Raw genomic sequence first — 57671 nt, 5'->3', positions numbered from 1 at the left:
CCACTTAATGCCCATACAATGATGGCAATAATAAGGATGAAAGAAATGCCTGCGCCACCAAGTCCACCGCCGTTTTTACCTGGCTTATTACCACCAAATAAACCGCCAAACTTGTTGCCGAACTTACGCATTACCTCGTCTAAATCAGGTGGGCCTTGATCTTTTCCGCCTTTATTATTCCACGGATCTTTATCATTGCCATTATTACCCGGTTCATTCCAGGCCATAGCTATACTCCATTGTTATCTAAATGAATTAGGTTAAATCTATCAAATCTACAGCATTTCTCATACTAAAAAAGACAAATGCTGGTGATTTTTAATCAGTCACTACGAAAGAGTCTAGGTCTTGTCCCATCTCTTTTTTCAAGCGATTCCATTCTGCCATTGGCAAGCGTACCGATAATAACCAGTTTCCTTGCTCATCAAAACACTCTTGATGAACTGCATTTAAGTTGAATAATGCTGCGCGAATACGGCCATGTTGTGGTGGTAATTTTAGCTCATCAGCAAACATCTTTTTGGCAAGTAACTCATTAATTGCCTCACTTAGCAGTTCACAACCAACGCCAGTACGCGCCGACAACCAGACTCGTACTGGCTGACCTTCGTCGTTTCTATCTATACGTGGCGCAACGTCATCTAGCGCATCAATTTTGTTATAAACCAATAATTGCGGCACTTCATCTGCTTCTATTTCTTTTAAAACAGACTGTACTTGCTCAATATTTTCTTTTCGACGAGGGTCTGCCACATCGATAACATGTAGCTGTAAATCAGCTTCACGGGTTTCTGTTAAGGTTGCTTTAAATGCTGCAACAAGGTCGTGTGGTAAGTGACGAATAAAACCTACCGTATCAGCTAAAATAATTGGACCTATATCGCCGATATCCAACTTACGTAAGGTTGGATCTAGGGTTGCGAATAACTGGTCAGCAGCATACACATCTGAGTCTGTAATACGGTTAAATAACGTTGATTTACCCGCATTGGTGTAACCTACCAGTGACACCGTTGGGATTTCATTTCGCGTACGCGCACGTCGTCCCTGCTCACGTTGAACAGCCACTTTATCTAAACGGGCACGAATGTTTTTAATTCTTGCGCGCAGTAATCGTCTATCGGTTTCGAGCTGGGTTTCACCCGGACCACGTAAACCTATCCCACCTTTTTGTCTTTCAAGGTGGGTCCAACCACGGATCAAGCGAGTAGAAATGTGGCGTAACTGAGCTAACTCAACCTGAAGCTTACCTTCGTGAGTACGCGCTCGCTGCGCAAAAATATCTAAGATCAAACTCGTACGATCAAGAACGCGGCACTGGCAAACGCTTTCTAAATTACGTTCCTGTGACGGGCTAAGTTGATGGTTGAAAATGATGACATCTGCATTGTGGATTTTGACAGTTTCAGCGATTTCTTCTGCTTTTCCGGTCCCGACGAAAAGTTTCGGATGTGGTGCTTGACGACTGCCTTGCACAATCGCCAAACTACTAACACCAGCAGAAGATACCAACAACTCTAATTCGTGAAGATCTTCGCGATCCCCCTCTTTAGGTAAGTCGATATGAACTAAAACTGCCTGTTCGCCGGCTTCATAACGGTCAAACAAGCATTACGCTCCTAAGTTTAAAAATTTCCAGATTCTTGCTCTTCTGAATCATCACTTCCTTGAACGCCTTGGAAGTTAACAGAACGCGCTGGAACAACAGTTGAAATAGCGTGTTTATACACCATTTGATTTACGGTGTTTTCAAGTAAAATAACAAATTGGTCAAATGACTGGATTTTACCCTGCAATTTAATGCCATTAACCAAAAAGATTGATACTGGAATGCGCTCACGACGTAACGCATTTAAAAATGGGTCTTGTAACGACTGGCCTTTTGCCATGTTATTTTCCTTCGTTCTAGGTGTTATTATAATTAAGTAGCTGAACTAATTTAACAAAGCTAAAAAACTTCCAGCTACTACTAGCTTAGCGAACTTACTACACGTTGCAAGTTTTCTTCATCACCCGTGGTCAACCAAGTTACTTCAGGCCAACCTCTTAACCAAGTGAGTTGTCGCTTGGCTAACTGCCGTGTGGCTGCAATACCACGAAAGACCATTTCATCATAGTCAATTTCGCCAGCAATGTAATCCCACATTTGTCTATAACCCACACAACGAATCGAAGGCAGGTCTGGGTGTAAATCCTTACGTTTATATAGGGATGAAACTTCATTTTCAAACCCCTGATCGAGCATTATTTTAAACCTTTTCTCAATTCGCTGATGTAATTCACTGCGATCATCAGGTGCAATGGCAAATTGATGGAAAGTATAAGGAAGCTCAGGCTGCTTTTGTTTTTGCAGCTCAGTCATTGTTTTACCTGTAATACGATACACTTCTAATGCACGATTAATTCTTTGCGAATCATTTTCGCTCATTTTTTTTGCTGCATCAGGATCGATTTTCACAAGTTCTTTGTGCAAATGTGGCCAGCCAAACTGCTTTGCTTCCTTTTCGAGTTCAGCACGTACTTCAGGTGATGCCTCTGGTAACGGTGATAAGCCATCAATAAGCGACTTAAAATACATCATTGTACCGCCAACCAATACAGGTACTTTACCTTGCTGATGAAATAGATCAATCTTTTCAATTGCATCACGGCGAAAATCTGCCACTGAATAACTATCTGCTGGGTCGATAATATCAATTAAGTGATGTGGCGCACGAGCAAGCTCTTCGGCATTTGGCTTTGCGGTGCCGATGTCCATATCTTTATAGACTAATGCTGAATCAACACTGATTATTTCTGTGTTTAAATGCTCACACAAAGAAATTGCTAAATCTGTTTTCCCTGCAGCGGTTGGTCCCATTAAAAAAATGACGGGTAAGTTATTCAAGCCTAAATACCTTGCTTAGTTTAAAAACTGAGATAGTTCTATTTTAACTGCTTTTTGACGTAAACGTTGCATAGTTTGTGGATTATTTTCTAACCGAGCCACTTGCTCCAAAAAGGCTTGGCTTGCGTAATAGCGTGCTGGGATTTGCTGAGCTAACCAAGCTAACCATTCATCGAGTGAACTTGGTGAGGCTTTACAGCCAGCAATAAGTCGCTCAATAGCATCACTTACATCAAGTAAATAGACACAAGGCGGAAGCTTTTTCACCATCACAAACTGTTTTTCAATGACTAAATCAAAACCAAGTAATGTAAACCACGACTGCTGAGCATTTAAAGCACGAATATCATCAGCACTTGCATTTACTCGCACAGGTAACAACAAGGCTTTGCCATCAAGGCTACCTGCTTGCTCTACGTGCGCTTGCCAGTCGAGTGCTAATGCATGCTTAAAGTGCGCAGCAAAGAGTTGGTTGTCTTCACTAAATACGCACTCGCCTTCTCGTACATGAATAAGCTTGGCAAGTTTTGCTTGCTCTACAACCGGTGCTGTACCACTTGGTTCAGGGCGTACTTGGTCAAAATGCGCAGCATGTTGCTCGCTGATCCCTTGATAAAATGCATTGACATCTTGGTGCGATGTTTTACTGCGACCTTGACTGTCGCTACTAAACCCACCGCCAGAGCGCCCTGCTCCTGTTGCCCCTGAATAACTCGCTGAACGTGTCGGCTGTAATTCAGATTTAGGGTAATCATACTGCTCTGTTGGCGCTGATTGAGTAAAACTTGGCTGTGTGCTGCTTGAGTGCGCCTCATCAAACGGAGCATGCTGAAAAGCAGTGTCATTATGCTCTGTAAAACCAGCTTCGTGCTGAAGCGGCACCACCACTTGTTTTATTGCCTGTAGAATAAAGTCATGCACTAAACGGCCTTGATGAAAACGCACTTCATGTTTTGCTGGGTGCACGTTTACATCGACCTGACGTGGGTCAATATCAATATAAATGACAAAACCTGGTAGCTCTTCAGAGCCTGCGACTTCTTCAAAGGCTTGGCGAATTGCATGCAGAATGAGTTTATCGCGCATCATGCGATTATTCACATAGGTATATTGCGTGCTATTAGTTGAGCCCACGGGTAATACCCAACCTCGCAGCATCAAACCGGCCTCACCTGATTGAATATGTAGCCCCTGTTCACTAAACGCTTTACCAGCAACTTGAGCGACACGCGCTATTGCTTGCTCAGGGTTTGGTTTAGCACGATATTGGCGCACTACTTTACCGTTATGGGTCAGGGTGATAGAAACATCAAAACGACTCAGCGCAATGCGTTTTATGAGCTCATCAATATGTGAAAACTCGGTTTTCTCGGTGCGAAGAAATTTACGGCGCGCAGGGGTATTAAAGAATAAGTCTTTCACCTCAATGGTAGTGCCATCAGGGTGTGCGGTTGGCTTAATCTGCACCGCCATATCGCGACCTTCAGCAAACGCTTGCCATGCAGCCTCTTGCTGCTTTGGCTTTGAGCTTAAGGTTAAGCGAGAAACAGAACTAATTGATGCTAACGCTTCACCACGAAAGCCAAGTGAACAGATGTTCTCTAGGTCATCGAGTGACTTAAGCTTACTCGTAGCATGGCGCGACAAGGCTAATGTTAGCTCATCTTTATTAATGCCAGAGCCATTATCGCGAATGCGAATAAGCTTATGACCGCCACGCTCAATATCTATTTGAATGCGCGTTGCGCCAGCATCTAAACTGTTTTCTACCAGCTCTTTAACAACGGATGCTGGGCGTTCAACCACTTCACCCGCAGCAATTTGGTTAGCCAATCGCGCGGGTAGTATTTCTATACTCATAGTGTTCCTAACACGAAAATTGACTAGCTTTGAGGAATATCAAGCTCTTGACCAATAAATAAGGTATTTGATTTTAAGTTGTTGGCCGTTTTTAGCTTACTCACCGAGGTGTTATATCTGCTTGCTAAAATACTTAACGACTCACCAGGGCGAACTTTGTGTTTAGTCGGAAACTGCGACTTTAACTTAGCGAAAAGCGAGTCATCTGGCGGGTTTTGCATATAGTAATTTTTAATCGAGGTGAAAATTGCTTTAGCTAAGCGCTCCTGATGCTGCGCCGTTTTTAGCATTCGCTCTTCGCGTGGATTCGAAATAAACCCTGTTTCAACCAAAATAGACGGAATATCTGGTGACTTTAATACTGCAAGGCTCGCCGCTTGCGGGCGTTTCTTATGCATTTTAGCCACTTTTCGTAATTCGCTGACCACTTCTTCCGCGACACTAAAGCCTGTTTTCATCGAGTGATCCATCGACATATCTAGCAGTGCTTGCGCTAAATATTTTTCGCTTGCGGTATCTTTTAATACCCCAGCTGCACCACCTAAAAGCTCTGAGTGTTTTTCTTTATCCTCAATCCATTTACCAATTTCTGAATTTGCACGGCGTAGTGATAGCACCCACACTGAGGCACCGTTTGGCTGCGGGCTGGTAAATGCATCCGCATGAATCGACACAAAGAAGTCAGCTTTTTTCTTACGGGCGATGCTAGTTCGAGTGTTTAGATTTACAAAGTAGTCACTGCGGCGCACCATACGCGAAATCATGCCTTTTTCAGCATCAATCATTCGCTCTAAGCGCTTCGCTATTTGAAGCGTAATGTCTTTTTCATAAGTGCCCGATGGACCAATTGAACCAGGATCTTCACCACCATGACCTGCGTCAATGGCAATAACAATATCGCGCTCTTGATGAAGCTCACGCTTTTTCACACTGGTGTTAGTCGAAACAACAGGCTCTGCCTTCGGTGTTTTATCAACAAGGTCAACCACTAAACGATGCTTGTATGGATCGGTAGGCAGTAAAGCAAATACCACTGGTTTGCTGGCACGGGCTAGCTCAAAAACAAAGCGCACACTTTTGCTGTCTTTAGGTTTTGAGTAACGCAGTTTTGAAACAATCTGATGCTTTTTAGGAATAGCAGGCAAGCTATCTAGTTTGTCGGTATTTTTTAAATCAATCACTAAACGAGCTGGATTTTTCAGCATGAAATAGCTGAAATCAGGTTTATCGTTTAAATCAAAGACCACACGAGTGCTGTCAGGTGAAGGCCACACACGTACGCTATTAATAGTATTTTGTGCAAGCGCAACCTGGCTCACAACCAATAACATCAAAGTAGTTAATAGTTTAAACGTACAACGACCCATTTTTACTAATACACCTTTATTTTTATATGTTTATTCTTGCGCGCTCTTAAGTTGCTGAACAATTGCCTGACCACGCTCGGTTAAGCTGTTAATTGCAATAGCACGCGCCTCGCCTTCATAGCGTAGGGTGATATCAAGATCCGGTGTTGGAATAAATTCGCCGCCTTTTTCAGGCCATTCCACAACACAAATAGCCTGTGGTGAAAAATAGTCACGAATTCCCATATATTCAAGTTCCTCAGGGTCACCTAAGCGATATAAATCAAAGTGATAGACATCAGCTTTAGCTAATTGGTAAGGCTCAACCAGTGTATAAGTTGGACTCTTAACCTTACCTTGATGACCGAAACCTTGCACGATACCACGGGTTAATGTCGTTTTACCGGCACCTAAATCACCATGTAAATAGATGACTGCTCCTTGCTCCATTAAGGTTGCAAGTTGCTTACCCATATTAACCGTTGCTGCTTCATCAGCGAGTGGAAAACCAACACTGTCGGTCATTATTACCTCATGAAAAACTAAAAACACATTACTTTGTTAATCATACCAGAATAATTTTGTAAGGCGAGAGCCGCTCTTATGCCTAATTTGACAAAAAAAAGCCGGCAAAGTTGCCGGCTTTTTAGCTTAAACAGAATTTTGTTTACAGACCTAGTTTCTTCTCAAGGTAGTGGATGTTTGTACCACCGTTTTGGAAGTTCTCATCTGCCAAGATTTTCTTGTGCAGTGGTGTGTTGGTCTTGATGCCATCAATTACTAATTCGTTTAACGCATTGCGTGAACGAGCAATAGCTACATCACGGTTTTCACCGTAACAGATCAGCTTACCAATCATTGAATCGTAATGAGGTGGTACTGTGTAATCTGCGTAGATGTGGCTGTCCCAACGAATACCTAAACCGCCAGCAGGGTGGAATCGCGTGATTTTACCTGGTGATGGAATAAAGGTGTCTGGGTCTTCCGCATTAATACGGCACTCAATCGCATGACCACGAATAACCACATCTTCTTGTGTGAATGATAATGGTTGACCCGCTGCAATTTTTAGCTGTTCTTTGATTAAGTCAACGCCAGTAACCATTTCTGTTACAGGGTGCTCAACCTGAATACGGGTATTCATTTCGATGAAATAGAACTCGCCGTTTTCGTATAAGAATTCGAACGTACCTGCACCGCGATAACCGATTTCGATACATGCACGAGTACAACGGTCACCGATGAACTTACGCATTTCAGCTGTGATACCTGGCGCTGGCGCTTCTTCAACAACTTTTTGGTGACGACGTTGCATTGAACAATCACGCTCACCTAAGTGAACTGCATTGCCTTGGCCATCAGCAAGTACTTGAACTTCGATGTGACGAGGGTTTTCAAGGAATTTTTCCATGTAAACCATGCCATTACCAAAGAACTGCTTTGCTTCTTGCTGAGTAAGAGCGATTGAATCAATCAGTTCTTTTTCGCTGCGAACAACACGCATACCACGACCACCGCCGCCGCCTGCTGCTTTAATGATTACAGGGTAACCAATACGCTTAGCGATTTGAATGTTGCGCTCACTGTCTGCCGTTAATGGGCCATCAGAACCTGGTACACAAGGTACACCGGCTTTACGCATCGCTTCGATTGCAGAAACTTTGTCACCCATTAAACGAATTGTGTCGCCTTTAGGACCGATAAATACAAAGCCGCTTTGCTCAACTTGATCAGCAAAGTCTGCATTTTCAGAAAGGAAACCATAACCTGGGTGGATAGCAACTGCGTCTGTTACTTCTGCCGCTGCAATAATGCGCGGAATATCTAAGTAACTTTCAGTGGCTGCTGGTTTACCAATACAAATTGTTTCGTCTGCCAGTAACACGTGCTTAAGATCACGGTCTGCCGTTGAATGCACAGCAACAGTTTTGATCCCAAGCTCTTTGCAGGCGCGCAGTACGCGAAGTGCAATTTCACCTCGGTTTGCAATGACTACTTTATCTAACATAGAGTTGGCCTTTTGTTGCGCTATTATTCAATGATGAATAAAGGTTGATCGAATTCTACTGGCTCGCCATTTTCAACTAAGATAGCTTTTACTGTGCCTGCTTTATCAGATTCGATTTGGTTCATCATCTTCATTGCTTCAACGATACATAACGTATCGCCAACATTTACTTTAGAACCTACTTCTACGTATGGTGCTGCTTCTGGAGAAGCCGCTGAGTAGAATGAGCCAACCATAGGAGATTTAACTTGATGGCCAGTCGGTGCAGCTGGAGCAGCCGCTTCTGCTGCTGGAGCCTCTGCTACTGGAGCTGGTGCCGCTGCTGGCGCAGGTGCTGCAAACTGTTGTGGTGCATACTGCATTGCAGGTGCTGCAGACATATTGTTACGATTGATGCGTACTGACTCTTCACCTTCAGTGATTTCTAATTCAGCAATACCAGATTCTTCTACTAATTCGATAAGTTTTTTGATCTTGCGAATATCCATTGAACGACCCGCCTGTTAGTTATTTAAAAATTAATGTGTGTTTTGCAACCGGCTAACAGCAGCTTCAAGTGCCACCTTATAACCCATTGCTCCTAATCCAATAATGACGCCTTGTGCCACATCCGAAAAATACGAATGATGACGGAATGCTTCTCGAGCATGCACATTAGTTAAATGCACCTCGTAAAAGGGAATGTTTACACTAAGTAATGCATCCCGTAAGGCTACGCTTGTATGCGTAAATGCAGCAGGGTTGATAATAATTGCATCAACCGTTTGCCATGCATCGTGAATGCGTTCTATTAATGCAGCTTCACTGTTACTTTGGAAATGCGTTAAATCAACATTGAGACCGGCAGCAACCTGACTAAGTTCAGCTATAATCTCATCAAGAGATTGAGTACCGTACTTTTCTGGTTCACGCTTGCCAAGCATGTTTAAATTTGGCCCATTTAGAACTAAAAGTTTGAATTTTGCAGCCATAATACGCGATATATCCTATAAGTAAGCAGTTTAACCATATTCATCATAAACCCACGCTTAACCTAAGCGTACTGATGTAAAATAGCAACTATTTCTCACGTTAACCACCTATTATAGATATTTCGACGTAAATAGCAGCAAAATACTGGTCTAATCACTCCCTATTCGTGGCAAAGTCAAGCATAGCAAGGCACACAACAGTGTCATTCTAAGCGTTTTCCTGCTGATTAATTGAGCTTCAATCAGTGAATTTGCCATTTTTCACTTAAAATAAGTATTTTTTACGATGCAGATACAAAAACGCCACTCAGATGAGTGGCGTTTTGCTATTTTCTTGCACGTTTGCGTTTATTTAGCGCTATTTCGAACTTTTGCTAAATGTTCTGCAAAGTCTTTGGCATTTAAAAAGCCTGTTACCCGTTGCTCTAAAAGCTCATTACCTTGGCTGTCAAAGAACAAAATGCTCGGTAAACCGAATACCGTGTATTCTTCCATTAGCTCTATGGTTTTTGCATCGCTTTCAGTTAAATCGATTTGAATTAACTCAAAGTGAGCAAATTGCTCTTGCACTTTAGCGTCAGGAAACGTGTAATGCTCAAACTCTTTACACGCAACACACCAATCGGCATATAAGTCGACCATTACTAAGCGCCCTTCGCTACTTGCCTGTGCAATTTCTTCTTTTAATTCACTTAGATTAGCAACTTGTCTAAAACCATGAGTTTGTACAGCAGCTTCAGCAACCACCGCTTTACTAGGCCAAAAATAATTTTTCGTTAAACTCGCCCCAGTCACAACCAATAAGGTTGCAGCAAACCACAATGCTGTTTTTAGCTTGCCTTGTGATTGACCACTTTGCCAATGGTGTAAATAAAGCGCTGTAGCAAGAGCTAATAAACCCGCCATTAACCAAATGATTTCAATATCAACAATACGCTCAAGCAGAATAAGTGGTACAACTAGCATAATGAAACCAAATAGGGTTTTCACTTGCTCCATCCAACCACCGGCTTTTGGTAGTAATTTACCGCCAGAAGTCCCCAGTAATAATAACGGTAAGCCCATGCCTAAACTGAGCACATAAAGTGTTAAACCACCGACAAGATAGTCACCACTTTGCGCCACATAAAGTAAAGCAGCTGACAATGGTGCTGTTGTACACGGTGAGGCAATCAAACCAGACAATACACCCATCATAAATACGCCAACATAGTTGCCGCCTTTTTGCTGGTTACTAACCTGAGTGAGCTTATTCATCATGCCGCTAGGTAATTTGATTTCGTACCAGCCAAACATCGACATTGCCAATAATACAAATAAGATACTAAAGCTAATTAGTACAGTAGGATGCTGTAAATACCCTTGTACTTGCCCACCTAATGATGCAACCACTAAGCCCAGTGCTGCGTAAGTAACGGCCATACCTTGTACATATACAAACGACAGCGAGAACGCTTTTTTAGTCGATAAATTCTGCTGACCCGCTATAAGGCTCGACAAAATCGGAAACATTGGGAATACGCATGGCGTAAAGGCAAGACCAACACCAACTAAAAAGAAGATTACTAGGTTAGTTAGTAAACCTTGCGATGCCAGCTTATCGGTATATGACTGCTCACCAGCTGGTTTTGAAAGTTCTTGAGAAGGGGCTGATGACGCTTCATTAGTATCGGCTGCTTGTGTTAATGCAGCCAATGCATTCCCCGCATCTGCAGCCTGTGATACTTGCTCACCTGCAATCAAAGATAAAGGAATGGTTCTAACTTCTGGCGGATAACATAACCCCGCCTCAGCACAGCCTTGAAAACGCACTTTAACAACCGCACCTTCTGTGACGTTACTAAGCTTAGAAACCACACTTAACGAATCAAAGAATACCTCGGTCTTACCAAAAAATTCATCCTCAATAATCACGCCCTTGCCAAGATCAGGAATTTCAATATCTGCGCCTTTGGCAATAATTTCGACTTTCTTCTTATAAAGGTAATAATCAGGCGCAATATCCCAGCCAATAAATAAGGTTTTGCCTTGCTGGTCAAAATCGAAAACAAAAGCCTGATCAACTGGGAGAAATGTTTGCTCCGCAGGTTGTAGTAGATTTCCAAGTAAATTGTTATTACTTGCGCTTGCTGGCATTAGCCACAATGCACAAAGTAATAAAAGGAACGATCGCATTAATTAAGTACCTCATCCATCCAATTAAAATAGGCTAAATTGCCTGTAGCCACATCAACGACCTGAATTTCAGGCACCTCATAACTATGCAATTTCTTGATAGTTTGGATCACCTCATTCATTTTTTCTGACTTAGTTTTGATCAGTAACTTACTCTCAATAGCTTGAGTCACCTCGCCTTCCCACATGTAAATAGATTCAATAGTAGGCAAAATGTTCACACAAGCAGCTAGCTTTTCTTTAACTAGATGTTGTGCCAACTGACGGGCTTCAGCCTCATTTGCACAAGTAGTAAAAATAAGTCGAAAATGCGTAGTCATAAGGAACCTTTATTTGATTACGTGAGTCGCACCATAGTATCCGATAGTAACTATAATGTGTAGCGAGCAAGGTGATCCTAGGTTCCGTCTTGAAAAATGACCTGCTCACCCCAATTTATATTTCACTGACTCGAAAGAGAATGACATTTTTTAGAGAGCGTTATGTTTAGATTTTTGTTTTTGTTATTTATTTTAGTGCCGATTGTGGAGATCGCGTTACTCATCCAAGTGAGTGAAGTGATCGGCGGCTTTGCCACCATAGCGCTTGTAATTGTGACCGCGATTGTCGGTGCGAAATTAGTGAAGCAGCAAGGTATGGGCGCGATTCAAAACGTGCAATTACAAATGGCACAAGGGCAAATGCCTGCAAAAGAATTATTTACTGGATTATGTGTCATTATCGCCGGTGTTTTATTAATGACACCAGGCATCATGACTGACTTTTTTGGCTTTTTACTACTTACGCCAGCAATCCGCAACAAATTGGCTGCAGGCCTTGCTAGTCAGGCAACTGTGCGTATGAGTTCGCAGGCAAATCAAGGCTCTGCACACTTCCAATATCATAGTAAAACAACCACTCATGAAGAGCCAAACCATCAACCTACAACTATTGATGGTGAATTTGAGCGAAAAGATTAAAATTTTTTAATTTTTGTACTTGGATTTTTTTAAGCCACCCCCATTAATGAATGCAATGAAACGCAACGGGTGGCTTAGCACTCCCCTGCAATAACACAAGATTTTTTCTGTACTGTTCAGAAACTGTTAGGAGAACTAAATAAATGAACATTCGTCCTTTACATGATCGCGTCATCGTTAAGCGTCTAGAAGAAGAAACTAAGTCTGCTGGCGGTATTGTATTAACTGGCTCTGCAGCTGAAAAATCAACTCGCGGAGAAGTTATCGCTGTTGGTAATGGCCGTGTTTTAGACAACGGTGAAGTAAGAGCATTAGAAGTTAAAGCCGGTGACACTGTGCTGTTCGGCTCTTATGTTGAAAAAGCTGAAAAGATCGAAGGTCAAGAGTACCTGATCATGCGTGAAGATAACATTCTAGGCATTGTAGGCTAATCCTACTTTTCGTTTAGCAACCCGTTTACAGAATTTAAGAGGAATTTAATCATGGCAGCAAAAGAAGTACTTTTTGCAGGTGACGCACGTGGCAAAATGCTAACTGGCGTAAATATTTTAGCAAACGCAGTAAGAGTAACTTTAGGTCCTAAAGGCCGTAACGTTGTATTAGACAAATCATTCGGCGCGCCAGTAATCACTAAAGACGGTGTATCTGTAGCTAAAGAGATCGAGCTTGAAGACAAGTTCGAAAACATGGGCGCACAAATGGTTAAAGAAGTAGCGTCTAAAGCGAATGACGCTGCTGGTGACGGTACAACAACTGCAACAGTATTAGCGCAAGCTATCGTAAACGAAGGCTTAAAAGCAGTTGCAGCGGGTATGAACCCAATGGACCTTAAGCGCGGTATCGACAAAGCAGTTACTGCAGCAGTTGAAGAGCTTAAAGCACTTTCTGTTCCATGTGCAGACACTAAAGCAATTGCACAAGTAGGTACTATTTCTGCTAACTCTGATAAAGAAATCGGTGACATCATTGCAGAAGCAATGGAAAAAGTAGGCCGTGATTCAGGCGTTATCACTGTTGAAGAAGGTCAGTCGTTAGAAAACGAACTAGACGTAGTTGAAGGTATGCAGTTTGACCGCGGTTACCTTTCTCCATACTTCATCAACAACGCTGAAAAAGGCGCTGTAGAGCTAGACAACCCATTCATTCTACTTGTAGACAAAAAAGTATCTAATATCCGTGAGCTACTACCTACATTAGAAGCTGTTGCTAAAGCTAGCAAGCCACTACTTATCATTGCTGAAGACCTTGAAGGTGAAGCACTTGCAACACTTGTTGTGAACAACATGCGCGGTATCGTTAAAGTATCTGCGGTTAAAGCACCTGGTTTTGGCGACCGTCGTAAAGCAATGCTACAAGACATCGCAGTGTTAACAGGTGGTACTGTTATTTCTGAAGAAATCGGTTTAGAGCTAGAAAAAGCGACAATCGAAGACCTAGGTACAGCGAAGCGCGTTGTGATCACTAAAGATGATACAACAATCATCGACGGTGCAGGCGAAGAAGACGGCATCAATGGTCGTGTTGCACAAATCAAAGCACAAATCGAAGAAGCGACGTCTGACTACGATAAAGAGAAACTACAAGAGCGTATGGCTAAACTAGCTGGCGGTGTTGCAGTAATCAAAGTTGGCGCAGCAACTGAAATCGAAATGAAAGAGAAGAAAGACCGCGTTGAAGATGCACTACACGCAACTCGCGCAGCGGTTGAAGAAGGTGTTGTACCTGGAGGTGGTGTTGCACTAGTTCGCGTAGCAAGCAAACTTGTTGAACTTGCTGGCGACAACGAAGACCAAAGCCACGGTATTAAAGTTGCACTACGTGCGATGGAAGCACCACTTCGTCAAATCGTAACTAACGCAGGTGACGAAGCATCTGTTGTTGTTAACTCAGTAAAAGGCGGTGAAGGTAACTACGGTTACAACGCAGCATCAGGCGAGTACAACGACATGATCGAAATGGGTATCTTAGACCCAACTAAAGTAACGCGTTCTGCACTACAGTACGCAGCTTCAATCGCGGGTCTAATGATCACAACTGAAGCAATGGTTGCTGAAATCCCGAAAGATGAGCCAGCTGCTCCAGATATGGGCGGCATGGGCGGCATGGGTGGTATGGGCGGCATGATGTAATTATTGCCCAAGCACTTCGCTTAAAAAACCCAGCTCCGGCTGGGTTTTTTGCTTTCATTTACTTACTCTTTAAATAAACAAAGAACTTCTAATTAGACAAGTCATTTGAACCTTCGGTAAATAGTAGTTTTCATAATCCTGCTTAATTTTATATTTTACATACTTGTACCTAAGTATATACTGGTGTGATTATAACTCGAATGCACCAAATACGTTCAGGATAACAATGGGTTCAGCTTTATCAAACGCCACCGAAATAGCTTGCGACAGCGATCAAAGTAATATTCATATTTTTATAAAAAATAGTACCGACCTCTTTCACTCTCGTGTAGAAAAACAACTAGGTGCTGTATTGTTCGATAAAAATATGACCCAACAATCGTATTTAAAAATTTTAATCGCAATGCATAGTAGCTACTCTATTATGGAGGGTGCTATATCAACCTTTAGTACCACAAAACAACTGCTTGTTGGCCGCAGTAAGCTGAGCTGGTTAAATCAAGATATTGCTTACTTACAAGCATCTCAAGACGCCCCATCTGTTAATTTTTATAAACACGATGATCTAAAAAATATCTGCAATGTGTCCCATGCATTCGGAATGATGTATGTAATGGAGGGAGCCACCATGGGTGGAGGTCACATTTATAAAGCACTTAAAAAGCATAAATGGATAAATGAGCTTGAAGGGATCCATTTTTTTTATAGTTATGGTGAGCTTAGGGAGCAAAAGTGGGCTGAGTATATCCACGCACTAAAACAGTATCATAACCAATACCCAAACTCGACAGATGACATTTTATTGGGGGCAAATGAGGCATTTAGCTTAATCTCTCAAGCACTTGGAGATATAAATTGAGCAATACATTTAAAGTCTCATTAGACAATTGTCATAAAGAACCCATTCATATTCCAGGCTCCATCCAACCGCATGGGTTTTTGCTAGTTGTTGATCCTGAAACACTCAAAATATGTTATTTCAGCGAAAATATTTTATCGCTTTTAGATACACAAAAAGATCGCTTAGTAGGCTCACATATAACTAATTTCTTTGAAGCAAATACATCTAATATCATAGAGAAAAATAAAGCTGAAAAAGACTTTCATGCTATCAACCCACTCAAGATTGAGCTAAAAGGGAAGTCGTCTGAGACCTCTATTAAAGGGGCTATTTCTCGTAACGATAAATATTTACTCATTGAACTTGAGTTTGATACAAAGAAAGAGCACTCAAGTATTGACCCGATGAATTACTTGATGAAGCAATCTCTTCACCTAATAGCTGACAAAAAAGAGCTAAGCTCATCATTCGAAACGGCAGTAGAAGAAGTCCGTAGCTTAACCGGTTTTGATCGCGTTATGCTCTATCAGTTTGACCATGAATATAATGGCCAAGTCGTAGCAGAAGCCAAAAAAGATGAGTTAAACTCATTTCTACACCAACACTTTCCTGAGTCAGATATTCCAAAGCAAGCACGCGCTTTATATTTGCGTAATCCTATAAGGTTACTTGCAGATGTTGATGCTGAAGTATCACCAATCTACCCACATGACGAGCCGGTAGATTTAAGCACATGTATAATCAGAAGTGTATCCCCCATTCATTGTCAATATTTACGCAATATGGGTGTTAAAGCATCAATGTCTATCAGTATTATTATTGCTGGTAAATTATGGGGCTTAATTGCTTGTCACCACTATACAAGCCATGTCGTCCCATTTGAAGCACGACAAGTTGCACAATATATGGGATTGATGCTCTCATATATTATATCCCTTAAAACACAATCAATCGAAGCAATTCAAGAAGCTAAAGCCACCGCCATCAGTGCAGAAATAGCAGAGCATATGTCTGAAGAAGTCTTTTTTATTGATGGCTTACGTAAACAAGTTCCAGCTTTACTCAGCATGCTAAGTGCTGATGGTGTTGCATGGCGGCTAGAAAAAGATATTGAAAGCTTTGGCGATGTACCCGCAAATGATGATATTTACCATTTATTTGAATGGTTAAAAAGCAACCACTTAGAAGATGAGCTTCTATATCATAACCATCATTTATCTAATGAGAATGCTGAATTTAATAAGTTTGCTAATATTGCTAGCGGCGTGCTAGCTATGCCTGTTTCTACTAATGAAAACCTATTTATTATGTGGTTTCGTAAAGAGGTGATTGAAACAAAAAATTGGGGAGGGAAACCTGAAAAGATAATCGAATTCCTTGACGACGGTAGTCATCGCCTTATGCCTCGTAGTTCGTTTCGTTTATGGCAAGAAAATGTACGTAATAAATGCTCACCTTGGAAGGCAAACGAAATATCTTGCGCTATAAAGTTTCGCAATCACCTGGTTAATCATGTTATCGAAAAATCTGAGCGCCTTAAAAAGTTAAACGACTTACTAGAAACTAAAGTTAATGAGCGAACCGCCGCTTTAAAGTCGGAAATACTCACTCGACAACAGGCTGAGCTAGACCTTGAAATCGCACTTAGAAAATCTGAAGAGTCTAACAAAGAGTTAGAACGTTTTGCTTTTGTTGCGTCTCATGATTTACAGGAGCCCTTACGAAAAATACAGATGTTCGGCGATCGCCTACAAAACTCTAAAGAACTAATTGGGGAAAGAAACGCTTCTTATATCTCACGTATGATGGACTCTGCTGAAAGAATGCAAAAACTTATCAAAGGAGTATTGAGCTTTTCTAGAATCAATCGAAAAGGCGAAGAGTTTCGTAGCTTTTCAGCACAAGATGTTTTTGATGATATTCTTGATGACCTTGAGCTAATTATAGCTGATAAGTCAGCGATGTTTCATATAGAAGATATCGGTGAAATCTATGGTGATAAACGACAAATCCAGCGTTTATTTCAAAACTTAATTCTTAATGCGCTTAAATTTAGTCACCCACATCAACCACCCATCATAGGGATTAAGTCAGTTGAGCGAACAGACGAGCATATTGTTATCGCTGTCATTGATAATGGAATAGGTTTTAATAACGAGTTTAAAGACAGAATCTTTAACCTTTTTGAACGGGTTCACTCTAAACAAGCATACGAAGGAACAGGGTTAGGCTTGGCTATTTGTAAGAAAATAGTAGAACGGCACCATGGAACAATTACAGCAGAAGCAAATATCAATGAAGGCTCTCAGTTTTACGTTAACTTACCACTAAGAGACATAAAACTAAGTCAGCTTTAGTTGTTACCGCTACGATTGTGGCGGTAACAGTCTACTAATATGCTCTTTAAGTTGTCTAATTTCATTTTCAATAGACTGGAAACGCTGACTTTGAATCTGTGAATCTTGATCTGTTATTGAACTTATTTTTGCTTTTACACGCCAGATTTCTAGAATATCACTTCCCTGAATTGAATATGTTTTGTACTCAGGGTTATCACTCTTAAATAAGTAACTGATAGGGTCTGTGTTATGGCTAAAGAGACGTTTAGCTACAATGCCATCTTTAGTGACAACAACACATACCGAACCATTCTCTAACTGCTTAATATCCTTGACCTGCTCAGTGATCAGCGTTTCTCTAGGGCGGATAGTTGGCATCATACTATCGCCTTCAACTTCGAATAGACGATAATTACCATTTTCAAACCCTGGGATTTTATAAACATCCAGAGTTTTAATATAGCCTTCATCACTACACTGTTCTATATATCCAGCGTGAGCTTCTTCATTAACAAGTGGGATAAATGAAGTCTCTAAGGCTTTTTGATAACTCTGAAAGTTCGATTCATCATACCCCTCAATACCTAAAATAAGCCAGTTACAATCGACATTAAACACTTGGCTGATTTTAGTGATAGTACTGAGAGACAGGGTCGACTTGCCAGCCTCCAACTGTGATAACGCCCCCTGAGTTATACCTATTTTATCGGCAAACTCTTGTTGAGAAAGGTTCAAATTTTCGCGTAGAGCTGTCACTCTGTTCGTACTAGTATGATTTAACGACATTAGATTATTAATAAACTTATGTTTGTATTATGGGTATAAGAAAGTTAATATAACACTTGCTTAACTAAAGTATATACTACTCAAGTAACTAATTATTTAATTTGTTGTTTTTATTAAAAAGTATCTACATGGAATAGGTGAGCTACATTTGATGAAATCAGGAGCTAGTAATGTTTAACGACAAATTATTTACCAAAAAATTACGCTCTGTGAGCTATATTTTAGTTGCGGATGATGATCTCGATGATCAAGAGCTCATCCGAGATGCCCTTGTTGAAAACAATGTCGATGAAAATAAAATTCAATTTGTTGATGACGGCATGCAATTACTTGAGTCGCTCGATAAAAACAAAATTCTACCTAGCCTTATTCTGTTAGATCTAAACATGCCACGAAAGGGTGGAAAAGAAGCGCTAGTTGAACTAAAAAAATCGGAGCTTTACCGCCATATCCCCATCATTATTTTTACAACTTCTGATTCAGAAATTGACATTAAGCAATGTTATAGCTTAGGTACGAACGCCTTTATGACCAAGCCTTCTAGCTATTATGATTTAGTTGATTCAATGAAAATGCTCACTCAATACTGGCTTGTTCAAGCTAGGATAGTGTTAGACTAAGGCGAAACATTTCGCCTTACAGACCCTAATTAGTGCTACTTGCCAACTCTTTTATCAACCTCCTTACAACGATAAATAAATCACTCGGTAACATGCCTCTTTCGCCTTCACGTTCTGCGGCAATATCTCCGGCTTTTGCATGTAAGATTACGCCCAAGCAAGCTGCTTGCTGAGGAGTAAGCCCCTGTGCGATCAATGCCACTATGATACCTGTTAATACATCGCCACTGCCGCCAACCGCAAGTGCAGGGTTACCGTCGGTACACACCCATGTTTGGTTATTATCAGCAATTAAACTGCCAGCACCTTTGAGTACACAAGTAGTGGTATAGCTTCGTGCGAGCTGCTTTACTGCATGAAAGCGATTTTCTTCAATATCGCTAGCGCGACAATTAAGTAACCTTGCTGCCTCACCTGGGTGTGGTGTGATAACGGTATTAGCTAATGGGAATGACGAAGCATGCTGAGCCATTAAATTAAGTGCATCTGCATCAATAACCAGTGGCTTGTTATTAGTAAAGCAATACTGCATTACTGCTTCAAAGGTTGTTTCCGACCAAGTGTCTTGGCCAAGCCCTGGGCCAATAGCAACACAGGTTGCCCAATCTAGGGCGCTAATCAGGTTTGTATCTGTCACCATTAGCTCTGGCCGGCCAATACTCACAGGTAGAATAGAGCTACTATGGGTATACACTTTGACCATGCCCGCACCGCTGCGAAGCGCAGCCTCTGCGGTTAAACGAATAGCGCCTGCAGTGCCAGCATTACCACCAATACACAGCAATTTACCATGGCTGGTTTTATGGCTGTTGTTATCGCGCTCAGGAAGCCTAGCTTGACTCTGATAATTGATAAGCTCAGCCGTGGGTGATGTCTGTTTTAAAAAGGCATCTTCAATACCTAAATCATTAAACTCTAATGTCCCTGCATGCGCTCTACCTTGCCCTGTCACTAAACCTTGTTTAACCCCCACAAAAGTCACAGTGAGTGCGGCTTTTATTGCGACTCCTTGTATGACACCTGTGTCGGCATGAATACCTGAGGGTAGATCAATAGCAACTATCGGCACTTGGCTTTCGTTGGCAGCTTTAATCAGCTGTGAAAAAGGCTCGCGCACCGCGCTTTGAATACCCGTACCAAGCAGGCCATCAATAATGATATCTGCTTGCTCAATAGCACTGGCATCAGCGGTTATTGCCCCTCCGGCGTCAAGCCAAGCTTGCTGAGCACTGAGCGCATCACCTTTGAGCGGTTTATCAGATATTGCTGCAATAACCGTAACCTGTTTGCCCGCTTGTTTAGCTAAGCGAGCAACAACATAACCATCACCGGCATTGTTACCAACGCCCGCTAACACAACGAATGTACTTGCTTTAGGAAAATAGCTGATAGCTTGCTGATAAGTCGCCAGCCCTGCTCGCTCCATAAGCTCATACAAGCTTACGCCAGAGCGCTTAGCAGCTGGTCCTTCATGGTTACGAACTTGCTCTGCTAAAAATACTGACTGCGAGAGAACAACTGACATATCTATCCTTAAATTGGCCTTTTAATCAGCATATAAGTACAGATGAGTGCAGTCAATGAGGCATAAAAAAACGGCGCGTAACTTACATTACGCGCCGTTTTTTAAAGCTATAGTGACTTACTCAGTGTCTGGTAAGTTGCGACCGTAGAAGATTTCTTGCATCTCGCGAGTCAGCTTAGAGTAGATAACTTCTTCTTCTTCTTCCGAAAGATCTGCTGTAGAAACACCGAATAGGTAAGTATTCAAGTCAGTTTCTTTTAACATCATCTTCGTGTGGAACAAGTTCTCTTGATACACGTTCACGTCCATCATTTGGTACGCTTCTTTGGTATCTTCAGTCATATAGTTCTGAATTGAGTTAATCGCGTGATCGATATAGTGTTTTACACCATCAACGTCACGAGTAAAACCACGTACGCGGTAGTCAATTGTTACAACATCAGACTCAAGGCTGTGAATTAAGAAGTTTAACGCTTTTAATGGCGAAATAATGCCACACGTTGATACTTCGATATCAGCACGGAACGTACAAATACCATCATCAGGGTGTGCTTCTGGGTATGTGTGAACACAAATGTGGCTCTTGTCTAAGTGTGCTACCACTGTTTCAGGAAGAGGACCCGGCGCTTCATCAACGTCATACGTTGTTTGTTGCTCAATTGGCTCTTCAGAGATCAAGATTGTTACGCTGGCGCCTTGCGGATCATAATCTTGGCGAGAAACATTTAGAATGTTTGCGCCAATAATATCCACAACTTCACCTAAAATATCGGTAAGGCGATCAGCACTGTACTGTTCGTCGATATATTCAATATATTCTTTACGCTGTTGTTCCGTCTTTGCGTAACAAATATCGTAAATACTAAAACTTAAGCTCTTAGTTAAGTTATTAAAGCCATGAAGCTTAATTTTATCGAAGGGTTTATTCATGCTAAACCAACCTTAAAACGAGTGAAACCTGCACCAGCAGAAATAAAAGTTCGCGGATTTTATACGAATTTCCTGCTCGGAAAAAGCGTTATTTTACCTGTTCTTGCACAACTTCATGACTATGCGTAATTTCTACTGTCTTATCAAGCATTAAGGCTACAGAACAATACTTTTCAGCAGATAATTGTACCGCTCTTGCAAGGTGCTTTTCAGAGACATTATCACCGGTAACCACAAAGTGTAGATTAATCTTGGTAAACACGCGAGGTGCTGACTCAGCACGCTCTGCAGATAGCTTAACTTGCACATCAGAAAATGACTGTTTTGCTTTTTTTAAAATACTAACAACATCAACAGATGAACAACAACCCGCTGACATTAAAACCATTTCCATTGGGCTTGGCGCAGCGCTATCGCTACCTGCATCAAAAACTACATTGTGACCTGAATTTGAAAGGCCAATAAACGTATCGCCTTCTACCCATTTTACATTCGCTTGCATGTGCTTTATCTCTTAAAGTTATTTTGCTTGATTGTAAGCAAGTCACACACAGATGCAAGGGATAAGAGGTGAGCTTTAAAGGAAAGCGAGTTACAAACTTTAAGCTGCTCGCTTAAAGACTAGAAATTGTGTTGTGCTTTATAAGTTAGGCACTTTCGACAACAGCACTATCGAATAAGTTTTTCACTAATCCAGCAAACTCATCAATAAACGCGTGTTGTTCAACGGTTACTGTGTGATTTGTAACGCTGCTCAGCACTTCTTGTAAGTCATATACGATACCGTCGACTTCGCGAACAATTTGGCTGCGTTGTTCAGTATTAAGCTCTGTGTGTTGCTCGCAAAGTAACATGACATTTTCTGCTATCACGTCTTCAATCAGCTCTAACACTGTTGGAGCTCCTGGTTTAATTTGACCCGGCTTCTCAAAAAGCGCTAAATTTTGAGTGAGATACATGACAAGATCATCGTACCCTTGCCTATCTAAAACCATACGACTGCACACCTAATAAAAAACTATCTCTTTAGATTTAAGCAGAAAGCGCTTTTAATTGCTACCTTTGCCAAGCATCTCATACAAAAAAAGCAGCCGAAGCTGCTTTTTATAATGATTTACGATTATTAATCGATTTTTAAGCCTGGGCTTAATGTCGCTGGCATTGCTACTTTTTCAAGCTCTACCGAAGCGACAGGGTATGCACAATAGTCAGCAGCATAATATGCGCTTGCTCTGTGGTTACCTGATGCACCAATACCACCAAATGGTGCTGCACTTGATGCACCTGTGATAGGACGGTTCCAGTTTACGATACCCGCACGAATACGACGAAGGAAATGGTCGTAATCTGCTGCGCTGTCGCTTAATAAACCAGCTGATAAACCAAAGCTTGTGTCATTCGCTTTATCAATAGCGGCATCAAAATCAGTGAAGCGGAATACTTTAAGCAGTGGTCCAAAGTGTTCTTCGTCTGGAAAGTTAGCGACATTTGTACACTCTAAAATACCCGGTGTCACAAAACCGGTATTTTCTTTGTGCGTTAGCTCAACTAACACTTCAGCGCCAAGCTCAACAAGTTGCTGTTGTGCTGTGACCATACCAGCTGCTGCTGCTGAAGAAATCATTGACCCGATGAAAGGTTGCTCTTCTGCGTCGTAGTCACCGACTTTAATAGCTTTAGTTGCTTTAATAAGACCCGCTAAGATGGCATCACCTTGCTCGCCTGCAGGTAAGAATAACTTACGCGCACACGTACAACGTTGACCTGTAGAGATAAACGCTGATTGAATAATATCGTGGATAGCCGCTTTAGTGTCAGCAACATCAGTAACGATAAGCGGGTTATTACCACCCATTTCTAAAGCTAAGATTTTACCCGGTTGACCAGCAAACTGCTCATGTAAAATATGACCAGTGCGCGAAGAGCCAGTAAAGAATAAACCGTCGATCCCTTTATGAGATGCAAGCGCTTTACCCGTTTCTACTTCACCTTGCACAAGGTTGATTACACCTGCAGGGAGACCCGCCTTTTGCCATAACTTTAACGTTAACTCAGCAACTGCTGGCGTTAGCTCAGACGGTTTAAATACCACGGTATTGCCTGCTAATAGTGCAGGTACAATGTGACCATTTGGCAAGTGACCAGGGAAGTTATAAGGGCCAAACACAGCTACAACACCATGCGGCTTGTGGCGGATCATCGCACGACCTTGTGGCATTGGGTTTTCAACATCGCCTGTACGCTCTAAAAATGCTTTTTCAGAGATAGCAATTTTACCCACCATCGCACCTGCTTCAGTGCGTGTTTCCCAAAGTGGTTTACCTGTTTCTTGTGCGATAGCAATCGCTAATTCTTCGCTGTGCTCTTTCAGTGTTTCTGCGAATGTTTTTACAATCGCTAAACGCTCTGCAAATGTTTTATCAGCCCAGCTGTAAAACGCTTCACGTGCAGCAGCGACTGCGCCGTCTACTTGTTCTGCGGTGGCAGTGTTTGCTTGCCAGATTACATCGTTATTTGCTGGGTTTACAGACTGAAAAGTATGACCAAGGCCTGCTTGCCATTGACCATTAATAAATTGCGCTGCATGAGTCATTAATATGTCTCCTGAATTCTATAGTTCTGCAAGTGATACTGAATCACCCGCTTCTAAGTGAAGTGCTTTTGCTAATTCACTTGAGATTGTGATGCTATCGGCATCGCATGATAGGCTAACTTGAGTCACGGTTGCTCTAAAATCAGCAATTTTATCATTTGCTAACAATACCGTGGTGTCGCCATGGCTTTCACCAATTTCAACTTTAACTGTGTGGGCATTTCTGACTGTAGCAATGTTATCTACTTTTGCTTCAACAGTTGGGCCTGCATCAAAAATGTCTACATAACCATTAAAGGTGAAACCTTCGCTCTTTAATAGTTCAATCGCAGGGCGTGTGTTGTCATGTACTTGACCAATCACAGCTTGTGCATCTTTGCTCAGTAAGTTGACGTAAATTGGGTATTTAGGCATTAACTCAGCAATAAATACTTTCTGGCCAATACCCGTTAAGTAATCTGCCGTTGGAAAGTCCATTGAGAAAAAGTGCTCTTCTAGCCATTGCCAGAATGGGCTTTCGCCGCTTTCGTCTGACACACCACGCATTTCAGCAATGACGGTGTCAGCAAAACGCTCTCTATGTTGATTAATAAACATAAAACGCGCTTTTGAAAGCAATTTACCGTTATTGTTTTTACGGTAGCCATCTTTTAAGAATAATGTACATAGCTCAGTTGCACCGGTGTAATCATTACACAGGGTTAAAATATCAACGGCTTTATACACGTCTAGCGTACGAGAAGAATGAATTACTTTGCTTAAATGATAATGATAAAAAGCATCATCTAAACCAACAGCGGCTTCAATACCCGAAGTCCCTACAACTTCACCCGTTTCGCTATCTTCAAGAACAAACAAGTAACCTTCATCACCTGGCTGCTGTGCTGCTTTTGCAAATGAGCTGACAGAATGATCAATTTTCTTTTGTAATAACTCTTCATTATTAGGCAAAGACGTAAAGCCATGGCCTGACTCAACAGCAATCTTTACTAACGCTTGGTAATCGCTTTGCTGGATTGGGCGAAGGATCATCATAAGTCCGCTTGCTCCCTTATAAATAACGGTAAATTAAGAAATGTGGGCAAGCTTAACTTGCCCTGAAATGACTGTTTCGTTTAGCCGTTAACGACTTTTGCAACTGCTTTTTCGAAACGAGCCATACCTTCGCGGATATCAGCTTCTGGAATTACAAGTGACGGAGTGAAACGAACAACATCAGCGCCAGCCACTAAAGACATAACGCCTTCTGCAGTACCAGCTACTAAAAACTCTTTTGCACGACCTTTGAATTGCTCTGTTACTACAGCACCAATTAATAGACCTTCGCCACGGATTTCAGTGAATACATTGTACTTTTCGTTAATCGCAGTTAGTAACTCGCGGAATAACGCTGACTTTTCTTTAACGCCGTTAAGTACATCAGGAGTATTTACTGTGTCGAATGCAGCTTCTGCTACTGCACACGCAAGTGGGTTACCACCGTAAGTAGAACCATGAGTACCTACTTTTAAGTGCTTAGCGATATCAGTTGTGGTGATCATCGCACCGATAGGGAAACCACCACCTAACGCTTTTGCAGTCGTTAAGATATCAGGAGTTACATTTAGACCTTGATAAGCATAAAGCTCGCCCGTACGACCAACACCTGTTTGTACTTCATCAAAGATAAGTAGTGCATTGTGCTTTGTACATAACTCACGAACACCTTCAACAAACTCAGCAGTTGGAGAAATGATACCCCCTTCACCTTGTAGAGGCTCCATCATTACTGCACAGGTGCTGTCTGAGATAAGCGCTTCAAATGCTGCTAAATCGTTGTAGTCACAGTGAACGATATCACCAGGTTTTGGACCAAAACCATCAGAGTATGCAGCTTGACCGCCTACTGTTACTGTGAAGAAGGTACGGCCGTGGAAACCTTTGTTGAATGAGATAATTTGTGACTTTTGCTCACCAAAGTTATCAAGTGCAAAACGGCGTGCAAGTTTAAGTGCCGCTTCGTTAGCTTCTGCACCAGAATTAGCAAAATATACTTTTTCAGCGAACGTTGCGTCAGTTAGCTTTTTAGCTAAGCGAAGCGCTGGTTCATTAGTCATTACATTTGATAAGTGCCAAATTTTTTCGCCTTGCTCTTTTAATGCACTTACAAGAGCTGGGTGACAATGGCCAAGACAGTTAACAGCAATACCACCCGCAAAATCGATAAATTCGCGACCTTCTTGGTCCCATACGCGAGAGCCTTCGCCTCGAACTGGAATAACACTTGATGGTGCATAGTTAGGAACCATTACTTGATCAAATAATTCGCGATTGACTGTCATTTTATATCCTCATAATTGTAAGCACACTCAGAGTAAGGTGGCGCTCTAAAGCTAAACTAAGCCATTTTACTTAGCCGATTGAGCTTAGCGCAAAATCACCAAAATTACTCTTTGGTTCAATTTTCATTCATCCATTATTCCAGAAAATTTTCATCCTGTCTCTTAGAAAACTTTCATGTAACCCTTGAAAATAAAGGGCTTGAGATATTTTTTCATGGATAGTGAATAACTATTTGAAGGCTACTTTTTGTTCTAAATACTACAAAAAGGCGTACGGCTAGTGAGCCAAGCAGAGGCTAAAGAGAAAAAATTTGTCGCTGCGGATTGATAAACAATGAATGAATAGTCGCAAAAAAATTAACAATTTTTTTAATTAATTTGAATATGAAAGCGATCAAAATTGCATTTTGCTAGCTGATCAAGCTCTTCTTTAGTGAAATCGAAGTGTGCAAACCAACGTTCGGTTTCGTCATTTTCGACTAGTTGATGCTCATTTAAACTTAAATACTGAGCGTAACAACGGGCTTTTAAAATCACCTTGGTAAGCGGCAAATACTCATCGTTTTTAGCTAAAGGTGTAGTTAACTGCTGCATTACCGCATTAAATGGCAAATACCTAAAAGCCATTTTCTCAATTACGGTGGCTGTTACCTTCATCGACTGCTTATTTAGCAAGGTGCTTAAAAATAAAGGATCCGGTTTTAGCTCTAATAAAGCTGTGTGTAGATCTTTCTTTTGCTCATCACGGGCTTTCGTTACTTGGCGCTGCCAAACTAACTCAAAAATACGAAGGTATATACGTACTAGCGCTATCTTACCCACGTCGAGTAGCATACCTAAGGTAAACGCGTGCACCTCATTTACACCATTTAATTTAGCAAGTTCTTGAGCAGCAATGGCACACGCCATTGAGTTATCACGAAGTCGACGCTTTAGTAGTGGAAATGGCTCTGTACTGTGTGGCATCCAATGACGTACCGCAAAGGTTGGCACGACAAACTTTAAGTTATCTAAACCAATGTAGCGAAGCGCTAACAGTGGGTTATCGACTTGAACTGAAGTGTGTTTATTACGTTGTTTTCGATAGAAAGGTAAATTCACAAACGCAACGAGCTCACGACCTAACCAACTCAAATCTTTAACTAACGGCTCTAGTCGACCTACTGAGGCCGAACGCACAGCTAAAATATCTAAAATAGCAGGTACGCTATCTTGAATACCGATTGTTTCGTGAATTACTGAATCAATGTCTTCAAGCTGCTTATGCATGGCAGCCTCAATCACTTGGTGTAATTGCTTGCTCGCCTGTGCACGGTATTTATGGTGAGCTGTACTGCTCTTTTGACGTTTTTTCTCAGCAGCAACTTCTACTTCTAATAGAGTTCGCTGTTCCATTGATTCGCCATAATCAATTTCGAGGGTGTGAATATAGCCAATTTGACGCTGTGCAAAACTGTGACCAAGCAAAAGATCGTGCGCGCGCTCATTAAGCACCATCGCAGTCCTTTGTTGTCGGTTTTCTTCGGTCATTTGCACAGGCGTATTGTCGGTCATATTTGTTAATTCACTAGCCTAAGGTTAGAAGCGAGTTAAAAAGTTAGCAAGTAATTCAAGCCCTTGTTGGGTCAAAATTGCTTCGGGGTGAAATTGCACTCCTTCAAGTGCTAAATCATTATGCATGATCCCCATAATTTCATCAAAATCAGAATTTTGTTCTGTCCATGCGGTAATAGTGAAGTCACTAGGCAGGCTTTGTTTATCCACCACTAAAGAATGGTACCGGCATACCGTCAGTGGATTTGCCAAACCGTTAAACACACCTTGATTGGTATGCTTAACTAACGAGGTTTTACCATGCATCACTTGCTTTGCACGAATAACATCAGCACCTAGAGCCTGAGCAATAGTTTGGTGACCTAAGCAAATACCAAGAATTGGCAACTGGCCTTTTAGTTGTTCAACCACTTGCAAAGAAATACCCGCTTCGTTTGGTGAACATGGCCCAGGCGATAGTACAATGTGCTCTGGGTTAAGTTGTTTAATCTCAGCAATGCTGATCTCATCATTTCGTTTAACTAATACATCTTGGTCTAAGCGCTGAAAATATTGCACTAGGTTGTATGTAAACGAATCATAATTGTCGATCATTAACAGCATTGCGTGTAACCCAAAATTACTCAGTCAAAATAATGAAGGCGCATTTTACCCCAAGCGTTCATAAATGTCGGCAAAAAATGGGGTATTACTCAGCGATTAAATGCGCTGTAAGGTCAGCCCTTTCTTGCTCATTAAGTTTTTGCGAACATTTATTTGCAAAGTCATAACGTACTAGTACGGTTTTACCAACGGCACAGCAGTTATCTTGCTGCCAAGCCTCTTGGCGCAGTACAAATGAACTAGAGCCGATGTGCTCAACACTGGTTTTCACTGTGACATCGTGACCATAAAACAACTCACCCACAAAGCTTACTTCAACCTTAGCAATGATCAGTTTCCACTCATAAGGGTTTAAATCGGGCGTAAAAAACCTGAAAATAGGCGCTCGGGCGGCTTCAAACCATACAGGGAGTACGGTATTGTTGATGTGCCCTAGCACATCTGTTTCGCTAAAGCGTGGTGTGATAGTTTCAGTAAACATAGTAACCCTATAAAAAATATAAACTAAAGGTAGCTCATGACGGACTTTATTCGCGTATACGAAAACGCCCTCAGCAAAGAATTTTGCGACAACTTTATCACGGTATTTGAACAAAGCCCGCATTTAAAACAAGGCATTACCTCAGGCGGAGTAGATTTAGCGAAAAAAGACAGCCGCGATTTATACCTTAATAACCACCCCGAATACGCTGAGCAACTAAAGCATATTCAACAAACGACTGCGGGTTACGTCTTCAAATACCTTGAAGAGCATATTTTTATGATGATTGGTGCCTTTGGTTTAAAGGTTTACCATCCGCAAACAGGCAAACCTGTTGACTTAACACAGGATAACTTTGAAGAAGTCGGCAAACCACAATTGCCATTACTCGTGCAGCAAATTTTCCGCATGGGTCCAATTCAAGCACAGAAATACGATATCAATAAAGGTGGTTACCCTTATTGGCATAGCGAGGTATATCCGCAAGCTGGCCACAACGAGGCACTACACCGTGTGCTGTTATTTATGTTCTATTTAAATGATGTAGAAGAAGGTGGTGAAACAGAGTTTTACTATCAACAACGAAAAATATCGCCTAAACAGGGTTCTATGGTCGTAGCACCGGGCTATTTTACCCACACGCACCGTGGTAATAAGCCTATTTCAAATGATAAGTATATTTTAACCTCGTGGGTCTTATTCAACCGCGCGGAACAAATTTATGGCCAACCACAATCCTAGCGGTAATAAGCAGCCCACTCGGGCTGCTTATAGCTTAATTAAAGCTCAGCTTTAATCTGCTAGTAATTGATCAAATAAATCAAAAACCTTATCAAGCTCTTCAATTGTGTTGTAATGCATACAACCAATGCGTACTACGCCGCCTGATTCTAATACACCTAGCTGCTTACATAAGCCTTGGGCGTAGAAGTTACCATCCCACACACAAATATGTTGCTTACCTAAAAATTCAGACACAACACGTGGCTCGATGCCTTCAAAAGTTAAAGCAAAAGTCGGTGTGCGATAAGCTATACGCTCTAGATCATCAATACCAAATAACTTGATGCGTGGGTAATCTGCTAAACGAGATAAAAAGTGCTTACTTAATGTCATTTCGTGCTGTTTAGTCATAGCAAATGCAGCCGCGAGTTTTTCTCGGCGTGAATGACTATCATCTAGCTCACTAATTGCAGCAATGTAATCAACAGCAGCAATTAATCCAGCTAGCGCTTCAAAGCTTTGTGTACCCGTTTCCCAGCGACCTGGCGCAACATCTTTTGCAGGTTCAACTTTATATGGTGTGAAACCTTCAAGGTGCTCACGTTTACCATAGACGATACCAAGATGAGGACCAAAGAACTTATATGCAGAGCAGGCTAAGAAGTCACAATCAAGTGCTTGTACATCTACAAGTTCATGAGGTGCGTAATGTACGGCATCAACATAAACTAGCGCACCAACAGCATGTGCAAGCTCAACGATGCGTTTAATGTCATTAATTGAGCCTGTCGTGTTCGACGCATATGTCACAGCAACAAGCTTTGTTTTGCTAGATAAAAGGCTTTCAAAGTGTGCCATATCTAGGCTGCAATCAGCTTCGTTGATAAGGGTAGTTTTTACTGTCGCGCCTTTATCTTCAGCAGCTTGCTGCCAAGATGATACGTTTGAGAAGTGATCGGCATTGGTGACGATAATTTCATCATCAGCAGTCCAATCACGCGAGATGGCACGGCTAAAGCTAAACGTTAAGCTTGTCATGTTTGCACCAAACACGATTTGCTCTTTAGATGGCGCATTTAATAAATCGGCTGCAGCTTGGCGCGCATTTGCCATTAACTCTACCGTTTTATCACTTGAGAAAAATGCGCCGCCTAAGTTTGAGTTGAAGTAACCCAAATATGCACTCATAGCGCTTAGCACTGACTGTGGTACTTGCGAGCCACCCGGACCATCAAGGAAAATCGGTGACTGACCTGCAACTTGTTGCATAAGTGCAGGGAACTGGCGACGTAATTGCGTTAAGTTCATGATTTACCCTTACGCAGTTAGTACGAAGCAATCAAGGTAACCTTCTTTGCTTGCATCTAATTTATTCATTGGTGTAGCGTTGTGCCATACTTCACGGTCATTAATCAGTGCGAACATGCCGTCTTTAATTTCCATTTTGAAACATGGCTCAGCTTGTTGGTGTTCATAAACAAGCAGCTCACCACCCTCTAGATTTTCGTGTGATACACCACATACGCATACGTGATCAAAACCATCTTGGTGAACACCTTCTGGCGCAGCGGGTGTGTCACTGTCGATCGCAAGCATTCTGAATTGGTGAATTTCAATAACGCGATCATCGCTGATACCCGTCATATCGCGGAACTGATTCACGATTTGCTTCATACCATCAGTCGCTAATAAGCTATCTTCTAGATTTTCATAGGTACGCTCAACATTACCTTGGAAGGTATTGATTGAGTCATCTTGCACGAATGCTTTTGTTGGTTGTAGTTTTAATTCACCATCAACAACTTTGATTACTGAATAACGACGCTTACGAAATTCACCATCTGCGTATGGGTTAGCAGGTAGGTTAGCAAAAGAAGGCTTAACTGCGTCAATGTGCGCTTGGCTTACAAAACGAAGTTGTAGAAGGTTCTGGTTGTTTAATGTAGTCATTTCGATCTCGCCTTAATACGTTGAGAATATTGGCGAGGATTTTAATTCAATTAGCAGGGAATATTTGCGTTTTTATGTAAACCAGCAAGGTATATTGGATAATTTTAAGATCGTTATAGACATTTTTTAGAATATTTAATCCAAAAAATAAAAACAGCCACAAATGTGGCTGTTTTAGGTTGCACAATTTATGACAAGTTTAATTGCTCATAGAAAGGGAAACTTGATCTTGTGACTGACAACTATTGCCTGCTAAATACTTACAGAAAACGAGTTCGGTGCGATTGTTGCTTATAAGCTCAAGCAGCGTGTCTTGGCCATTTTCAATAAATGACAATTTACCATCAACCAACTGAGCACCTGTGATACTTTGCTCTCCAATCGTCAGTGAGTAATCGTAAGACTGACTATCTTCATTATAATCCTGCTCACTTAATGACCATGTTGTGCCATCGCTTTCATATAAAGTGAAGCTATATAAGTCGTAGTCGTAGAATTTATCAACTGCTGTTGAAGTAGCATAATCATGTACATATAGATGTGCAGATGATTTTTCTAGCATCCCAGTACCATTATCATCAAACGCCACAGTACGCTCGACAAAATAACGGGCTTCATCAATAGCAATTAGCTTGTAAACAAACTCACCATAAAGGAAACATGTATCCAAGCTAGTATCACAGAAATCAGTTGTTTCCCAACTTCCTGAGCTAGTATCTACATAAAGCCTTCTAATATAGCGGTTATTAATAAAGCTTCCTTGATATGAACTTGTTCCAAAGGTAAAGAAGATTTCACCATCGTCATAAATTTGGATTTCAGCCCAATGCGAATCAATATCATGACCCTCTCTGAACTGATGACGACCAGAAAAATTACTTGCATTAATGGCTACTTCATTACGTTTAACAAACATGCCTGCATCAACATAGTCCCCCTCGTTATCATTACCCTTATCTAAAAATTGGTAACCAACGTTGATGTTTTTAGTAAAATAGAGTGTATCTGTTGAATTATCACTGCTGTGATTAAGTACTAAATTGCTATCAATGATCTGCCAACTAAACGTATCTTGCTCATCACTCAAAATATCTATGTAAGAGCCTGTTCCATCAGCATTGATCTGCATATTTAATAGCACTCCTCCTTGTTCAGCGCTTACAGCCCATTGCCCTACGACATCATCACTAACAATGGCAATTTCATCGCCGTCAGCAAAAGCATAAACATTGGAACTTTCGGAGCTGGTATTCACTAAAACGTCATTCTCGTAATAGCTATATTCAACTGTTAGCCAATGCCAATTAAGCCCTTTTTCTGCCATTGGCATTAACTCAGCGTAACTGATCTCAGTTCGATACTGAACCTCAGTCATACCATCAGGGAAAGAGATATATTCTTCCACGACAATACTATCGATAGGTGATAACTCAATGTGATCATCAACTTCATACCAGTTGATATTTGAACTACCGTTGAGAGTTACAGCGCCAGTGTTATCTGCATTTAATAATAAGCCCAAGGCTGGTGCATTATATAAATCACTGTTATTTAAAATATACTCGCCAGAAGCTAATAATGCAGGTTTAAACGTTGCTGTAATTTCGCAATCAGCACCTGTGGTATAGACAAGGTAATAATCTCCTTCAATATATCCTTCACATCCTGTAATTTCGTCAACAACATACCCTTCATCTGGGCTAATTACGAAAGACGCGTATTGGTACCAATACGAAGTTTGACTGCTAGGTGAGAGACTACCATTCTGAGATGGGTTTACTGTTAACGTTACTTTAGGGCGCTTAGGTAAGTAACTAATTTGCGTATCAGCTGAACAACTGCTTCCGTGCTGATATCGGCAAATAGTAACAGCATTTTCATCCGCAGAAACCAGTTCAACAAACCACGTATTGCCATCAACTTGATAGCTTAAGACGCCATCATTGAACGTTGCTATATGCTCAACACCATCAAAACGGACAACATACCCTACTTCGCCTAAATCATTGTATTGAATGTAAATAGCATCTGTAGAGCTATCATCTTTGTAAAGAGAAATCGCACCATCTAATAGCTCTTCAGTAAAAGCTGAGTATGACAAGTCTTTACTATATTCATAAATGAATACCGATTTAACTTCATCATATGCCTCACCAGCCATAGTGTAATAAGTTAGCGTTCTAATTATGTAGTAGGTGCTACCAACGATATTAATGAATTCATGTTGCATTTCACTTTCAAGGTAACAGTCATCAGCAAAGCCATCACAACTTGAAACAAGACCATATGTTTCTGAATAAAAACGTTTTCTAGAGAAGTTGCCATCTTCAATATGACCTTGGAAACTTGAATTACCTAAACCAATAGCGACACTACCATCAGGATAAATATTCAAATCATAAGATTGAGACGTACCAACAAAACCATGCCAACGACCAATAATATCCTCATCGGTTGTTGTCACATTCGCTTTTTTAACCATTAAGCCTGTTAATGTATTACTTGGCTCATCAAAACTAGTGTCTAATGCAACCACTTGGTAGCCCGCAGAGAGAGCTTTTGTAAACCAGAACTCAATTAACCCAGTTTCACCGTTTTCATCATAACTAATAGATAACTTAGTATCATTGAGCTCCCAACTAAATACCTCAGTACTCTCACCCGTTACATCCCCTGTACCATCGGCATAAAAGCGCAAAGTTTCAGGTTCATCATCAGATGACGCAGAATCATAATCATTGTCTCTTAGGTCTAAAACCCATGTGTTTTCGGTTAACTCTGTAGTATTTAGTGCTATTGTTTTAGCTTTATCAATCAGGTTAGTTGTATAGGTTCGAGTAATTGAAGGTTCCACAACGGGTTCACTACCATTTTGGTAGTCCAATGTTCTTTGTGTGGTTTGAGTCACTTCAATCGTTCTGAAAACCTCATTTTCTGCTAAAACTTGAAAACTAATATCTGTTAATTTTGTTTGCCCAATATAAGATTCATTGCCATCGTTATATTCATCAGTGTAAGTCACTACACTATTTGCTAGTGCTAAGGTATACACCCCTGATTCTTTACTCATTGTCAGTGTTGAGCTTGTATTTGCATTAAGTTCACCCGTACCGTCACTTGCCAGAACAAGGTGATATGCATCATTGTTATAATAACGAGGTGAGTTAACTATAAAATCACCGACAATAGGCTCATCGCTATCAGAAACTAAGTTTTCATCTTTTTTAATTTCTTCTTTCGTCTCTTCAATGAGATCTGGATCTTTCTCATTTACTTCATCTTCAAAATTCTTAGCGATATCTTCGTCACTGACAAGATCGAGTGTGCTCTCGACGCCTTCAGGGAGAACATAATCTGCATTATCCACGATGATTTTGATGAGAGTTGCCAATAAGATCTTTTCGTCAGCATCAACATTTAGCAGTGCTGCGTTTAGCTCTTCGACTGATTGAGGTTCTTCATTATTACGTGTTAAAAGCGCATATTCTGCGGTCGTTACATTCGTGATGTTGACGCCAAAGTTGTCTTCACTATCAAGCGTATTATCCTCACCAGCCTGTTCCAATAACGCTTGAATTGAGCTTAGCTGTGAAACAAAAACAACCCCAGGGTTGGTGCTATCAAGACCTTTTGCTTTAACCAGCACAAGCTTATCACTTGCAGATTCGTCCACAACAAGCTCTATCGTATAGCGACCAGTTTGATCTGCATTGACCGAAAAGACGTCACTACCAACATTAATCTCTAACTCTGCATTAGCAATTGGCTGATCCGTTACTATCCCGGTAATTGTCACTGTTGATACATTTCGTTTAAATATAACACTATGCTTTGCTGAAGCTGTTGCCCCATCGTTATCGGTTACAGTGACAGTGAAATTAACCGTTGTATCAGCGTCTATATCGGGTGTTTGAAAAGTAGCTTCAGCACTCGTTAATCCATCACTTTGTACAAAGTCAAAACTAGCATCAGATGTCCAACTGTAAGAGGCAATGCTACCGTCACTATCTGTGGCAGCGGCACTTAATTTAAAAGAAGTCTGCTCTGCACCTTCTGATTCGGCACTAATAGTAACTGTTGGACTTTGATTAACGGGGTCTACAGGATCTGGTTTAGTTTCAGAGTCACTACCTCCACCTCCCCCACACCCAACTAAAAATAAGGTACCAATAACTGCAGCCAACAGCCGCTTATGAATTAACATACATACTCCATTATATTCACTTATAGCAGGGAAATTCTTAGCCATATAAACGCTAAATCCCTTAACGTTGATAAAAAGCCACAGCGAACTGTGGCTCTTGGTTTACTCAATTAATTGCTTTTCTTACTTGTTGAAGCTGTTCCTGAAAAGAGAGGCCTCTCAGATCACCCAAACCAGCAGCCATGGTCAATGCATAAATTTCACTTTCTAGACTCAGCATGTGCGCTTCAACAGTGTCTTTATCAATAGCCGATTTTTGGGCTAAGTACTCAGCATAGAGACTATTAATACGATCGATTTGTAATGACAATAAAGCAGCGTGTTGTTTAATTTGCTCGTACTCACGATAGTTAGCTTTACTAAATGTTTCACCTTGCTCTAATTGTTTTCGAACGTCCTGATAAACTGTCGGAAATATATCGACTTTTTTTGAGTTAGCTAGCCCATAAATTTTTTCGATATACTGAGAGAAATAAAACTGTACAACGGCGTCTTTTTCTAAATCAATGAGTTGCTCTAATAGCTTAGGTACATACTCAGCAACTTGCTGCTCTTGCCCGTCAATGAGCATTTCCTTTAATTGTTGATGTTGCTTATCGAGCTCTCGATAACGCTTTTCATAAGATGTTTCAGCATCCAATTGATCTAAAATGGCAAACTCATCTCTAATTGGCTGTAAAACCGATGTGATCCTTTGCTTGGCAAGCTGCGCTTCAGTAACCAAGGAAATGACCTCCTGACTTTGAGACATGACTTCATCTGCAACCGTGTCAGATGAGAACAGTGACGCACTTTTTAAAGCATGTTCAGGAGCTAAACGCAGTTCATTAAACTCAGGCTCAAGCACCGCCCAAACTTTACGAGCCTTAGCTACACGCTCCTCATCAAATTGCGCTAAGTTCTCCGTATCTATTTGGTTATAAGCTGTAAGTGCTTCTTGGAAAACACTTTGGGCTTTTTCATAGGCTGCCTGTATTTGTTCGGGGGTCGCCTGTTCTTCTCCTGTAATACTACTCGCAAGAGAACCTAAATCTTGCTGAACAGAATCAATGGTTTTACACCCTGATAAAGAGAATAAAAGTAATGAGCTAATTATGGCGAACTTGTTCATTAATAGCTCCACTGCAAACCAACTGCAAAAGACACATTACTATATTCGACTTCAGGTACGCGCAGACGTTGACCATTTTCAAGATTCTTAGTCACTATATCGCGAGATTTGTATTGCGCATCAATACCGCCCATTAACGCAATATGTGACATTATTTGATAACGTAGCCCGACTCGTCCTAACACACCCCAGCCATTAAAACTGTCGGTTAATGTAGTTGTTTCAAATTGAGTATTTTGAATTTCAGAGTACATGGGAGTACTCAATTCAGCTTCTGCATACCAGCTGTACTTATTAAAACTGTCTTTTAAACGACTATCGTAACGGGCACCTAAAGTAAGCAAGATACCCATTTGATCTTCTGACACAGAGACCACGGGGCGTAGCTGGGAGTTATAATCTTGTTGGTCGCCCACATTGTTCGCGTTATTCATACCCGGTAAGGTAAAACGAGCGGGGTTATCTGGATCATCTGAGATAGCAATCAGTGCCTCATCAAATGCCGCTGCACCTGGTTGCACAAAAGCAAAATTTGAGCGTGTAAAACTAGAAGTAAAAAACTTCGTGCCTAAAGTAAACTGTATGGCTTTTGAAAAATTATAAGCACCTTTAAACCCGATCTCATTCGCTTTTGTTTTAAATGCATTTTCTTGAATATCGCCAAACTCTGCCAAATGCCAAGTTTCAGTTTCAATTTCAGTAGAAATTGTTGCAGCACTTTCAATATAGAATCCCCAATCATCATCAATGCCTGTGTATGATATCTGTCGTATTGCGGGATTGGTCACATCAATTGACTGGCTCAACTTGCCAAACCCTGCTACATCATTGAGAGTTTCACTATAGCTAATCGTTTCAAAACCGAGTCGGACTTCACTAAAAGAGGGGTTAACAGCAAAAGCCGAACCACTGAGGGGGAGTAAAAGAAGAAGTGCTTTCATTGTTCAATTCCTTGATTTGCAAAATCTATGCAGCCAAGAAATGATGCCCGCCTTCCTTGGTTACAACATTAAACACAAAGTTACAACTGTTAACTTTTAACAATAATCAGTGTAGACAAATGTATTAATTTTACAAACCAAACTGAACAAAAACTTAATAAAAAAGCCCGCTAGGTGCGGGCTTTTATACTAGTAAATTTAATTATTACTAATTATACAGCTTGCTGAACGATCACTTGGTCTGCCTTTTTAGTGTATTGAGGCATACGGTGGAAGTTCAGGTAACGATAAGTATCAGCTGCAGTTGCATTGATCTTATCTGCATACTCTTGGTACTCAGCAGGTGTAGGTAATTTACCTAAGATTGCCGCTACTGCTGCAAGCTCTGCTGATGCTAAGAATACGTTAGCGCCAGTACCTAGACGGTTAGGGAAGTTACGCGTAGAGGTAGAAACAACAGTTGCTTTATCAGCAACACGTGCTTGGTTACCCATACATAGTGAACACCCTGGAGTTTCGATACGTGCGCCTACGCGACCAAAGATACCGTAGTAACCTTCATCAGTAAGCTGGTCTTTATCCATCTTCGTTGGTGGTGCAACCCAAAGTTGAGTTGGGATACGACCACTGAAACCATCTAGTAGTTTACCTGCAGCACGGAAGTGCCCGATGTTAGTCATACAAGAACCGATGAATACTTCATCGATTTTCTCGCCTGTTACGTCAGAAAGAAGACGTGCATCATCTGGGTCATTTGGAGCACAAAGGATTGGCTCTTTGATATCAGCTAGGTCGATTTCAAGTACGTGTTTGTACTCTGCATCAGCATCAGCTTCCATAAGTTCAGGGTTAGCTAACCACTCTTGCATTGCATTGATACGACGCTCAATAGTACGAACATCACCGTAACCTTCAGAGATCATCCATTTAAGCATTACGATGTTTGACTCTAGGTATTCAGCGATAGACTCTTTAGAAAGTTTAACTGTACAACCTGCCGCTGAACGCTCAGCTGACGCATCAGAAAGCTCGAAAGCTTGCTCAACTGTTAGGTGCTCAACACCTTCGATTTCTAGTACACGACCAGAGAATTCGTTGATCTTACCTTTCTTCTCAACAGTAAGAAGACCTTCTTTAATACCGTAGTAAGGGATAGCATGTACTAGATCACGTAATGTGATACCTGGCTGCATTTCACCTTTGAAACGTACTAAGATTGACTCAGGCATATCAAGAGGCATTACACCAGTTGCTGCTGCGAATGCTACCGCACCTGAACCCGCTGGGAATGAAATACCTAGAGGGAAACGAGTATGCGAGTCACCACCAGTACCTACTGTATCTGGTAATAACATACGGTTTAACCATGAGTGGATTACACCGTCACCTGGACGAAGTGATACACCGCCACGGTTCATGATGAAATCAGGAAGTGTGTGGTGAGTGTTTACGTCGATTGGCTTAGGATAAGCTGATGTATGACAGAAAGACTGCATTGTTAAATCTGCAGAGAAGCCTAAACATGCTAGATCTTTAAGTTCGTCACGCGTCATAGGACCTGTTGTATCTTGCGAACCAACAGTTGTCATTTTCGGCTCACAGTATTGGCCAGGACGTACGCCAGGCATGTTACATGCTTTACCAACCATCTTCTGAGCTAATGTGAAGCCTTTACCAGAATCTGTTACAAGAGCAGGCTTGCGGAAGATATCTTCAGCTTCCATACCTAGTGATGCACGCGCTTTATCAGTTAAACCACGACCGATGATTAGTGGAATACGACCACCAGCACGCACTTCATCAAGAATTACGTCTGATTTAAGAGAGAAAGTAGAGATTACTTCATCAGTACCGTGACGCTTAACAACACCTTCGTATGGGAAGATATCGATTTGGTCACCCATGTTTAGCTCATCAACAGGAAGTTCGATTGGTAATGCACCAGAGTCTTCCATTGTGTTGAAGAAGATAGGAGCGATTTTACCGCCTAAACATACACCACCAACGCGTTTGTTTGGTACGTGAGGAATATCATCACCCATGAACCAAAGTACTGAGTTAGTTGCAGATTTACGAGAAGAACCCGTACCAACTACATCACCAACGTATGCAAGAGGTAAACCTTTCGTTTTAAGCTCTTCTAGTTGTGAGATTGGACCAACTTCACCTGGTTTTTCAGGATTGATACCATCACGTTCGTTCTTCAGCATTGCTAAAGCGTGCAGTGGAATATCAGGGCGAGACCATGCATCTGGTGCAGGAGAAAGGTCATCTGTATTTGTTTCGCCAGTTACTTTGAATACGGTAACTGAGATTTTTTCAGCAACTGCAGGCTTGTTTACAAACCATTCTGCATTTGCCCACGATTCGATTACTTGCTTAGCAAATTCGTTACCTGCTTTCGCTTTTTCTTCTACATCATAGAAAGCATCGAACATTAATAATGTGTTTGATAAACCTTTAACAACGATCGGCGCTAACGCTTCGTCATCTAGAAGATCAATCATAGGTGCGATGTTGTAACCACCTAGCATAGTACCAAGTAGCTCAGCTGCTTTTTCTTTTGATACAAGTGGAGAGCTCGCTTCACCTTTTGCAACTGCAGCTAAGAAACCAGCTTTGATGTAAGCAGCATCATCAACACCCGGTGGTACGCGGTTAACTAGAAGATCAACGATAAACTCTTCTTCGCCTGCCGGTGGGTTTTTGATTAATTCAATAAGATCAGCCGTTTGCTGAGCATCTAATGGCGCTGGTACGATACCTAACGCGGCACGTTCTTCTACGTGTTTACGATATTCTTGTAGCACAATATTGCCCTCTTGGTGACGTGAAAGTACTCGGTAGTATTAAGCTAAATACCAATTAAGACCCAGTACTTATAGTATTCTGACGGTTAATTATAAAGCTTTTAAGTATAGATGAAAATCCATGCTGTAAGTAAGGAGTTTAATATTCACTATAAATACCATGAATAGTACTAGAAAAAAACGCTATTCAAATGAATATTTATTAAGAATCATTCCTATCTACTTACTTTAGAGGTGTTAGAAATGAAAAAACCCAGCACTAGGCTGGGTTTTCAAATTTGCGTAAAGGGTTAGATTAACGCTCTACTTTTACACGCTCAATTACAGTTACTTTCGCTTCAACACGACGGTTTTCAGCATGAGCTTCTGGCGTATTTGCTGGGTTTTTAAGGCGCTCTTCACCTAAACCAACAGTAGTAAGACGCATTGGGTCAATACCGTCTTCGATTAGTTTCTTAGCAACAGCATCAGCACGTTTCTTAGATAACCACTTGTTGTAGTCAGCTTTACCTACTGATGAAGTGTGACCTTCAAGTACTACGTCAGTACCTGGGTGCTCTTTTAAGAACTTAGCAGCGCGGTCAATATCATCTAAGTATTGTTGAGATACTTTAGACGTGTTGTTAGGGAACGTGATTAGTAAGCTCTTAGTTACTTCACGATCTTCATATAATGTACAGCCAGTACCATCAACAGCGTCAGTCATTGGCGTGTTTGCACATTGGTCATCAGCATCAGGGATGTTATCGCCATCGCTATCAACTGGCTCAACCGCAACAGGAACAACTGTTGGAGCAGGTTCAACTGGCTCAGAAGCTGAGCTTTGCGCACCAAAGATATAGCTTAGGCCTAATTTAGCGCCAACATCTGTGTAACCACGGTCAAGACCTTGGTATAAAGATGTTTCAGCGTTAAACGCGAAGTTATCTGTGAAGTAGTGTTGGTAACCAGCACCTACGTTTGCGAACATTAGATCTTCGTCAACCGCATCAAGATTTTTAAGACCGAAAATACCGTAGAATGGACCACCACCTAAGTGATATAAAGCGTCAATACCGTAACGTTTGCCACTTTCAGTACCGCTAACAGAAGTACCGTCATTAAGATCAGCTTTCCAATCGAAGTCCATGTCAGCATATTCTAAACGAGCGCTCCAGTAATCACTAAAACGGTAACCTAGCTCTAAACCCCAACCTGTAGAGTCATCAACATCAAGGCCACCTGGAGTGTAGTCGCGGACATTTTCCCAAGAATTATCATAGTAGTCGCCAAATGCGCCGATGTAGAAACCTTGCTTTTCGGCAGCGAAGCTTGAAGCACTAGTTGCAGCAAGTGCTAAAGCAATAGTAAGTGATTTTAATTTCATTGTTTCCTTCCCATTTTCACAATTAAAATTGTAGCTAAGTCAAACCAGCTCAATCAGTTTAAACAGAGTAGTCGACTAATAGTTAATCAAAACTTAACGAACTCGGTACAGAACAAAAATCTTGCCGAGTAATTTCAGTCAATTACCCAAATAATAGGTTATCTAAATAACTTTGCGTAACAATGCCTTTAGATCGCTTTGTTATGATTAGGTGAGAGTCGATTCAGCCTAATCTACTGACTTCAAAACCGATAAAAGTCCATTCCCAATTACATTATTATATTGGTTATTTTTAAATCAACAAGTTGAAAGCAACTTTATTTGTAAATTTTCGTTAAAAAGCAAAACTTTAGTGCTATTTTATTGATATAAATCATAACACTGGCAGCTAACTTGCTCAATCAACGAACACTCAGATTTAAAAAAATGAGCATTTACAATTGTTATCAACCATAAAGATTAACCCTTAAGTACCACAAAAAGTTTGGTAATTACAATCCCCTTCCTTCGGAGGTTGATACCATGCGGCAAATTCTTCCTCATACTCATATGGTTTTTGAATGACTTTTAAAAACTCATTGATTGATGAACTAGATCCTGCCTTTTCATACTCAGCCAAGATCATTTCAATATTATGATTACGCGGAATGACTGCAGGATTAACGGCTCGCATTGTGTTGTAACTTTCAGCTGATGTTCTGAGCCTCCATTTTGAAACCCATCCTTTTAAATTAGAATCTATAACAAAGTCTTTCACTAAAGATTCAGTAAGTGCATTGAAAGTATTGGTGTAATCAAGTTGGTGCTGCTTCATTAACCCCAGTAACTCTGAAACTAAAGCGTGATCGCCTTCTTGCTGACCTGCTAATCCTAATTTCTGCTGCCACATAGTATTAAATGCATCATTAAATTTAGCAGCAAAACCATTCACAACCGGTGAGAGTTGCTCAACGGCAGCATCTTGATCTGTAAATAAAGGAATTAAGCTTTCAGCTAAACGCGCAATATTCCAATTGGCAATATTCGGCTGATTACCAAATGCGTAGCGCCCTTGATGGTCAATCGAACTAAACACCGTGTCTAAGTCAAACTGATTCATCATCGCGCAGGGGCCATAGTCAATGGTTTCACCACTAATCAAAGTATTATCTGTATTCATAACGCCATGTATAAAGCCAATTCGCATCCAGCTGATAACCAGCTCAATTTGCTTATCGAGTACGGCGGTTAAAAATTCAATATAACGCTGCTCACCATTACTGCTGATGTCAGGAAAGTGGCAATCAACTGCATAATCGACTAGCTTTTCTAGCCCTTCTATATCACCTTGTGTAGCTAAGTATTGAAATGAGCCAACACGAATATGGCTTTTAGCTAAGCGAGTGACAACTGCACCCGGGCGAGGTGGCTGGCGATATACCGTTTCGCCAGTTGTAACCACAGCTAAACAACGCGTAGTAGCGATACCTAACGCATGAAGTGCCTCACTCATAATGTACTCTCGTACAGCTGGACCAATAGCACAGCGACCATCACCACCACGTGAGAATACCGTTGCTCCTGCACCTTTTAACTGTAAGTCCCACTGCGTGCCATTTTGATCTGTAATAGCACCAAGCAAATGTGCTCTGCCATCACCAAGACGCGGTGAAAAATGACCAAATTGGTGACCTGAGTAACCAAGTGCAACTGGTGCAACATCTTTATCTATTGCTGACCCAGATAGCAATTTAGCTAAAAAATCGCTGTCGTGATTAATCGCAAAATTATCAGCGAGTTTGTCATTGAATAGCAGTAATTGCGGCTTAGCAACGGCGCTAGGCATATCTTTAATAGCAAGCAGTTCACTAATATCTGTGTATCGGGTTTGCAGTTTCATAACTGTCCTTAACGTGTTGCGACACCTACACGATTATCGCCTACACCATAGGCCACTAGTTGGCTTAGTGCCTGCAGGCTGTAACCGCTTTGCTGTTGTAATTCATTGAAAAAATCTTGTGCTGCTTGTAATGACTTTTTAGTTTGTAAGCCGCCATCAATCAACTCATGGGCACGCAAATAAGCTTCTACATCGCGAGAAAGCAAAAAGGTATCTTTACCAAGCGCTCGCAAAGCGTACGGGCCAGTATTTCCCCCTAAACGCGCACCATGCTTTTTAAGATAGGCCCACAAACCAATAATATTGTCAGTTGGCCAATCTGCAATAAATTGGCTAAAACTGCCATGTTTCTCGGCAACTTCGTGGATCATGTACGCATTTTCTGGGATCGTTTGTACTTTTTTAAAATTACGAACAATTCGCTCATCACTGGCTTTTTGCTCAAGCATATCTGGCGGCATCATCAACAACTTTTCTACGCTGAAATCCCAAAACACATCACGAAAACCAGCCCATTTATTATTGATAACAGACCAATAAAAACCGCTTTGAAAGACTTTACGCGTAAACTCTTCTAACCATAAATCGTCATGCATTTTGGCAATATCAGTATCATCGAGCGGGTTTGATAACAATGCATGCAGCATTTCTTCGCTGCCTTTTCGAGATACGGCTCGCTGATAAATATCGTTAAATTTTTCCATCATTTTTCCAATTTATTTGGTTAACGCTAAGTGTACGTAAAAACACGCTTATACGTAACCATGTTGCAAAATCGGTCACTAAAAAACAAATCCTTCGCCTTGACACCTAGATGGCTAAAATGCTTTAATCGCCGCCAATACCCGATTTAACTATGTTGGCTTTAACCTTTAAAGCGAGCATAAAGGGCTGGAAGAGGTGCGTTATTCAGGTAGCGTATGGGAAGAGCACAGACTCTGTTGATCATACGTGAGGGGAATTAACGCCGAGAAGTAACACCGTTTGTGAGGTGCTTATTTCGGGCGACTGGGCTGAATCCCAGCGACTGTCACCAACAATAGCAAAGCGCTATTGATTAGTTTGGTGGAGAGCTTCTGGTCTTAGTATAATAAGGCCTTCGCGTCTTTATTATTTTAAGCCCATTCGCTCTTCGAATTATACCTTGTTCGAACGACGACATGCGGCTCCATTCAAATGTTCCCGCATAAACTCTTCGAATACCCTATAAGTTCGTGAGAGATGATCAACAATTTTGATTTAAACGACTATCCATTGTGGACAGCGCTTGTCACGCCATTTTCTGAATCTGGCGAGGTCGATTACACGGCCCTTGAACAACTGGTTACGGAGCAGCAAGATGCAAATAACGGCATTTTATTGCTTGGCAGTACCGGTGAAGGACTGGCGCTTTCACTCAAAGAGCAACAAGCCATTGTTGAACATGTTTGTCAATTAGCACCAAGTGTCCCACTCATGGTTGCTGTGGGCGGCATGAACCTTAAGCAACAAATTGCTTGGGTTGAATACTGCAACCAACTACCTATTCATGGCTACCTGTTAGGCTCACCTCTGTATGCAAAACCTGGGATTGTTGGCCAAACACATTGGTTTGAAAGCCTACTTAACGCAAGTAATCACCCATGTATGTTGTATAACGTACCAGGGCGCAGTGCAGTTGAGATTTCACCGCAGGTGATCACAAACCTTGCTGAGCACAAAAATCTTTGGGCCTTAAAAGAAGCCAGTGGCGACATTAGCAAATTTGAAGGCTTTAGAACGGCATCACCAACACTGGCTATTTTCAGTGGCGATGATGCACTTATGCCATATTTTGCTCAAGCGGGTGCAAAAGGTTTAGTTTCGGTTGCCGCGAATGCTTGGCCGAGTCAAACCCATGAGTTTGTTAAACGCAGTTTAAGTGGTCAATACCCAAATCTATTCACCGATTGGTCGCAAGCAATCCAAAGTTTATTCGCTGTGGCAAACCCAATCCCCGTAAAAGTACTGATGCACCTGCAAGGTAAAATAAATACCCCGCATTTACGTCCGCCGCTTACGCATTTAGAGCTTGAGCAAACAGACAGCATCAACCACGCAAACAACACTATTTTATCTTGGAACTAAAAACAGGTTTTATCATGAGCTGGTTAGAATTATTAAACAACTTAGAATCAGGCGCAGTTCGCGCAGCAACACAAGACGAGAACGGCAACTGGCACGCCAATGTTGAAGTTAAACAAGGCATTTTAGAAGCCTTTAAAAACGGCACTAATACTGAGTTCCCAGGTGGTTTTGTTGATAAGCACAACTTAGCACCACAAGGCTTTGCAGCCGATGCTGGCGTGCGTATGGTACCAGGTGGTAGCAGTGTTCGCCGTGGCGCACACGTTGCCAAAGGCACCATTATCATGCCACCAGCATATGTGAATATTGGCGCGTTCATCGACGAAGGCACTATGGTCGATAGCCACGCATTAGTGGGTTCATGCGCACAAGTGGGTAAAAATGTTCACCTAAGTGCTGCAGTACAATTAGGTGGTGTACTAGAGCCAATTGGTGCTAGCCCTGTGGTTATTGAAGATGACGCATTCATCGGCGCAGGCTGCGTTATTGTTGAAGGTGTGGTCGTGAAAAAAGGTGCTGTACTTGCGCCAGGTGTTCGTTTATCGGCAACTATTCCTGTTTACGATTGCGTTAACGAACGCCAGCTAGACAAAGGTGAAGCCATCCCAGAAAACGCGATTGTGATCCCAGGCTCTCGCCCTGCTTCAAATGCATGGGCTCGCGAGCAAGGTCTAAGCATGTCTTGTGCATTGATCGTGAAATACCGTGATGAACAAAGCGATGCATCATTACTGTTAGAAGAGGTTTTACGTTAATGAGCTTTTTGAGCACGCCCATCAAGCAAGCTGTTGAACAAGTTTCAACACATCTTGATACGCCATTTTTTATCTATGATTTAGATAAATTAACTGCACATTTAAATCAACTAACTGCGCAAACCGATGTGAAACTTTGGTATGCCGTTAAGGCCAACCCACTGTCTCGCATTATTCAATGTTTAGACAGCGCAGGGTTTAACTTTGATGTTGCAAGTAAAGGTGAACTTGAGCAAGTACTTGCTCAAGGCATCGATAGCGAGCGCGTGCTCAACACAGGGCCTGCAAAGAGCCCTGCACAAATTTCACATTTTATTGCTCGCGGCGTACGTACCTTCGTGGCCGAGAGCATTAACCAAGTTCGCTGGTTAAACGAACAAGCAACAAAAGCAAATTGTCAGCTGCAAGTTCTATTGCGCGTACAACTTCGCTGGCCAGACAGCGAAAAGAACCCTCTTGGTGGCGATAGCCTTACTCCTTTTGGTTTGGGCTGTGATGAGTGGCAAGCACTCACTGTAAGTGATTACCCAGCTCTTAGCTTTGATGGTCTGCATATTTTCCAATGGGGCAATATGCTAAGTACTGACAAGCTCGCCGAGCTATGGCGTGCGATGATTGCGCCATTACAACAGCTAGCAAGCTCAATAAATATTAACCTTAATATTCTCGATTTAGGGGGTGGCTTAGGTATTCCTTATACGCAAGATGCTAACCGACTCGATTGGTCTGCACTTATCGAGACTCTTGCGGCTATTAAAGCAGATGCTGGTGTCAAAGAGCTTTGGATGGAACTTGGCCGCTATGCGGTGGGCGAATGCGGCCATTACGCAACGCCGGTTGTTGAGCGCAAAGAGAATTACAATCAACAACAAGTGATTTTATCAGGCGGTATTAACCATTTACTTCGCCCTGCTGTAACAAGCCAAGATTTTCCTGCGGCATTACTACGCGAGTCAACGGCTGAGCCTGCGGCAATGACTTTATACGGCCCTCTTTGCACCGCCCTTGATTGCTTAGGTGATCACCAATTAGCGAGCGATTTAAATGAGCAAGACTGGTTGGTATTCAGCCAATGTGGTGCATACGGCTTTACCGAAAGCATGCCGTACTTTTTATGCCACGAATTAGCGGCTGAATACATCCTTGAACAAGGCAATATTGAGTGCATTCGTAGCGCTGAAGATGCCAGCTATTATTTAAGGTAATCGCCATGAGTAAAGAGTTAATCAGCCAAGAGAATATTGTGGTTGGCGAGATTGCCAACGGCCTACCACTGACAATTCCTGTGTATCGCTTAAAAGGCGATGGCACAGGCCCAAACGTGTATATACAAGCCAATATGCACGGCGCTGAAGTACAAGGTAATGCAGTAATTTATCAATTGCTTGAGCAGCTAAAATCACTCAAGCTGCGTGGCGATATTACCCTAGTGCCTTATGCCAACCCTATTGGTTGCAACCAAAAATCAGGTGAGTTTACTTTAGGTCGCTTCGACCCAATCACGGGCACCAACTGGAACCGCATGTACCGCTTTAATAAAGCGTTACCGTCACAGATTGCTGAACAGCATAAAGACAGTGATGATACGACCCTTAAAGCGGCGTTTAAACAGGCACTCGTTGCTGACATCGACAGTCAATTAACGGGTCCTGATTACAGCCTAACAACGGGTAAGCGTATTGCCCTTAACTTGCAAAAGCTTGCCCATCAGGCTGATATTGTTTTAGACCTTCACACTGGGCCTATCTCGAGTAAGCACTTATATTGCCCTGAATACGCCAAAGACAGCGCAAGCTACTTCAACATCGAGCATGTGTTACTGATCCCAAGTGATTTTGATGGCGCGATGGATGAAGCGAGTTTCTGCCCATGGTGGTCACTATCTGAAGAGCTTGCCAAACAAGACCGTGAATTTGCTGTTCAAGTCGAAGCATTCACTGTTGAGCTAGGTAGCCAAGAGAAAATCGATTTAAGTGCGGCTCTTGAAGATGCAAATAGCATTTTAAGTTACCTCAATCACAAAGAGGTATTAGTTGATGCAGCGTATCAACCAAAAGCGATGACACGCTATGCCTGCATGCTTGAAGATTATGTAGCTTACTATGCACCTATGGGTGGCATGGTTGAATACCTTGCCCCACTGGGCGGCCATATTAAAGCAGGCGAGCCTATCGCCCATATTTTAAGAATGGAGCGCTACCTTTCTGAGCAGCCGCTACAAACATTAAGCTTTGATAAAGACGCCATTGCTATTTTGCATTTTGCTTCAGCAAGCGTGAATCAAGGTACCGAACTTTATAAGTTTTTTACCAACGTATTTGAGCTATAAGCTCATCCCTTCTCATTGCGTGAGAGTCAACGGCTTATGCCCTTAGGCCGTTACAGCAGGGCTCCAAGCTTAGCTTGGGGCTCTCTATTTACCTAAAATTTCAACAATTCAGTACAAGTTCACGGTTACTTATGTAAAAATCGTTATAATTATACCTACTTACAAGTCTACTGAAAGGGAACTGCAATGGGATGGCGCATTTGGCTGGCAGCAGCTGGCTTATTTTCTGTACCTGTATTTGCTCAAACTGAACAACCACAAACTAACGAACAAGATGACGCGCTAGAACTCGTAAAGCAGTGTATTTTAAACGAAGCGATTGGCGGTGACGGTAAACAAACACTCGAAGAACTTCGTAAAAAATGCTCAGACTTAGACGAGAGTAAAAAGCTCACCGCTTTAGACAAGCGTAAAGCTCGTGAAGAAGTGAGTAAGAAAAACCGTAATGTGATCACCCCACATAAGCGTAACTACATATTACCGCTTTCATACGTATCTAACCCGAATGAACGTCCTTTTGATGGTTTAAAAGATCTTGCTGAGCAAACTGATGGCGAGCCACTTGATAATCTTGAAGTGAAATATCAACTTTCAATTAAAGTGCCTATCTTCGAAGGCTTTTCAGATAAAGATCAGGGCGTATTCTTTGCGTTTACCATGCAATCGTTTTGGCAGTTCTACAACAAAGATATTTCATCACCGTTTCGTGAAACAAATTACGAACCAGAGATCTTCTGGGTGAACTACCTTGATCCTGAGCATGTGCTTTGGGGCGATGAAATGGCAATTGCAATTGGTGCTTCACATCAATCGAATGGCCGCAGCCAACCTAATTCACGTTCATGGAACCGTATCTATGCCGATTTCCTATGGGAAAAAGATGGCTTTGTATTTAGCTTTAAGCCTTGGTATCGCATTCCTGAAGATAAAAAAGACGATGAGCTAGAAGCCCGTGGCGATGATAATCCAGACATCTATAAATACATGGGTTACTTTGAGTTCTCGGGTGCATACCGTTACAACGAGCATGAATTTAGCTTTATGACCCGTAATAACTTAAATTCAGATAACCGTGGTGCAATCCAATTAGATTGGTCTTTCCCTCTTTGGGGCCGATTACGTGGCTACGCACAATATTTTAATGGTTATGGTGAGAGCTTGATTGATTACAACGCCGATATTGAACGTTTTGGTGTGGGTATTCTATTAACTGACTTGCTTTAGCTGATAAAGAGCGAGCTTTAGTTAGCTCGCTCTTTATTTTCGTTATTTTTTAACGATGAAGTGACCTTCGAATTCTGCTACTAACACATCACCATCGTACACATTAACCGGCACATGGTAGCTTGCTTTGCCACTGTCTTCTAAATCCGCTAATTTGCCTTTACAGCCAGCCAGCTCAACACTACCACGAGGGTCGTTATTGAGTGGTTTAAGGTATTTAATGTTGGCATCAGCTAACACGATATTTCCTTCAAGGCCTGCTTCTTTCAGCGCAAGGTAAGTTGCGCCCCACCCTGTTAAGGTAGCTAAACTATAAATTGAACCCGCAAACATAGTGTTATGAAGGTTTAAGTTCGCATCTAAGTCTGCGCGGGTAGTAAACTGCCAATCGGTATAGCTTTCAACTTTAATGCCCATCGCATCACTGATTGGGATCGACTCACGCCACGTGTTTTGCAGTACTTGTGTCCAGTTTGGATGACGGAACCAACCCGGCTCAGAGGGCTTTTGTTTTACCATTTTCCAATGCTGTACATCGTCATAGGCAAGGTGCGCTTTTTCTTTTAATTCGTAGCCATGACGCTTATAGAAATCAAGGGCTCGCTCACGAGCAAACAATACCAGCTCGTCAGCATCTTGAGTCCATGCGATTTTTTCTAATTCATGTAATAAACGGCTACCAATATGCTGGTTACGATTACCTTCAGCAACCGCCATATAACGAACTTGCGCTTGCTGATGATTATTAAAATGCAGGCGCGCTACGCCTAATACTTCGCCGTCATTATTTTTGATAAAGCGGTGCTCTGCGTCTTGTTCTAAGTCATCTTGCTCAGAACCACGCGGCTCGCCCCAGGGTGCTCTTAAAACCTGCCAACGTAATGAATAGTACGCTTGCCAATCTTCGCTGCTTTGTGGGGTGGTCACTTTAAACATAAAAACTCCTGTGATAATTCAGCCACTGTCTGTTGTTTTTCTGTCGTGGCCTTTGGAATGCGAATTACGATACGCGATCTTCTAACAAGTTGGAATAATACTTTGGTGACCCAGCCTAAATTATTATTCTTGGCTGTAAAAACTAATGCACAATTGCACTTTAAGCCTGCTGGTCTATGCTGAAATAATTGTATTATTTTAATAAATAAATAGCTAAAGGCCCGAAATATGGAACATTTTCTTGAACCCAGTGGCGCAGTAAAACATAGTTTTATTGAGGACTGCCACCGATTAGGGCAACTCATCTATTGGCATAAACAAGGCAATTACAGTATTCAAGTTAGGCAACTTAACCAATTACGCTGGTTATTGATCAACGAAACTCTGCAATCGGTCATTGAAAAACGCCGACCTGCCAGATTACTTTTCCCGCATTTACAATATCTTGCAAAGCTTTGGCAAGACTTAGAGGAACCTAAAAAGATTTTAGAACTAGGGCTAGGCGGTGGTGCTATTCGTAATTACTTACAGCACACCTACCCTGACAGCCAACTGACATCGGTTGATAAAAACCCCGACATAATTCACTGCTATAAACGTTACTTTGGTGGCGATCATGCCAATAACTTGCACTGTTTTGATGCGCAGCAAGTATTAGAGCAAAACAACGAATATAATTGGATTATCCTAGATTTATTCAGTGAGGTAGATGCGCCATTATTTTTATACAAGCACCAGTTTTACACCAAACTAAGAGCAGCGATGGCAAAAGATGGCTTGTTGTTCATTAATTTTTTATCTAATCACCCATCGCAACTAAAACAACTTGAGCACCTGCTAATCACCGAGTTTGGCAAGCGCCCAAGCATTGTAAAAATCCCCGACTACGTGAATCATATCGTGATGATCAAAAAATAAAAATACTTATACCAATTCGCTTAATTAAGTAGTCTATTTTGAGGCAATAAAACCTCGTTGATAACAAGGCAAAAATTTCGTTATTTAGTTGTTCTAAATCAGAAATTTTTAACGCAGGTAGCGACAGGTTTAATCCCTCAAAATGATTAAGTATTATTGCGGGTTGGTATTACACAGATAAATTAAAAGTAACGGGACCATCGTTACATAGGCTTACTTGCATATCAGCACCAAACTGCCCGGTAGCCACTGTTAAGCCTGCTTTTTTAGCCTCTGCAATAAAATACTCATAGAGTGTATTGGCTTGTTCTGGCGTGCCAGCACTTGAAAAGCTTGGACGCATACCCTTTTTAGTGTCGGCTGCTAAGGTAAACTGCGAAACGACTAAAAGCTCACCCTTGATATCATTCAAACTTAAATTCATCTTTCCTTGTTCATCGGTAAAAATGCGGTAATTGCTGACTTTGTGTAAAAGCTTCTGGGCGCTTTGCTCGGTGTCCTGTTTTTCAACACCTAATAGCAGCAAAATACCTTGTGAAATTTCACCAACCACTTCGCCTGCCACTTCTACTTTTGCTTGTTTTACTCTTTGAATTAAGCCTTGCATTGATCCCTCGATAACTTGATATACATTAAATCTGCGGCACGTCGCATTGCCGTCAAATATACCTGATTATCACTGCTGTGCCCAATGCCATCTAAAATCAATAATTGTGCATTTAACTGTTCAGCAAGCTGCTGTACGGCACTATATCGACAGATCAAATCGGCGCGGCCATGAATAAACCAAATAGGTAAATGAGTCAGTAGATGGGCATTTTCTGCGATAAAGCCTTCTTCAATGAAACAGTGATGACGAAAATAATGCACCATTAACTTTGCTTGATTTAACCCGACATGGGGCTCCTGTAAACTCCAGTTTGTCAAAGGCTCACCATGACATAGTACCTGCTCCCAATGACACCATAACTTGGCAAATTTACTGGCTTTAATTTGATCGTCACTGTTTAGTTGTTGCTGATAAAAATCGAGTAAGGCATGCCAATCAGTGTAATCATGTGCAAATTCATTAAAGCACTCAGGGTAAAAATGCGCGCCAGCTCCTTTTGTTGTGTAAAGCCACTCAAAATCACTGTTACAAGCTAAAAAACTTGCCCGTAGAATAAGCCCCGAAATGTGTTCCCAGTGCTTAATTGCATATACGAGCGCTAAGGTTGCCCCCCAAGATTCGCCACACACCAGCCACTTCTCAATACCCAACTGATTGCGTAAAAACTCGAGATCTGCGACTAACTCTGAGGTGGTATTTTGAGAGATATCATGCGGGGTTGAGTGACCACAGCCACGCTGGCTGAACATGATCACCCGAAAACGTTCTAAGTCGAAAAAGCGGCAATTTTCAGGGCATAGACCCGCACCAGGCCCGCCATGGCATAACACCACAGCAATCCCTGTAGACGCACCATATTCTTGCACATGGATTTGATGACCATCGCCAACACTTAAGTGATAATCACGGTTGGCAACATATTGTGGATGTAACTGCACCTCGCTCTCCTTAGGTGCAGTGAATTTAAACCTCTATATCAGGCGTGTCCTCGATATTCTCAGGGCTGATACATACAGTAAATTCTGCACCGAGTAATACGACAATCCACGACAAATACACCCATACAAATAAAATAGGGATTGTCGCCAACGCCCCATAAATAACTTCGTACGATGGGAAGTGGCTGATGTACAAAGCAAAGCCTTTTTTTGTCAGCTCAAACAACATAGCTGCAAACAAAGCGCCCGGAATTGCCGCTCTAAATGGAACTCGTGTGTTAGGAACTAAAGTATAGAGCATAATGAAGCCAATCATTGAAATTATGTAAGGTAATAATTTCAATAAAAAGCCGCTAAAGCCGGGGATACCTTGATCGGCAAACGACACTAACGACACGATGTATGAAGTAACACCAATACTAGCCCCTAATAACACAGGGCCTAAACTAAGCACCATCCAATAAACGGCAAACGAAATCATCATTGGGCGCTTTTTCTTAATACGCCAAATTCGATTTAATGTAGCATCGACATTGCGAATAAGTAACAAAGATACAGCGGCTAAAAAACCCACACCAACGGCAGTCATTTTATTCGCATTACCGGCAAAAGCGCTGATATGCTCTTTAATTACATCTGTAGAGGTCGGCACAAGGTTAGTAAACAAGAAGTTTTCTATGGTCACTAACGTGCTTTCGAATCCTGGAAAAGCAGAAAAAATAGCAACACCAACCGCGACTAAAGGCACGATTGATAATAAGGTCACATAAGCCAAGTACCCAGCATTAACAGTGATTTGATCGTCAATACAGCGATTGAGATACTGCATCCACCAAGTAGGTTGTTGCTTTAAAAAAGTGCTTAATTGCAACTTATATCGACTGAGCTTCTCATCCATAGAATCTAATTTCTGCTAAAATGTTTTGATAATCATAGCAATCCACCACATAATTTGAAATGAAAGGTACCTAAAAAGGATTCTCAATGAAAAAACTGACACTTTTAAGTGCACCACTATTTGCAGTAACAATGGCATTATCAGGCTGTCAGTCAGCTTACTACTCAGCCATGGAGTCTGTCGGTGTGCATAAACGCGACATTTTAGTAGACCGCGTAGAAGAAACAAAAGAAGCACAGCAAGAGTCACAAGAAGAGTTTCAATCAGCATTAGACAGATTAACCACGCTTATCAATTTTGATGGTGGTGAACTACAAGATGCCTACAATCAACTGAATGATGATTACGAGTCGAGCTTAGCGGCAGCAAACGACGTAACAAGCAATATCAATAAAGTAGAAGATGTAGCTGAAGCACTATTTGATGAATGGGCCGATGAGCTAGAGCAATACAAAAGCGCCTCTCTTAAACGTGAAAGCAGCAAAAAGCTCAATGCAACTAAGCGCCAATTTGATCAACTACTTCGCTCAATGCGTAGTGCAGAAAGCAAAATGGAGCCAGTATTATCATCACTTCATGATAATGTTTTGTACTTAAAACATAATCTAAACGCACAAGCTGTAACTGCTATCAAAGGTGAGTTCACAAGCCTAAAACGCGATATAAAAGTGTTAATGGACGACATGAACAAATCAATTGAAGACTCTAATAAGTTCATTGAGCAAATGAACAAAGCGGGCTAATCAGCTCAAGCTATTAATAACAAAAGCCTACTTATAACGTAGGCTTTTTTTATGTAACCTCTTGTTACTGTTTAATGATTTATCTTAAATTTTATTTTGCTAAACTCACGGCAAAGAATAAAAAGTAAGCATGGTATGCATTTAAAAACTCTCTCAGCACTTATTGCAGTAGCACTTTTAAGTGCATGCAGTAATTCAAACACTGTTAATATTATTGCCGGTGAAGGCACTATCACTCCGTTAAAAACCGAGGGTGAGTACGAAGGTCGCTACCACAACCTTTATCCGGGTGATAAAGAATACCCAACAACCTGCACTGACAATTGCTATGAAGAATCAGAACTGCTCGTGTGCGACGACAGCAGCTCACAATGCGAGTTTCACGCAGAACAAAATGTGCCTGCAATCAATTCAGGTTTTACGGTGCGCTGGTTAGGTCATGCTGGGTTTTATATTCAATCACCAAATGGTGAGCAGCTGTTGTTTGACCCTGTTAAAGATCAGTTTGATTCACCGGTAGACTTTGCCTTTAAGCTTGCTGGCGGCATTTATCGCAAACCTGGTTTTTGGCCATCACATGCTGAACTTAATGACTTAGATGCAGTAATGTACTCACACATTCACTATGACCATTTTAACAAGGCGGATATAGAAGAGATTGGCAATACCCCCCGCTACTTAGTGCCATTAGGCTTTGCCGATAACTTCCCGACGGGTGGCTTTAATATTTCAGAAATGGCGTGGTACGCAAGTACACAAATTAATGATTTAACGATTCATGCGCTGCCAGCTCATCATTTTAGCAGTCGCATTATGGTACCTTTCATTTACGACGACCACAATAAAGATTTATGGAATGGTTGGTTACTTGAGCAAAATGGTAGAACCTTGTTTTTTGCTGGTGATACCGGTTACTCAAAACACTTCCAAGATATTAATCAAAAATACGGCGAGATTGATGTATGTTTAATGCCTATCGCTTCTTATTACCATGAAGAAAACGGTAAGTGGTATCGCTATGTTCATACAACGCCAGAAGACAGCTTAAACGCCGCAGAGGAGCTACACTGTAAAGTGATGATCCCATGGGGTTATGGCAACTCAAGCTGGCAAATGGGTGACCATTCAAGCCACTCTGCATTATTAAGATTACTGCATATGCAAAAACAGATGAACAGCCAAGTCCCTCTTTACATATTGAATGAAGGTGAGCAAGTGTCACTATAGTGACACTTACAAGCCCTACATAGTATGTTTGAGCAATGAGTCCCGTAAAGCCAACATAAGTTTATGGGCGCTTCCTGCCGACATGGCTAATGGATTAAATTCGCTGGTACCTGAGTATTTAAGGTTAATAGGGGTCACTTGTTTAGTGTAAGGAATGTAACCCATAGACCAATTTTCAAACTCTCTTTCATAAATTTCACAATAGTTCAGCATAATTATATTGCAATGACGTTTGTCATTAAGAATACGATGATAAGTTTCATTCACCGCTTTTCGTGACCCCTCAAGGCATTGCATAAAGTGGGTGCTATTAAAACAAAGTAGCCCAGTTACATTACTTTCTGCATTATTCTGCTTAGCTTTCTCGAGAATATCTTCGATGTCATTGGGCCCAAACCCATCGCTAATTTCACTTGTGTAAATCAGTCTAACTAAATACATCTTACTCTCCTGCAAGTTGGATTTAGAAAAGATAGTACAGATGGGGGAGTTAGTAAAAAGTTGCTAGCTGCGAGTTGCGAGTTGCGAGTTGCGAGTTGCGAGTTGCGAGTTGCGAGTTGCGAGTTGCGAGTTGCTCAATAAACAAATTAACTAGGTTAGAAATACAAACAAAATAAGTAAAGCTACAATTCTGATAGCAATGTTGGAACAATTTACTCCTAGAAAATTAGCTTAGGCTAAATTCCAGTGGTATTAACTTTGTTATGGAAATATTTTCCTAAAATTCCTGTAGGTAGCAATAAAACATTAATCACTATAGTACGAAATATTACGCCAACAAGAAAAATAATATCAAGGTCAGGATTACCATCCCACTCAGGTTGGGACATTAGTTGCGACACATAGCGTAAGTCACTAGCAAATACACTCACAAAAATGATGCAATGCGCAATGAACAAGCCTAGATAGCCATATTTCTTTGCAGCGAGAACTGTTATCGCTAACCATCCGAGCCAGTAATAAAACTCATACCCAAAAAACATTTAATCTTCCATTCGTGATCTGACTCCATAAAAGTAGACACCTTTTTGGAGTCAGTAATCATGAAAGTAAAGTCACAGCGTAGATATTCCCT

Annotated in this window: 53 protein-coding genes and 1 riboswitch (1 of these 54 running past the window's edge); of the genes, 15 read left to right on the top strand and 38 right to left on the bottom strand. The window is 41.5% G+C overall.

What is annotated here, in order from left to right; genetic code table 11:
* The 12 genes from hflK to cutA all read right to left on the bottom strand — a co-directional run.
* Positions 1-227, bottom strand: partial view of an FtsH protease activity modulator HflK gene (gene hflK, locus EXT43_RS13645; RefSeq protein WP_054563492.1) — the beginning only. Its footprint begins 940 nt before the window's first position; the window shows 227 of its 1167 coding nt (coding positions 1-227); the start codon lies at positions 225-227; the stop codon falls past the left edge of the window.
* Between the two features lie 91 nt (positions 228-318).
* Positions 319-1608, bottom strand: coding sequence for a ribosome rescue GTPase HflX (gene hflX / locus EXT43_RS13640; protein ID WP_054563491.1), 1290 nt, complete (start codon positions 1606-1608; stop codon positions 319-321).
* 17 nt (positions 1609-1625) lie between these two features.
* On the bottom strand, positions 1626-1889 hold the full coding sequence (hfq, locus tag EXT43_RS13635) for an RNA chaperone Hfq (protein WP_054552435.1): 264 nt from the start codon (positions 1887-1889) through the stop codon (positions 1626-1628).
* 80 nt (positions 1890-1969) lie between these two features.
* Entirely contained in the window at positions 1970-2887 is a 918-nt protein-coding gene (gene miaA, locus EXT43_RS13630; RefSeq protein ID WP_082710980.1) for a tRNA (adenosine(37)-N6)-dimethylallyltransferase MiaA, read from the bottom strand.
* A 15-nt stretch (positions 2888-2902) separates the two neighbouring features.
* On the bottom strand, positions 2903-4747 hold the full coding sequence (gene mutL / locus EXT43_RS13625; RefSeq protein WP_130167211.1) for a DNA mismatch repair endonuclease MutL: 1845 nt from the start codon (positions 4745-4747) through the stop codon (positions 2903-2905).
* A 23-nt stretch (positions 4748-4770) separates the two neighbouring features.
* Entirely contained in the window at positions 4771-6078 is a 1308-nt protein-coding gene (locus EXT43_RS13620) for an N-acetylmuramoyl-L-alanine amidase (protein WP_240701505.1), read from the bottom strand.
* A gap of 66 nt (positions 6079-6144) precedes the next feature.
* Positions 6145-6618, bottom strand: a complete 474-nt coding sequence (tsaE, locus tag EXT43_RS13615; RefSeq protein WP_055020890.1) for a tRNA (adenosine(37)-N6)-threonylcarbamoyltransferase complex ATPase subunit type 1 TsaE — start codon at positions 6616-6618, stop codon at positions 6145-6147.
* Between the two features lie 142 nt (positions 6619-6760).
* The gene (gene accC / locus EXT43_RS13610; protein WP_054552430.1) at positions 6761-8101 is read right to left on the bottom strand and encodes an acetyl-CoA carboxylase biotin carboxylase subunit; all 1341 of its coding nucleotides are present in this window, start codon (positions 8099-8101) and stop codon (positions 6761-6763) included.
* 23 nt (positions 8102-8124) lie between these two features.
* Positions 8125-8589, bottom strand: a complete 465-nt coding sequence (gene accB / locus EXT43_RS13605) for an acetyl-CoA carboxylase biotin carboxyl carrier protein (RefSeq protein ID WP_054552429.1) — start codon at positions 8587-8589, stop codon at positions 8125-8127.
* 30 nt (positions 8590-8619) lie between these two features.
* A complete protein-coding gene (gene aroQ, locus EXT43_RS13600; protein WP_062566645.1) occupies positions 8620-9072 on the bottom strand; it encodes a type II 3-dehydroquinate dehydratase in 453 nt (150 codons plus the stop codon).
* A gap of 348 nt (positions 9073-9420) precedes the next feature.
* On the bottom strand, positions 9421-11247 hold the full coding sequence (locus EXT43_RS13595) for a protein-disulfide reductase DsbD (protein WP_130167209.1): 1827 nt from the start codon (positions 11245-11247) through the stop codon (positions 9421-9423).
* Positions 11247-11567 carry a divalent-cation tolerance protein CutA gene (cutA, locus tag EXT43_RS13590; protein ID WP_054552426.1) on the bottom strand — a complete coding sequence of 107 codons (321 nt, stop codon included), beginning with the start codon at positions 11565-11567 and terminating at the stop codon, positions 11247-11249. The genes EXT43_RS13595 and cutA overlap by 1 nt, the downstream gene beginning before the upstream one ends.
* A gap of 162 nt (positions 11568-11729) precedes the next feature.
* Here cutA and EXT43_RS13585 point away from each other — a divergent pair, with 162 nt between their 5' ends.
* From EXT43_RS13585 to EXT43_RS13565, 5 genes are all read left to right on the top strand, one after another.
* Complete coding sequence (locus EXT43_RS13585; protein WP_054552425.1) at positions 11730-12206, top strand: FxsA family protein; 477 nt, start codon at positions 11730-11732, stop codon at positions 12204-12206.
* Positions 12207-12349: 143 nt separating this feature from the next.
* Positions 12350-12637 (top strand): co-chaperone GroES, encoded by a 288-nt coding sequence (locus EXT43_RS13580; protein WP_036973362.1) that lies wholly within the window; start codon positions 12350-12352, stop codon positions 12635-12637.
* Positions 12638-12688: 51 nt separating this feature from the next.
* Complete coding sequence (gene groL, locus EXT43_RS13575; protein ID WP_062566647.1) at positions 12689-14335, top strand: chaperonin GroEL; 1647 nt, start codon at positions 12689-12691, stop codon at positions 14333-14335.
* Positions 14336-14561: 226 nt separating this feature from the next.
* Positions 14562-15194: a biliverdin-producing heme oxygenase gene (locus EXT43_RS13570; RefSeq protein ID WP_130167208.1), complete on the top strand. Its 633-nt coding sequence runs from the start codon at positions 14562-14564 to the stop codon at positions 15192-15194.
* Positions 15191-17533 (top strand): ATP-binding protein, encoded by a 2343-nt coding sequence (locus EXT43_RS13565; protein ID WP_130167207.1) that lies wholly within the window; start codon positions 15191-15193, stop codon positions 17531-17533. Before EXT43_RS13570 ends, EXT43_RS13565 begins: the two co-directional genes overlap by 4 nt.
* A 9-nt stretch (positions 17534-17542) precedes the next feature.
* Here EXT43_RS13565 and EXT43_RS13560 read toward each other — a convergent pair whose 3' ends face one another.
* Positions 17543-18271 carry a LexA family transcriptional regulator gene (locus tag EXT43_RS13560; RefSeq protein ID WP_165385106.1) on the bottom strand — a complete coding sequence of 243 codons (729 nt, stop codon included), beginning with the start codon at positions 18269-18271 and terminating at the stop codon, positions 17543-17545.
* A gap of 200 nt (positions 18272-18471) precedes the next feature.
* On the opposite strand from EXT43_RS13560, the gene EXT43_RS13555 reads away from it, so the two are divergent.
* Positions 18472-18921: a response regulator gene (locus EXT43_RS13555; RefSeq protein WP_130167205.1), complete on the top strand. Its 450-nt coding sequence runs from the start codon at positions 18472-18474 to the stop codon at positions 18919-18921.
* Between the two features lie 25 nt (positions 18922-18946).
* Here the strand turns inward: EXT43_RS13555 and EXT43_RS13550 are convergent, their stop codons facing one another.
* The 10 genes from EXT43_RS13550 to EXT43_RS13505 form a co-directional block, all read right to left on the bottom strand.
* On the bottom strand, positions 18947-20446 hold the full coding sequence (locus EXT43_RS13550) for an NAD(P)H-hydrate dehydratase (protein WP_130167204.1): 1500 nt from the start codon (positions 20444-20446) through the stop codon (positions 18947-18949).
* Positions 20447-20563: 117 nt separating this feature from the next.
* Positions 20564-21376 (bottom strand): adenosylmethionine decarboxylase, encoded by an 813-nt coding sequence (gene speD, locus EXT43_RS13545; protein ID WP_054552422.1) that lies wholly within the window; start codon positions 21374-21376, stop codon positions 20564-20566.
* Between the two features lie 88 nt (positions 21377-21464).
* The gene (locus EXT43_RS13540) at positions 21465-21878 is read right to left on the bottom strand and encodes an OsmC family protein (RefSeq protein WP_055020887.1); all 414 of its coding nucleotides are present in this window, start codon (positions 21876-21878) and stop codon (positions 21465-21467) included.
* 145 nt (positions 21879-22023) lie between these two features.
* On the bottom strand, positions 22024-22371 hold the full coding sequence (locus EXT43_RS13535) for a DUF3802 family protein (RefSeq protein WP_054563480.1): 348 nt from the start codon (positions 22369-22371) through the stop codon (positions 22024-22026).
* A 128-nt stretch (positions 22372-22499) separates the two neighbouring features.
* The gene (gene astD, locus EXT43_RS13530; protein WP_062566651.1) at positions 22500-23969 is read right to left on the bottom strand and encodes a succinylglutamate-semialdehyde dehydrogenase; all 1470 of its coding nucleotides are present in this window, start codon (positions 23967-23969) and stop codon (positions 22500-22502) included.
* 18 nt (positions 23970-23987) lie between these two features.
* Positions 23988-25004, bottom strand: a complete 1017-nt coding sequence (gene astA, locus EXT43_RS13525) for an arginine N-succinyltransferase (protein ID WP_063529878.1) — start codon at positions 25002-25004, stop codon at positions 23988-23990.
* Between the two features lie 80 nt (positions 25005-25084).
* A complete protein-coding gene (locus EXT43_RS13520; protein WP_054563477.1) occupies positions 25085-26290 on the bottom strand; it encodes an aspartate aminotransferase family protein in 1206 nt (401 codons plus the stop codon).
* Between the two features lie 369 nt (positions 26291-26659).
* Positions 26660-27820 (bottom strand): HDOD domain-containing protein, encoded by a 1161-nt coding sequence (locus tag EXT43_RS13515; protein ID WP_058584015.1) that lies wholly within the window; start codon positions 27818-27820, stop codon positions 26660-26662.
* 48 nt (positions 27821-27868) lie between these two features.
* A complete protein-coding gene (locus EXT43_RS13510; RefSeq protein WP_054552416.1) occupies positions 27869-28447 on the bottom strand; it encodes an aminodeoxychorismate/anthranilate synthase component II in 579 nt (192 codons plus the stop codon).
* A gap of 85 nt (positions 28448-28532) precedes the next feature.
* Entirely contained in the window at positions 28533-28928 is a 396-nt protein-coding gene (locus EXT43_RS13505; protein ID WP_054563476.1) for a thioesterase family protein, read from the bottom strand.
* 36 nt (positions 28929-28964) lie between these two features.
* On the opposite strand from EXT43_RS13505, the gene EXT43_RS13500 reads away from it, so the two are divergent.
* Positions 28965-29669, top strand: coding sequence for a 2OG-Fe(II) oxygenase (locus EXT43_RS13500; protein WP_054563475.1), 705 nt, complete (start codon positions 28965-28967; stop codon positions 29667-29669).
* A gap of 51 nt (positions 29670-29720) precedes the next feature.
* On the opposite strand, the gene EXT43_RS13495 is transcribed toward EXT43_RS13500, so the two are convergent.
* From EXT43_RS13495 to EXT43_RS13455, 9 genes are all read right to left on the bottom strand, one after another.
* Entirely contained in the window at positions 29721-30959 is a 1239-nt protein-coding gene (locus tag EXT43_RS13495) for a cysteine desulfurase-like protein (RefSeq protein WP_062566652.1), read from the bottom strand.
* A 9-nt stretch (positions 30960-30968) separates the two neighbouring features.
* The gene (locus EXT43_RS13490) at positions 30969-31601 is read right to left on the bottom strand and encodes a 2OG-Fe dioxygenase family protein (protein WP_054552412.1); all 633 of its coding nucleotides are present in this window, start codon (positions 31599-31601) and stop codon (positions 30969-30971) included.
* A 199-nt stretch (positions 31602-31800) separates the two neighbouring features.
* Positions 31801-35805: a hypothetical protein gene (locus tag EXT43_RS13485; RefSeq protein WP_130167203.1), complete on the bottom strand. Its 4005-nt coding sequence runs from the start codon at positions 35803-35805 to the stop codon at positions 31801-31803.
* Positions 35806-35911: 106 nt separating this feature from the next.
* Positions 35912-36916, bottom strand: coding sequence for a hypothetical protein (locus EXT43_RS13480; RefSeq protein WP_063529148.1), 1005 nt, complete (start codon positions 36914-36916; stop codon positions 35912-35914).
* Positions 36916-37857 (bottom strand): autotransporter outer membrane beta-barrel domain-containing protein, encoded by a 942-nt coding sequence (locus tag EXT43_RS13475; protein WP_130167202.1) that lies wholly within the window; start codon positions 37855-37857, stop codon positions 36916-36918. The genes EXT43_RS13480 and EXT43_RS13475 overlap by 1 nt, the downstream gene beginning before the upstream one ends.
* Before the next feature lie 212 nt (positions 37858-38069).
* Positions 38070-40667 carry a bifunctional aconitate hydratase 2/2-methylisocitrate dehydratase gene (gene acnB, locus EXT43_RS13470; RefSeq protein WP_062566654.1) on the bottom strand — a complete coding sequence of 866 codons (2598 nt, stop codon included), beginning with the start codon at positions 40665-40667 and terminating at the stop codon, positions 38070-38072.
* 295 nt (positions 40668-40962) lie between these two features.
* A complete protein-coding gene (locus EXT43_RS13465) occupies positions 40963-42033 on the bottom strand; it encodes an OmpA family protein (RefSeq protein ID WP_054563468.1) in 1071 nt (356 codons plus the stop codon).
* 466 nt (positions 42034-42499) lie between these two features.
* Positions 42500-43912 carry a protein adenylyltransferase SelO family protein gene (locus tag EXT43_RS13460; RefSeq protein ID WP_130167201.1) on the bottom strand — a complete coding sequence of 471 codons (1413 nt, stop codon included), beginning with the start codon at positions 43910-43912 and terminating at the stop codon, positions 42500-42502.
* 8 nt (positions 43913-43920) lie between these two features.
* Positions 43921-44616: a DNA-3-methyladenine glycosylase I gene (locus EXT43_RS13455; protein ID WP_054563466.1), complete on the bottom strand. Its 696-nt coding sequence runs from the start codon at positions 44614-44616 to the stop codon at positions 43921-43923.
* A 183-nt stretch (positions 44617-44799) separates the two neighbouring features.
* Positions 44800-44996, top strand: a riboswitch (Lysine riboswitch).
* 137 nt (positions 44997-45133) lie between these two features.
* Between EXT43_RS13455 and dapA the strand changes: the two genes are divergently transcribed.
* From dapA to EXT43_RS13430, 5 genes are all read left to right on the top strand, one after another.
* Positions 45134-46018 (top strand): 4-hydroxy-tetrahydrodipicolinate synthase, encoded by an 885-nt coding sequence (dapA, locus tag EXT43_RS13450; RefSeq protein WP_130167200.1) that lies wholly within the window; start codon positions 45134-45136, stop codon positions 46016-46018.
* A gap of 14 nt (positions 46019-46032) precedes the next feature.
* Positions 46033-46773: a 2,3,4,5-tetrahydropyridine-2,6-dicarboxylate N-succinyltransferase gene (locus tag EXT43_RS13445; RefSeq protein ID WP_054552405.1), complete on the top strand. Its 741-nt coding sequence runs from the start codon at positions 46033-46035 to the stop codon at positions 46771-46773.
* Positions 46773-47978, top strand: a complete 1206-nt coding sequence (locus EXT43_RS13440; RefSeq protein WP_130167199.1) for a PLP-dependent decarboxylase — start codon at positions 46773-46775, stop codon at positions 47976-47978. Before EXT43_RS13445 ends, EXT43_RS13440 begins: the two co-directional genes overlap by 1 nt.
* A gap of 5 nt (positions 47979-47983) precedes the next feature.
* Positions 47984-49102, top strand: coding sequence for a succinylglutamate desuccinylase/aspartoacylase family protein (locus EXT43_RS13435; RefSeq protein WP_130167198.1), 1119 nt, complete (start codon positions 47984-47986; stop codon positions 49100-49102).
* Positions 49103-49288: 186 nt separating this feature from the next.
* Entirely contained in the window at positions 49289-50326 is a 1038-nt protein-coding gene (locus EXT43_RS13430) for a phospholipase A (protein WP_054563462.1), read from the top strand.
* Positions 50327-50368: 42 nt separating this feature from the next.
* Here the strand turns inward: EXT43_RS13430 and EXT43_RS13425 are convergent, their stop codons facing one another.
* Entirely contained in the window at positions 50369-51262 is an 894-nt protein-coding gene (locus EXT43_RS13425) for a bifunctional GNAT family N-acetyltransferase/hotdog fold thioesterase (RefSeq protein ID WP_054563461.1), read from the bottom strand.
* A gap of 228 nt (positions 51263-51490) precedes the next feature.
* On the opposite strand from EXT43_RS13425, the gene EXT43_RS13420 reads away from it, so the two are divergent.
* Positions 51491-52180: a fused MFS/spermidine synthase gene (locus tag EXT43_RS13420; RefSeq protein WP_054563460.1), complete on the top strand. Its 690-nt coding sequence runs from the start codon at positions 51491-51493 to the stop codon at positions 52178-52180.
* Between the two features lie 169 nt (positions 52181-52349).
* Here EXT43_RS13420 and dtd read toward each other — a convergent pair whose 3' ends face one another.
* The 3 genes from dtd to EXT43_RS13405 are packed head-to-tail and all read right to left on the bottom strand — an operon-like array spanning position 52350 to position 54626.
* A complete protein-coding gene (gene dtd / locus EXT43_RS13415; RefSeq protein ID WP_130167197.1) occupies positions 52350-52787 on the bottom strand; it encodes a D-aminoacyl-tRNA deacylase in 438 nt (145 codons plus the stop codon).
* Positions 52775-53728 carry an alpha/beta fold hydrolase gene (locus EXT43_RS13410; protein ID WP_130167196.1) on the bottom strand — a complete coding sequence of 318 codons (954 nt, stop codon included), beginning with the start codon at positions 53726-53728 and terminating at the stop codon, positions 52775-52777. The genes dtd and EXT43_RS13410 overlap by 13 nt, the downstream gene beginning before the upstream one ends.
* Positions 53729-53753: 25 nt before the next feature.
* Positions 53754-54626 (bottom strand): virulence factor BrkB family protein, encoded by an 873-nt coding sequence (locus tag EXT43_RS13405; RefSeq protein WP_054563457.1) that lies wholly within the window; start codon positions 54624-54626, stop codon positions 53754-53756.
* Positions 54627-54712: 86 nt separating this feature from the next.
* On the opposite strand from EXT43_RS13405, the gene EXT43_RS13400 reads away from it, so the two are divergent.
* Positions 54713-55369 carry a DUF2959 domain-containing protein gene (locus EXT43_RS13400; protein WP_054563456.1) on the top strand — a complete coding sequence of 219 codons (657 nt, stop codon included), beginning with the start codon at positions 54713-54715 and terminating at the stop codon, positions 55367-55369.
* 135 nt (positions 55370-55504) lie between these two features.
* The gene (locus EXT43_RS13395; protein WP_130167195.1) at positions 55505-56596 is read left to right on the top strand and encodes an MBL fold metallo-hydrolase; all 1092 of its coding nucleotides are present in this window, start codon (positions 55505-55507) and stop codon (positions 56594-56596) included.
* Between the two features lie 15 nt (positions 56597-56611).
* Here the strand turns inward: EXT43_RS13395 and EXT43_RS13390 are convergent, their stop codons facing one another.
* Both EXT43_RS13390 and EXT43_RS13385 read right to left on the bottom strand, forming a co-directional pair.
* Complete coding sequence (locus tag EXT43_RS13390) at positions 56612-57037, bottom strand: BLUF domain-containing protein (RefSeq protein ID WP_054563454.1); 426 nt, start codon at positions 57035-57037, stop codon at positions 56612-56614.
* A 236-nt stretch (positions 57038-57273) separates the two neighbouring features.
* Positions 57274-57579 (bottom strand): hypothetical protein, encoded by a 306-nt coding sequence (locus EXT43_RS13385; RefSeq protein WP_062566667.1) that lies wholly within the window; start codon positions 57577-57579, stop codon positions 57274-57276.
* Positions 57580-57671: the final 92 nt, after the last annotated feature.

Origin of the sequence: Pseudoalteromonas sp. CO109Y (assembly GCF_004208935.1) — a bacterium.
GTDB lineage: Bacteria > Pseudomonadota > Gammaproteobacteria > Enterobacterales > Alteromonadaceae > Pseudoalteromonas > Pseudoalteromonas shioyasakiensis.
The sequence above is the reverse complement of the archived record's forward strand: the minus strand, read 5'-3'. Positions and strand labels throughout refer to the sequence as shown.

Bases quoted from the DNA above. Each gene is read 5' to 3' on its own strand.
- hfq (WP_054552435.1), bottom strand. From the start codon at position 1,889: ATGGCAAAAGGCCAGTCGTTACAAGACCCATTTTTAAATGCGTTACGT.
- mutL (WP_130167211.1), bottom strand. From the start codon at position 4,747: ATGAGTATAGAAATACTACCCGCGCGATTGGCTAACCAAATTGCTGCG.
- EXT43_RS13620 (WP_240701505.1), bottom strand. From the start codon at position 6,078: ATGTTATTGGTTGTGAGCCAGGTTGCGCTTGCACAAAATACTATTAAT.
- tsaE (WP_055020890.1), bottom strand. From the start codon at position 6,618: ATGACCGACAGTGTTGGTTTTCCACTCGCTGATGAAGCAGCAACGGTT.
- accC (WP_054552430.1), bottom strand. From the start codon at position 8,101: ATGTTAGATAAAGTAGTCATTGCAAACCGAGGTGAAATTGCACTTCGC.
- accB (WP_054552429.1), bottom strand. From the start codon at position 8,589: ATGGATATTCGCAAGATCAAAAAACTTATCGAATTAGTAGAAGAATCT.
- aroQ (WP_062566645.1), bottom strand. From the start codon at position 9,072: ATGGCTGCAAAATTCAAACTTTTAGTTCTAAATGGGCCAAATTTAAAC.
- EXT43_RS13595 (WP_130167209.1), bottom strand. From the start codon at position 11,247: ATGCGATCGTTCCTTTTATTACTTTGTGCATTGTGGCTAATGCCAGCA.
- cutA (WP_054552426.1), bottom strand. From the start codon at position 11,567: ATGACTACGCATTTTCGACTTATTTTTACTACTTGTGCAAATGAGGCT.
- EXT43_RS13585 (WP_054552425.1), top strand. From the start codon at position 11,730: ATGTTTAGATTTTTGTTTTTGTTATTTATTTTAGTGCCGATTGTGGAG.
- EXT43_RS13580 (WP_036973362.1), top strand. From the start codon at position 12,350: ATGAACATTCGTCCTTTACATGATCGCGTCATCGTTAAGCGTCTAGAA.
- groL (WP_062566647.1), top strand. From the start codon at position 12,689: ATGGCAGCAAAAGAAGTACTTTTTGCAGGTGACGCACGTGGCAAAATG.
- EXT43_RS13570 (WP_130167208.1), top strand. From the start codon at position 14,562: ATGGGTTCAGCTTTATCAAACGCCACCGAAATAGCTTGCGACAGCGAT.
- EXT43_RS13555 (WP_130167205.1), top strand. From the start codon at position 18,472: ATGTTTAACGACAAATTATTTACCAAAAAATTACGCTCTGTGAGCTAT.
- EXT43_RS13550 (WP_130167204.1), bottom strand. From the start codon at position 20,446: ATGTCAGTTGTTCTCTCGCAGTCAGTATTTTTAGCAGAGCAAGTTCGT.
- speD (WP_054552422.1), bottom strand. From the start codon at position 21,376: ATGAATAAACCCTTCGATAAAATTAAGCTTCATGGCTTTAATAACTTA.
- EXT43_RS13540 (WP_055020887.1), bottom strand. From the start codon at position 21,878: ATGCAAGCGAATGTAAAATGGGTAGAAGGCGATACGTTTATTGGCCTT.
- EXT43_RS13535 (WP_054563480.1), bottom strand. From the start codon at position 22,371: ATGGTTTTAGATAGGCAAGGGTACGATGATCTTGTCATGTATCTCACT.
- astD (WP_062566651.1), bottom strand. From the start codon at position 23,969: ATGACTCATGCAGCGCAATTTATTAATGGTCAATGGCAAGCAGGCCTT.
- astA (WP_063529878.1), bottom strand. From the start codon at position 25,004: ATGATGATCCTTCGCCCAATCCAGCAAAGCGATTACCAAGCGTTAGTA.
- EXT43_RS13520 (WP_054563477.1), bottom strand. From the start codon at position 26,290: ATGACAGTCAATCGCGAATTATTTGATCAAGTAATGGTTCCTAACTAT.
- EXT43_RS13515 (WP_058584015.1), bottom strand. From the start codon at position 27,820: ATGACCGAAGAAAACCGACAACAAAGGACTGCGATGGTGCTTAATGAG.
- EXT43_RS13510 (WP_054552416.1), bottom strand. From the start codon at position 28,447: ATGCTGTTAATGATCGACAATTATGATTCGTTTACATACAACCTAGTG.
- EXT43_RS13505 (WP_054563476.1), bottom strand. From the start codon at position 28,928: ATGTTTACTGAAACTATCACACCACGCTTTAGCGAAACAGATGTGCTA.
- EXT43_RS13500 (WP_054563475.1), top strand. From the start codon at position 28,965: ATGACGGACTTTATTCGCGTATACGAAAACGCCCTCAGCAAAGAATTT.
- EXT43_RS13495 (WP_062566652.1), bottom strand. From the start codon at position 30,959: ATGAACTTAACGCAATTACGTCGCCAGTTCCCTGCACTTATGCAACAA.
- EXT43_RS13490 (WP_054552412.1), bottom strand. From the start codon at position 31,601: ATGACTACATTAAACAACCAGAACCTTCTACAACTTCGTTTTGTAAGC.
- EXT43_RS13485 (WP_130167203.1), bottom strand. From the start codon at position 35,805: ATGTTAATTCATAAGCGGCTGTTGGCTGCAGTTATTGGTACCTTATTT.
- EXT43_RS13480 (WP_063529148.1), bottom strand. From the start codon at position 36,916: ATGAACAAGTTCGCCATAATTAGCTCATTACTTTTATTCTCTTTATCA.
- EXT43_RS13475 (WP_130167202.1), bottom strand. From the start codon at position 37,857: ATGAAAGCACTTCTTCTTTTACTCCCCCTCAGTGGTTCGGCTTTTGCT.
- EXT43_RS13465 (WP_054563468.1), bottom strand. From the start codon at position 42,033: ATGAAATTAAAATCACTTACTATTGCTTTAGCACTTGCTGCAACTAGT.
- EXT43_RS13460 (WP_130167201.1), bottom strand. From the start codon at position 43,912: ATGAAACTGCAAACCCGATACACAGATATTAGTGAACTGCTTGCTATT.
- EXT43_RS13455 (WP_054563466.1), bottom strand. From the start codon at position 44,616: ATGGAAAAATTTAACGATATTTATCAGCGAGCCGTATCTCGAAAAGGC.
- dapA (WP_130167200.1), top strand. From the start codon at position 45,134: ATGATCAACAATTTTGATTTAAACGACTATCCATTGTGGACAGCGCTT.
- EXT43_RS13445 (WP_054552405.1), top strand. From the start codon at position 46,033: ATGAGCTGGTTAGAATTATTAAACAACTTAGAATCAGGCGCAGTTCGC.
- EXT43_RS13440 (WP_130167199.1), top strand. From the start codon at position 46,773: ATGAGCTTTTTGAGCACGCCCATCAAGCAAGCTGTTGAACAAGTTTCA.
- EXT43_RS13435 (WP_130167198.1), top strand. From the start codon at position 47,984: ATGAGTAAAGAGTTAATCAGCCAAGAGAATATTGTGGTTGGCGAGATT.
- EXT43_RS13430 (WP_054563462.1), top strand. From the start codon at position 49,289: ATGGGATGGCGCATTTGGCTGGCAGCAGCTGGCTTATTTTCTGTACCT.
- EXT43_RS13425 (WP_054563461.1), bottom strand. From the start codon at position 51,262: ATGTTTAAAGTGACCACCCCACAAAGCAGCGAAGATTGGCAAGCGTAC.
- EXT43_RS13420 (WP_054563460.1), top strand. From the start codon at position 51,491: ATGGAACATTTTCTTGAACCCAGTGGCGCAGTAAAACATAGTTTTATT.
- dtd (WP_130167197.1), bottom strand. From the start codon at position 52,787: ATGCAAGGCTTAATTCAAAGAGTAAAACAAGCAAAAGTAGAAGTGGCA.
- EXT43_RS13405 (WP_054563457.1), bottom strand. From the start codon at position 54,626: ATGGATGAGAAGCTCAGTCGATATAAGTTGCAATTAAGCACTTTTTTA.
- EXT43_RS13400 (WP_054563456.1), top strand. From the start codon at position 54,713: ATGAAAAAACTGACACTTTTAAGTGCACCACTATTTGCAGTAACAATG.
- EXT43_RS13395 (WP_130167195.1), top strand. From the start codon at position 55,505: ATGCATTTAAAAACTCTCTCAGCACTTATTGCAGTAGCACTTTTAAGT.
- EXT43_RS13390 (WP_054563454.1), bottom strand. From the start codon at position 57,037: ATGTATTTAGTTAGACTGATTTACACAAGTGAAATTAGCGATGGGTTT.
- EXT43_RS13385 (WP_062566667.1), bottom strand. From the start codon at position 57,579: ATGTTTTTTGGGTATGAGTTTTATTACTGGCTCGGATGGTTAGCGATA.